The sequence below is a fragment of the Bradyrhizobium sp. DOA1 genome (assembly GCF_001593325.1).
Taxonomy (GTDB): Bacteria; Pseudomonadota; Alphaproteobacteria; order Rhizobiales; family Xanthobacteraceae; genus Bradyrhizobium.
On sequence record NZ_JXJM01000001.1, the window covers coordinates 1173282 to 1229773 of the forward strand.

The window sequence follows — 56492 nt, forward strand, 5'->3', positions numbered from 1 at the left end:
AGCTTGAGCCGGCAACGCAGCGCCTCGCGAATATGCGCGCGCGCGAGCAGTTCGGCCTTGTCGCCGTTGCGCGCAGCGATCGCATCGATGATCTTCCGATGCTCGCCGTGACTGGTCGTCGGGCGGCCCGCCACGGTGAAGGTGGTCGGGCCGAGCAGGGCGATCCAGTCCTGCAATTCCCGCGACGCATTGTCGAGATAGCGGTTGCGGGCGGCACGGCAAATGGCCTCGTGGAAGGCGCGGTTGAGCCGCGCCATCTCGGCGGCGTCAGTCTCGGACGCCTCGACAAAAGCCTGTTCGATATCCCTGAGCGCATCGATCTCCGTGGCAGAGGCGTGCTCGGCGGCGAGGCGCGCGGCGGCGCCTTCCATGATCTCGCGCATGGCGTAGAGCTCGAGCACCTCGGAGATGTCGAGATTGCGCACGATCAGCCCGCGGCCGCCGGCGGGCTCGACGAAGCCGCGCGCGGCGAGGCGCCCCAGGGCTTCGCGCACCGGCGTGCGGCTCACCTTCAGCCGCTGCGCGACCTCTTCCTCGCGCAGGCGGTCGCCGGCCCGGTAGCTGCCGGCCTGGAGCGCTTCGCACAGCGACCGGAACACGGCTTCACCCAGTGCGACACCACCACCGCGCGCGAGCGATCCACCTGCTTTTGCCGGGCGTCTGGCCATGATCCCTCGATGCGCATCCTGCCCATGCAGAGACGCCGCTTGCACGGCTTATGTATATCTTTGTATACAAAAGTACGCAATGTCGGACATGACTGGATTGGGGCTGCTGACGGAGAATGTCTCTAATTCGCGTGCCATCGGGCAGACGACATGAATAACAAGTACGATGTCCTGGTGATCGGCGGCGGCAATGCGGCGCTGTGCGCGGCGATCGCGGCGCGCCGCAGCGGCGCGTCGGTGCTCGTGCTCGAAGGCGCGCCAAAATTCTATCGCGGAGGCAACACCCGCCACACCCGCAACATGCGCTGCGCCCATGATGCCGCCACCGAAATCCTCACCGGCCCCTATACCGAGGAGGAGTTTTGGGAGGATCTGCTGCGCGTGACCGGCGGTCAGACTGACGAGGTGCTGGCCCGTCATATGATCCGGGAGTCCAAGGACATCCTGAACTGGATCGTGGAGCAGGGCGTTCGCTGGCAGCCCTCGCTCGGCGGCACGCTCAGCCTCGGCCGCACCAATTCCTTCTTTCTCGGCGGCGGCCGGGCGATGCTGAACGCGCTCTACCTCACCGCGGAGTGGCTCGGAGTCGAAGTCGCATACGATGCCGAAGTCATCGATCTCGTGATCGAGGACGGCATGTTCCTGGCCGCACGCCTCAAGCGGCCGATCAACGGCGAGACCGAGATTCGTGCCACCTCGCTGGTCGCGGCGGCCGGCGGATTCGAGGCCAACATCGAATGGCTCAAGCAATATTGGGGCGAGGCCGCCGACAATTTCCTGATCCGCGGCACGCCCTATAACCGCGGCTCGATCCTGAAGATGCTGCTCGACAAGGGCGTGCAGGAGGTCGGAGATCCCACCCAGTGCCATGCGGTCGCGATCGACGCCCGGGCGCCGAAATTCGACGGCGGCATCATCACGCGGCATGACTCCGTGGTGTTCGGCATCGTCGTCAACAAGCACGCCCAGCGCTTCTACGATGAGGGCGAGGACATCTGGCCGAAGCGCTACGCGATCTGGGGCCGGCTGGTCGCGGCGCAGCCGGACCAGATCGCGTACATCATCTTCGACTCGACCGTCGTCACGAGCTTCATGCCGACGCTGTTCCCGCCGATCGCCGGACAGACGGTGGCCGAGCTTGCCGGCAAGCTCGAACTCGATCCGGCTGCTCTGGAAAAGACCATCGCGGAGTTCAACGCCGCGGTGCGGCCCGGGACCTTTGATCATACGATCCTGGACGACTGCGTGACCGAGGGCATCACGCCACCCAAGACGCACTGGGCGCGCAAAATCGAGACGCCGCCTTATCTCGCCTATCCCGTGCGGCCCGGCATCACTTTCACCTATCTCGGCACGCGCGTGAACAAGGAAGCGCGGATGCTGATGGCGGACGGCAAGCCGTCCGCCAACATGTTCGCGGCCGGCGAGATCATGGCCGGCAATGTGCTCGGCAAGGGCTATGCGGCCGGCATGGGCATGACCATCGGCAGCGTGTTCGGGCGGATCGCGGGGCGGGAAGCGGCAAAACATGCACGGAACTAGAATCCTCGACGAAGCCGACCGTCTGATGACGGTCTGCAATTCCTGCCGCTATTGCGAGGGCCTGTGCGCGGTGTTCCCCGCCATGGAGATGCGCCGCGCCTTTTCCGACGGCGACCTCAATTATCTCGCCAATCTCTGCCATGGCTGCGGCGCCTGCTATGTCGACTGCCAGTTCTCGCCGCCGCACGAGTTCAACGTCAACGTTCCGAAGACGCTGGCGGTGGCGCGCGCAGAGTCCTATGCAGCCTATGCCTGGCCGCGGGCGCTCTCAGGCACATTTGCGCGGAACGGCCTCGTCATCAGCATCGTCGCTGCACTCAGCATGGCCGCGTTCATCCTCGGCTTCGCGGCCCTGAACGACCGCAGCGTGCTGTTCGGCGTGCACACCGGCCCCGGCGCGTTCTACAAGCTGATGCCGCATAATGTCATGGCCGCGCTGTTTAGTGCCGCCTTTCTCTATGCCGTCTTTGCGCTGATCATGAGCGTGCGCGCCTTCTGGCGCGACATCGGTCCACCCGTAGGCGGCCGCGCCGACGGCGGCTCGATCGTCCAGGCGATCCGCGATGCCGGCGAGCTGCGCTATCTCCATGGCGGTGGCGTCGGCTGCTACAATGAGGACGACAAGCCGACGGACCGGCGCAAGCTCTATCACCACCTGACCTTCTACGGCTTCCTGCTGTGCTTTGCCGCGACATCGGTCGCGACCCTCTATCATTATCTGCTCGGTCGCGAGGCGCCGTATCCGTGGTGGGACCTGCCCGTGGTGCTGGGCACGCTCGGCGGCGTCGGCCTCATCGTCGGGCCGATCGGCCTGTTCATGGCAAAGATGCGCCGCGATCCCGCGCTGCTCGACGAGTCCAGATACGGCATGGATGTCGGCTTCATCGCCATGCTGTTCCTGACCGGTCTCACGGGCATGGCGCTTTTGCTCCTGCGCGAGACCCCTGCAATGGGGCCGCTGCTGGCGCTGCATCTCGGCGCGGTGTTCGCGCTCTTCATCACCATGCCCTATGGCAAGTTCGTGCACGGCATCTATCGCTTCGCGGCCCTGGTGCGCTATGCGCAGGAGCGGCGCAGCGAAGCCGGCTCTTGAGGGCCGTGCGGCGCTGACGTATCTCTTCGCCCGTTCGCGCTGGACGCGAATCGCGCAAGGAGCCCGCGCTCATGTACATGTTTCTCCCCTTCTTGCTGGCGCTCGCAGGCTGCTCCAGCGTCTGGCGTTCGCGCGCGGGACTCAGCTATGGGCTCTGGACCGTGACGATCGCCGTCACTGTCGCATGGTTCTTCCATCACGCGACCGATCCGCTGAAGTTTTCGTTCTGACGGCGTCGACATGGGTCCCACAGCGATGAGCGAACACCGATCGGTCGGCACGATCCTGAACATGCTGGGGCTGCTCGGGATCTCCTCGGTTCTGGCGGTCGCGTTCTATTATCAACTTGCGCTCGGCGAATTGCCGTGCCCGCTTTGCCTATTGCAAAGGGCCGGCTTCATCGCGATCGGCATGGGCTTCCTGTTCAACCTGCGCCTCGGCGAACGACGCTCGCACTACGCGATGATCCTCATAGCTGGCGTCATCACCGGCTTCATCTCGTTGCGGCAGGTTTCGCTGCATCTCGCCCCCGGCGATCCCGGCTACGGCTCGACGCTGTTCGGGCTGCACTTCTACACCTGGGCGCTCATCGCGGCCGTCGGCGTCGTCTGCTATGTCGCGCTCGTCTTCGTTCTGAAGGATGTGGCTGGCGAACGGGACGGAGATGCGACGATGGGCGGGCCGGCGTCCAACGCGGCGTTCGCGATCTTCACCCTGCTGGTCGCGGCAAATCTCCTGTCCACCGTGCTGGAGTGCGGCGCGGGCCAGTGCGAGGACAACCCGGTCCGTTATCTTCTGCTCAAATGATGGACCGTCGCATCAGGCATATGCCGGTGCGACGGTCGTAACCCTTACGCCACCTCGCGCTCCGGCGGGGATGCCTGCTCGCGGGCCATCGTCGTGGCCGTGACATAGTCGGTCTTGCCGGTGCCGAGCAGCGGCACCTTGTCGACCACCATGATCGTCGCGGGCACCGTCAGCTCGGACGCGCCGATCGCCTTGGCTTGGGCCTGCATTGCGCTGCGCTCGGCGTTCTTTTCGGTCGTCAGCAGCACGATACGTTCGCCCTTGCGCTGGTCGGGGATCGAGACGGCGACGGAGGCGGCCTGCGGCCACAGCGACGCAGCGATGGCTTCGACTGCCGACAGCGAGACCATTTCGCCCGCGATCTTGGCAAAGCGCTTGGCGCGGCCCTTGATGGTGATGAAGCCGGCCGCGTCGATCGCGACGATGTCGCCGGTGTCGTGCCAGCCTTCGGGCAGCTTTTCGAGCACGCCGGGATTCTCAGCCCTGAGATATCCGAGCATCACGTTCGGTCCGCGCACCGAGAGTCGGCCGCCTTCCTCGATGCCGGGGACCGGATCGAGGCGGCTTTCCATCAGCGGCGAGAGGCGGCCGACGGTGCCGGGACGGTTCGCCATCGGCGTGTTCATCGCCAGCACGGGCGCCGTCTCGGTGACGCCGTAGCCTTCGAGAATGCGGATGCCGTAGCGCTCCATGAACACTTGGCGGGTGCGGTCCTTGACCGCCTCCGCGCCGGCGATCACGAGGCGCAGGGTGCGGAAGTCGTAGGCATGCGCCGAGCGGGCATAGCCGGTGAGGAACGTGTCGGTGCCGAACAGGATCGTGGCGCCGGTCTGGTAGATCAGCTCGGGCACGATCCGGTAGTGCAGCGGCGAGGGGTACATGTAGATCGGAATGCCCGCCAGCAGCGGCATCATCATTCCGCCGGTCAGCCCGAACGAATGGAACACCGGCAGCACGTTGAACACCTTGTCATTGGCGTTGGCATCGACCCGCGCCAGCGCCTGCGCCGCGTTGGCGAGGATGTTGCGGTGGGACAGCACCACGCCCTTCGGCGTGCCTTCCGAGCCCGACGTGAACAGCACCACGGCCGGATCGTTGGCCTGGCGGGCGACCCGCGGCGTCGTGCCGGCGAGCAGGCCCTTGATCTTGTCGGCGATGCCGATCGAGGCGCGGACATCCTCCAGATAGACCACGCGTGCCTCTGCGGCGATCGCGGTCATCAGCTTGTCGAGCTTGCCCTTCTCGATGAAGGCTTTTGAAGTCAGCACGGTCTTGACCTGGGCGGCCTTCATGGCGGCGAGGACGTTGACCGGCCCGGCGGAGAAGTTGAGCATTGCCGGGACGCGGCCGCTATTCTGCAGCGCCATGAAGACGACGGCGACACCCGCCGAGTTCGGCAGCAGCACGCCGACATTCTCGCCGGCCGCGGTGCCGGCCTCGAGCTTGCGGCTCAGGACCTGCGCGCCGAGGATTAGCTTGCGATAGGTCAGCTTGGTGCCGAGCGCATCCTCGATGATGACCTTGCCGGTGTCGCGGTCGCGATAGGCGTGGCCGAGCGCTTCGAACAGGGTGTGATCGAGCATGGCGTTCTTGACCATCGCATCGATCATCACGTCCTGGAGTGCGGCGCCCGCGGCGTTGCGGCGCGCCTTGCCCTTCAGCGCCGGATCGACCGGCAGCTTGACCGGCGGCAGGATGGTGACCGTGACGCGCGGGAACCACGAGCCCTTGACCTGACTGCTGTTGAGATAGCTGAGATGCGAGCGCTGCGCGCCTTCGATGCGCACCGGCACGACCACGGCGTCAGCCTTGTCTGCGATCATCGCGGTGCCGTCATAGACCTTCATCAGCGAGCCGGAGACGGTGATGCGTCCTTCCGGGAAGATGACGACGGGCTCGCCCGCGGCGACGAGCTTGATCAGGTCGCGTGCGGCGAGCGGCTTGCTCGGATCCATGGTGTAGTGCTTGACCGCGCGCAGGAAAGGCTTGGCCCACCAAGCCTTGGAGATGCCGGTATCCACGGCAAAGCTGGCGTCGATCGGCAGCACGGCGTGCAGCAGAGGGCCGTCGATCAGGCTGACATGGTTCGGCGCGATCAGCATGTGTGTGCCGGCCGGGGGCAGGTTCTCGAGCCCGCGAACCTCCGTGCGGAACAGTGCGCGGAATAGCAACCCTCCGGCATCGCGCACGCCTTCCTTGCCCCATTTGGTGAGGACGAACCACACCGCGCCGAAGCTGGCGACGCCGAGGCCGAAGAAGATCCAGCCGACATGCAATCCCGCCGCCTGCAACAGCGCGACGAACAGCGAGCCTGCCACCATGAAGGCGGCCTGCAACACGTTTCCGGCGGCGATGATGCGGGCGCGTTCGGACGGCACCGACCAGGCCTGGACGGCGGCAAAGGAGGGCACGACGAACAAGCCGCCGCCGAAGGCAAAGGCGACGAAGTCGGCCAGCATGCGCAGGCCGGCGAACGAGGTCGCGAAACCGACCGCGGTGATGTCCTGGCCCTTGGCGGTCACGCCGATGGCCCAGGCCAGATCGAGGCCGGCACAGCCCATGATGATGGCGCCGATCGGCACCAGCGCGAGGTTCGGGCGAACATGGCTCAGGCTGGCCGCGAACAGCGAGCCGATAGCGATGCCGATCGCGAAGATCGCAAGGCACAGCGTCACCACGCCCTCGGTGCCACCGACGACATCCTTGACCAGCGCCGGCAGCAGCGACAGCACGATCGCGCCGACCAGCCAGAACCAGGAGACGATCACGGTGCCGTCCCACAGCCGGTGATCGGCATGCAACGTCTTCAGCAGGCTCACCGTCGAGGTCCAGGGATTGGCATCGACGCGCAGGTCGGGTGCCGAGGGCGTCGTCTGCGGAATGCGGGCGGCGAACGCCCAGGACAACAGCGCCAGCGCGACCACGGCCGATGCGACCCAGCCCATATGGGCGGAGCCGGCCACGAACTGGCCGCCGGCGACGGTGCCGAGCAGGATGGCCATGAAGGTTGCGCCTTCGACCAGCGCGTTGCCGGTCGCGAGTTCGCCGAGCTCGAGCTGGTCCGGCAGCATGGCGTATTTCACGGGGCCGAACAGGGCGGCAATGGTGCCGAACAATGCGAGCGCTGCGAACAGCAGCGGCACCGAATGCAGGAAGAAGCCGGCCGCGGCAAAGCAGGCGGCGAAGATCTCGACGAATTTGAGCCGCCTTGCGACGACGGATTTGACGTATTTGTCGGCGAGCTGGCCGCCGAGACCGGACAGGATGAAATAGGGGAAGATGAAGACGGCGCCGGCCACCGTCACCAGGGCATCGCCGTGGCCGGTCGCGGCACTGTAAAGCAGGATGATGACAAGTGCGTTCTTGAGCACGTTGTCATTGAGCGCCGAGAAGAATTGCGCCCAGAACAGCGGCGCGAAACGGCGTGACGACATCAATTCCCTGATCATGACTAGTCCTGTTTGTAAAAGGCAGCCTGAGGTTCGTTACGGTGTCTGTGGAGCGTCACGACCGGAAGGATATGGGACGAACGAATGCCAGTGCGGCGGTGGTCACCGGCTGCTGTGTCCCCTCGATCCCTCTGATCCTGTTGGTCTCCATCCGGTCTCGTTAGGTTCGCAAATATCTGGTCGCGGCCGCCGTCCGGGCGGAAGGGTCGTGCTCGGCGGGGTATCGCGTGGGGCGATGAGGAAAAGCTAAACCGCATCGCCAGGACTCACGAGATCGGCTGCGAATGTCCGGAGATGGTAATTCCTTCCTTGCAACCGGATCTTGCATTCAAGTCGATCGGAACGTGGCAGCTGTGCGCCTCAGGTGAGATGGGCGAGGTGGCGAAAGGGCGAGAAGCGGCCGAGCAGGCCGAACCGGCGGCTCTCGTGGCGCGCACGGGCACGGTTGGCTCGCCACATCCGGAAGGTCGCCCGCCGCTCGGCGAGCACGCCGGCGATGTCGCAGGCATTGGCGATCCGATCAATCGGGGTCACGGCGAACCTCAGCAGGGCCCGGCCGAGGCCGGTCACGAGAGCGGTGGCGTCATCGACGAAGGTGAAGGCGATATCAACAGCAAGGGTTTGCATTTTGCAGGTCTCCAGGTTAAATTGAACAATGTTCACATGAGTAACTTGAAAATGAACAATGTTCAAGAAGAATCGCTGCGGGAGCAGAAAAAAAATCGGCGGCGGCTCCAGATCGTGGAGATCGCCCGCGGCATTATCTCATCTAAAGGATTGAGATCATTGAAGGTTCGTGACGTCGCGGACGCCGCCGGCTGTTCGGTCGGCAGCGTCTATAACGAGTTCGGCGACTTCGACGGGGTCATCCTGACCGTCAATCGGGAGACGGTTCAGGCGCTCACAGCGCAGCTCCGCGCCGTTCCTGCCGAGGATCCCGTCCGCCAACTCTATGGTCTTGCCGCGACCTATCTCGACTTCTTTGCAGGCCACGCCAACCTGCTGCGGTCGCTGTTCGAGCACCGGATGGAGGACGATCGTCCCTATCCGGACGACATCCTCCAGATGGTCATGGATGCGTTCGCGCTGATGCATCCACCCCTGGTGCGGCTATTGCCGGACGCGGATGACGTGAAGATCGCGCTGCTGTCGCGCACGCTGTTTTCCGCGGTGCATGGCATCATCTCACTCGGCCTCGAGGAGCGCATGGTGGCCGTGCCGCCGCAGATGCTGCACCAGCAGATCGAGCAGTTCGTCGACGCCCATCTCGCCGGCCTCGGCATTTTGCCTCTGCGGCGTCCCAAGTGAGCGCTTCAGCCTCGCGCCGCGACGGCCTCGCGCGGGCGTGGCGCCACGACGACGACCTCCGCTCGTCCGCGATCGACCTGAACGCGGTTGCGTCCCTTTTCCTTGGCGCGGTAGCAGGCGGCATCGGCCCGCCGCATGGCATCCTCGAGCGTGATGCTGCGGTCGGCGATGCAAGCGACACCGATGCTGGCGGTCACCGCGAAGCAACGATCGTCCCAGGCGAAATTGAACAGCTCGAGTGACCGGCGCAGCTGCTCGGCGAGATCCATGACATCGATCGGCGAGCACTGCGGCAGGATCAGGCCGAATTCGTCGCCGCCGAGCCGGGCCACCAGATCATGCGGCCGCCGGTCCCGTTGCAGCAGGTTTGAGATCTGGCAGAGCAGGCGGTCGCCGGCGAGATGGCCGAAGCCGTCGTTGACGCTCTTGAACTCGTCGAGGTCGAGCAGGATCAGTCCGAGCGGACCGGCCGCAACGTTGTCCAGCTCGCTTTGCAGGCGCGCCTCGAAGGCGCGGCGAATGGCGAGACCCGTCAGCCAGTCGTGCGAGGCCTGCCAGGCCAGGCGCTCCTTCTCGGCATGCAGGGCGTCCTCGAAGGCCTGTCGTTGCTGCACCAGGCGTCGCGTGTGCCAGATCAGAAGCAGGATCAGCATCGCGGCGGTGGCGATGTTGATAAAGGTCAGGGTCACCTTGATCGTGCGGGAGCCTTCGCCGAGCACGGTGGAGAACCTGTTGGCGTGCACCGTGAATTGTGCGTTGAGCTCGGAGAGCCGCGCGGACAGGACTTGCAGGCGTTTGACGTCCTGAATGGGCCCGTTCTGGAGCTCGGACCGGATAACCTCCCCGAACACGCTCAGCTCCAGCAGCATGGGATCGGTGGCAGCCCATTCGCGGATTGCGTCCTGGAGGAAGCTGACGCGGTTGAAGTAGCGAAATAGCCAGATCAGTCCCGGCACGTCCTCGGGATGGTTGCCGCCTTGCAGGAAGCCGATGCGAGCAGCTTCGGCGTCGGCCGGGTCGCGCTCGAGCGCCCAGCGCGCGAACTCGTCGCCGATGGGGACGGCAAGGGAGGCCTGATATTGCGCGAACTGGCTTGGCTCGCCTGAATGCAGGTAGCGGTTGAGGGAATAGACGGCGTTCTTCTGCGAGCGCGACCACAGCGCCTCGCCCGCCACATAGGCACGGACCGACGACATCACCTCGAGGCTGAATCCCGCGATTGCCGCCTGGAGCAGGACGACCATCACGAAAGGCGAGACAAGCTTGATGACGTGAAGGAAGCTGTCGCCCTTCGTCGACGTCGCGGTTCTGCGAAACACCCTGCGTTCCCCAAATCGATCAACGATCCCAACGGAGCGTCGCGCCTGCAACGCGAAGTAGAGCGGATGGTTGCTTAACTCGACCTGAAAAGCGCGGGGGACCGTGCCGGACGGTGAAAGTAATGTGACGTGGATGCGCGCAGATCGTTTCAAATGCCGCGAAATCGCAGTTTGCCCGATATCGGCTAACAATGCTCGTCATTGCGAACGCAGCGAAGCAATCCACACCGTTCAGCTGAGGCAGTCGGGATTGCTTCGTCGCGTCGGCGCAAAATTGCTTCGCAATGACGGCGGATGAGCGCTACACGATCTCCGTCGTCGAGAGAGTCTGGTGTGCTTGCTGCTACACCAGCACCGGCTTGCGCACGCGGCCGGCATCGCCGAACACGCGCAGGTAACGCTCGATCTCCGAGGGCAGGCCGGTCGCCTTTTCCGGATTGTCGGAGAGCTTGACGGCCGGCTGGCCGTCGACCGACGACACCTTGCAGACCAGCGAGATCGGATCGAGATTGAACGAGCCGTCCGGCGCGCAGCCGACGAAATCGTTGGTGAGGTTTGTGCCCCAGCCGAACGAGAGCCGCACCCGGCCGGCGAAGTGGTGGTAGGTCTCCTCGATCGAGCCGACGTCCATCGCGTCGGAAAAGACGAGCAGCTTGTCCTTGGGGTTGCGGCCCTTCTTCTGCCACCAGGCGATGATCTCCTCGCCGGCCTGGATCGGCGGCGCGCTATCGGGGCGGAAGCCGGTCCAGTCGGCGACCCATTCCGGCGCATCGCGCAGGAAGGCTTTCGTGCCGAAGGCGTCGGGCAGCGCGATCAGCAGATTGCCGCCGTAGGTCTGGCGCCATTGGTCGAGGATGCGATAAGGCGCCCAGCGCAATTCCTCGTCGTCCCTGGCGAGCGCGGCCGCGACCATCGGCAGCTCATGCGCGTTGGTGCCGATGGCTTCCAGATCGTTGTCCATCGCGAGCAGCACGTTCGAGGTGCCGATGAAGGACGAGCCGAGGCCTTCCTTGACCGCCTCGACGCACCAGCGCTGCCACAGGAAGCCGTGGCGGCGGCGGGTGCCGAAGTCGGACAGCCGCAGATTCTCCAGCCTGCGCAGCCGCTCCACCTTGGTCCACAGCTTGGCCTTGGCGCGGGCGTAGAGCACGTCGAGCTCGAAGCGGCCGCGGCCCTTCATCGCCGCGCGCGAGCGCAGCTCGTTGAGGATCGCGAGCGCCGGAATCTCCCACATCGTGGTGTGCGCCCAGGGGCCGTGGAAATGCAGCTCGTACTGGCCTTCGACCTTGCGCAGCTCGTATTCGGGCAGTCGGAATTCAGCCAGCCAGCGGATGAAGTCCGCCGAGAACATGTGGGTCTTGCCGTAGAAGGTGTTACCGGCAAGCCAGATCAGCTCCTTCTTGGTGAAGCGGATGGTCCGGGCATGGTCGAGCTGGGCGCGCAGCTCGCCCTCGTCGATGATCTCGGCGAGACGGACATGGCGCGAGCGGTTGATGACCGAGAAGGTCACCTGCTGATCCGGGTAATCTTCCCGAATCATTTGCAACATCAACAGCTTGTAGAAATCAGTATCAAGCAGGCTGCGGATGATCGGATCCAGCCGCCAGCTGTGATTGTAGGTTCGGCTCGCAATGTCGGTCACTGTCATGGGGCGATTTTAGCGTGGCCGCCCCTGCGCAACCAGTGGGTTTGGCGGGATTTAGGTTTTCCGCAGGCGCGGGCTCCGTCGCTCAGGCGGCCGCCGTCGCGGCGACGGTCTCGAGCTGGCTCCTGATCCAGCGATGAGCCGGGTCCTTCTGATAGCGCTGGTGCCAGACCATGAACATCGGCAGCTCGGCCAGCGTTCGCGTGCGGGACGCCAGCGGAATCCGCGCTTGCGCGAAGCCGCGCATCACTCCGGAGGCGAGCAGGCTCGGCATGCTCGCGAGCATTTGCGAGCCGCGCAGAAACGACGGCACGCCGGAAAAGCTCGGCACCGAGATCGCGATGTCGCGGTGGAATCCGCTGGCGGCGAGCCGGCGATCGAAGTCGAGCCGCTCGTTGTCGGTATAGACCACGGTGATGTGGCGCGCCGCGAGATACGCGCCGCGGCCGGCCGGCGCGTTGCGCGCCTTGGCGTCGTAGTAGCAGACGTAGTGATCGCTCAGGAGTCGCTTCTGCACGATGTCGACACCGGACGGCGGCAGTGGCGTGATTAGCAGATCGCAGCGGTTTTCACGCAGCATCGCGGGCGAGGGCGATTGCGAGGGGATCACGCGCAAATTCAGGCTCTTCACTTGCGCGGCGACATGATCGAAGAACCGCGGCAGCAGCAGGTCGCGCTGGAAGTCGTTCGCGGCGACCGTCAGCGAGAGCTGCGCGCGCGGCGGCTCGAACGCAGTGCCACCGGCAAAGCTGCGCATCTCGTCGATCAGGGCGCGAGCCTTGCCGGCCAGCGCCTGGGCATGGGCGGTTGCGACGATGCCGCGGCCGGACTTGGCGAACAGCGGATCGCCTGCGATCCGCCGCAGCTTGTTTAGGGCGTGACTGACGGCCGATTGCGTCAGGCCGAGCCGCGTGGCCGCCGCGGTTACCGAGCCTTCTTCCAGCACGGCGAGGAACAGCTCCAAGGCGTGGCCATCGAGAGCCAAATGATCGATTTCCTTCATGTAATTCATTATAATCGATCTATTTATCTTGAGAATAGATCGTCCCATGATCTCCCGACGAGCCGAGCGCCCGGATGGGCGGCAGAGGGAGAGACAACGCCGATGAACGCCCAGGCGCCAGCCCTGCAGGATCCCCGCCTCAACCGCCCCGAGCCGTTCACGCCGCGGGACGGCGGCTTCTTCCAGCGCGATCGTTCCATCCATCCGCCGGCGCATGCGCCCGGCTACAAATCCTCGGTGCTTCGCTCGCCGCGTCAGGCGTTGTTGTCGCTGGAGAATTCAGTCTCGGAGATCACGGGCCCAGTGTTCGGCCACAATGATCTCGGCCCGCTCGACAACGATCTAATCCGCAACTACGCCAAGGACGGCGACCCCGTCGGCGAGCGCATCATCGTCCACGGCCGCGTGCTGGACGAGACCGGCCGCGGCGTGCCGAACACGCTGGTCGAGTTCTGGCAGGCCAATGCCGGCGGCCGTTACCGGCACAAGAAGGACACCTATCTGGCGCCGGTTGATCCGAATTTCGGCGGCTGCGGCCGCGCGCTCACCGACGACACCGGCTACTACTATTTCCGTACGGTGAAGCCGGGCCCCTATCCCTGGCGCAACTTCGTCAACAGCTGGCGCCCCGCCCACATCCATTTCTCCGTGTTCGGCTCGGGCTTCGCGCAGCGGCTGATCACGCAGATGTATTTCGAGGGCGATCCCCTGATCCCGGTCTGCCCGATCCTGACGACGATCCCGGACAAGGACGCGCTCGACCGTCTCGTGGCGCCGCTCGATCTCAACGCCTCGACGCCGTTCGACTCGCTCGCCTACCGCTTCGACATCGTGCTGCGCGGCCAGCGCTCCACTTATTTCGAAAATCGCTCCGAAGGAAACTGAGCAATGCCACAGCCGCTCAACTACCTCAAGGAAACCGCCTCGCAGACCGCCGGTCCCTACGTCCATATCGGCCTGATCCCGGCGATGGCCGGCTTCGACATCTTCGAGAAGAACTTCTCGAATGTCCTGGTGACGCCGGGCACCAAGGGCGAGCACATCACGCTGGAAGGCAAGGTGCTCGACGGCACCGGCACGCCGCTCCGCGACGTGCTGCTGGAGATCTGGCAGGCCAATGCGGCCGGCCGCTACAACCATCCGGCCGACCGCTCCGCGGGTGCGCTGGAGCAGGAGTTTCGCGGCTGGGGCCGCGCCGGCTCCGATTTCGAGAGCGGCCTCGTGACCTTCGAGACCGTCAAGCCCGGCGCGATCACCGACAGGGCCGGCCGCAAATGCGCGCCGCACGTCAATGTCTGGATCGTCGCGCGCGGCATCAATATCGGGCTGAACACGCGGCTCTATTTCTCGGACGAGGAGGCCGCCAATGCCGCCGACCCCGTGCTCAACCTGATCGAGCCGCCAGTGCGCCGCAAGACGCTGGTGGCTGCGCGCAGCGAGCGCGCCGGCAATATCGTGTATTCCTTCACGATCAATTTGCAGGGGCCGGACGAGACGGTGTTCTTCGACGTGTGAGCGCGGCTGCCGTCCCGGGATCATTCCACCCGGTCGTCGCGATTGATCGCTCCGCGCTGGAGGAATTGCGGTAGCTTGCGCATCTCGCGCGCTACTGGCCGCTCGGCCGGATCGCGGCCCACTTGCGGCTTCAGTTCTGCCAGATCGATGAAGACGTCAGCCTGTCGGCGCAGGTCGTCAGCGATCATGGGGGGCTGAGTGGAAAGCGTGGAGACGACCGTCACGCGGACACCGCGGCGCTGCAACGCTTCCACCATCGAACGGAAATCTCCGTCCCCTGAGAACAACACGATCTGATCGACATGCCTGGCGAGCTCCATCGCGGTTACGGCAAGCTCGACGTTTATGCTGCCCCGCAATTTGCGGCGGCCGGTCGTGCCGTCGAGGAACTCCTTGGTGAGCTTGGTGACGACCGTGTATCCATTGTAGTCGAGCCAGTCGACCAAGGGGCGGATCGACGAATACTCCTGATCCTCGACGACGGTCGTGTAGTAGAAGGCCCGCAACAGCGTGCCTCGGCTTTGGAATTCACCAAGCAGACGCCTGTAATCGATGTCGAAGCCGAGCGCTTTGGCGGTGGCATGGAGATTGGAGCCGTCGATAAAGAGTGCGATCTTCCGAATCGAAGGCATTCTGCTCAAATCCCCAGTTCCGCACGAAAGCCGCCGGTCAGTCGCCGGGGCGCGGTATGTCGACGGCACAACACTCAAGCCGCCGATGGCTTGCTGAAAAAAGCGGCGCAGACGACCGGACAGGTATGGCCGCCTTGCGCCAAGGTTAGGGAGGTCCCATGCCACCAGCGCCAGGGCGCCGAATGCCGCCATGCTAAGGCGGCCGCGCTCCCCGCTCAATTGTACGGAGGTAAAGGGGCGCTATCCAAAGGATGGGACCCTATATACGAAGGTAAGTGGCAGCGAGGTCTATCGCGATTTCGCCGCCTCGCCATGGAGCTGCGCCCGAAAAGCGCGCGGCGATAGGCCTGTGGCCGCGGCATAGACGCGGCTGAAATAGGCGGGGTCCTCGAAGCCGAGCGTATAGGCGATCGTCGAGACCGGCAGGTTGGTGTAGACGAGGTTGCGCCGCGCCTCGCGGATCAGCCGGTTGAGGATCAGGTGCGAGGCGGTGTCGCCGGTCGCCGCCCGCGTGATCCGGTTGAGATGCGTCGGGGTGACCGACAGTGCCCCGGCATAGTCGGCGACGCTCCAGCGCTCCAGATGGTGCTGCTCCAGCAGCCCTTCGAAGCGGCGGAACAATCCGGTTTCCGACGAACCGTTGCCGCCGCTTTCGCTCGTGAGGGCGCGCGCCACCAGCCCGATCATGGCCGAGGACAAGGCGCGCAGCACATGCGCGCGGCCGAAATCGCGCGCGGCGTGCTCGGCAAAGATCTGCTTCATGGTGGTGCGGATCTGGGGCGTGCCGCGCACAACAGCCGATCGCGACAACGCAGCCCGCAGGCCTTCCGCGGCGAGCAGCGTCTCGTCGAGAATTTCCGCGGCGATGGTCAGCACCCAGCCTTGAGTGTCAGGCACGAAGCGGAACCCATGGACATGGCCGACCGGCACGTTGACGATCTGCATCGGCTTGAGCGGCACCACGCGGCCGTCGAGCGTCGCCTCGCCGCCGCCGCGCTCGATCAGCAGCACCTGATGCAGCCGGGCATGGCGGTGCACGGCCAGCGTCCAGTCGTGCAACACCGAGCGCGACGCGATGGTCTCGCAATGCACGACATCGGGCAGATCGCCGGACTCGCCGAAAAGATTGTAGACCCGGATCGCCGGGGCAGGGGCTGCGCTCCTCATGTTCGAATAGTACAAGACAAAGGCGAAACCCTCCATCGGTCCGCGGCGCTGGATCTGCAAAAAAGTGCCGACGGGAGGACGCAAAAATGAAAGTTCAGGTTTGTATCATCGGCGGCGGACCGTCCGGGCTGCTGTTGTCCCAGCTCCTGCATCTGCAGGGCATCGATACGGTCGTGCTGGAGAAATACAGCCGCGAGCATGTGCTCGCCCGCATTCGCGCCGGCGTGCTGGAACACGGCTTTGCCAAGCTGATGCGCGAGGCGCAGTGCGGCGAGCGGATGGACCGCGAGGGCGAGATCCACCACGGGTTCGAAATCGCCCATGACGGCGTGCTCTCCAAGATCGATCTGCACAAGCATTCCGGCGGCAATTCGGTGCTGGTCTACGGCCAGACCGAGCTGACGCGCGACCTCTACGAGGCGCGCGACCGTCTCGGCGGCAAGGTCGTGCACAATGCCGAAGACGTGAGGCCGCACGATCTGACGTCGGACCGTCCCTATGTCACCTATCGCTCGAACGGTGAGACGATCCGCGTCGATTGCGACTATATCGTCGGCGCCGACGGCTTTCACGGTGTCAGCCGCAAGTCGATCCCGAAGGACGTGCTGCGTGAATATGAGAAGGTCTATCCGTTCGGTTGGTTAGGGGTGCTGTCGCGCACCAAGCCGGTGTCGCCCGAACTGATTTACGTCAAGCACGAGCGCGGCTTTGCGCTCTGCTCCCTGCGCTCCCAAGTGCTGAGTCGCTATTACGTCCAGGTGCCCTTGACCGACAAGGTCGAGGACTGGAGCGATGATGCGTTCTGGGCCGAGCTGAAGCGTCGCCTGCCGGCGGACGTCGCCGATCGCCTGATCACGGGTCCGTCGATCGAGAAGAGCATCGCTCCCCTGCGCAGCTTCGTCGCCGAGCCGATGAGCTATGGCCGCCTGTTCCTCGCCGGCGATGCCGCGCATATCGTGCCGCCGACCGGCGCGCGCGGGCTCAACAGCGCGGGCTCCGACATCTATTATCTCTATCACGCCCTGCTCGCGCACTACCAGAACGGCGACGATTCCGGCCTTGCCGGCTATTCCGCCAAGGCGCTCGCCCGCATCTGGAAGGCGCAGCGCTTCTCCTGGTGGATGACGATGCTGCTGCACCGCTTCCCGGACCGGCTCGACTATGAGGATCGGCTGCAGCAGACGGAGCTGGACTATCTGCTGTCGTCCGAGACGGCGCAGCGCCTGCTCGCGGAGAATTATGTGGGACTGCCGTTTTAACGGGATGATCTCGCAGCACGCGATGGTGCCTTTCCTTCTCCCCTTGTGGGAGAAGGTGGCGCGAAGCGCCGGATGAGGGGTTGCTTCAGCGAACTCCACTGCGAGCGGTTCACGCGCGGAAAGGTACCCCTCACCCGTCTCGCCGCTGCGCGGCGAGCCAACCTCTCCCACAAGGGGAGAGGGGAAGGCAGCGCGCTTGGCCGTCGTCGCTACTTACCTTCCAGCGTATTGACCGGCGTCCATTCGGGCGGGGGCGGGTTTGTGGCGAACGCCCGCGCGCGCTTCGCGAACATGGACGAGACAGGATCGATGCTTGCCACTTTCTCGAACGCTTCCGCCGCGGTGGCGAAATTCCTTGCCCGCCAGCAGGCCAGCCCTTCGGCATAGGCTGCGGCCACCTTCGCCTGCAAGTCGCTCTCGGCGCCTTGCTCCGCCATCGGCTCGAACACCCTGATTGCCTCGCCGCGTCCCTGCACCCTGATCGCATCGAGCTCGCGCCAGGCGAACTTGTCGCCGGTCTGCGCCATCGTGGTTTCCGATGCCATGATCGCGGTGGCGTAATATTTGTTGGCGCCTTCGAGCCGCGAGGCCACGTTCACGGTGTCGCTCATGACGGTGTAGTTGAAGCGGCGGCGCGAGCCGATATTGCCGACCACGGCTTCGCCGCTGTTGAGGCCGATGCGATGCGACAGGCCGTGGCCGGCGAAAGCGGGATGGCTGGCATTGAGCTCTGCGAGCTTCTGGTGACATTTCAGTGCGGCACGCACTGCATTGCGCGCATGTGCGGGATCGTCGGCCGGGGCGCCGAACATGGCGACGATGGAATCGCCGATATATTTGTCGACATAGCCGCCATGGGCTTCGATGATGTCGGTCATAGCTGACAGATATTCGTTCATCAGCGTCACCAGCTCGCCCGGGGTCATCGTTTCTGCAATGGAGGAGAAACCGCTGAGGTCGGAGAAGAACATGGTGACGTTGCGCATCTCGCCGCCGAGCGCCGGCATCTTGCCGGATGCCACCATGGTGTCGATCACTTCGGGGGCGAGATAGAAGGCAAAGCTCTGGCGCAGGAAGCGCTCGTCGCGATCGGCCAGCACGAAGCGGTAGCCGATCATCATCGCAAGCGCAGCGAGGCTCGCAAGCGCGGGCTCGGTCAGCGGCAGCGCGAGTGCATGAACGAACGCTCCAACCGCGATAGCGGCGTAAACCGCGGTGAGGCCGAGCCAGGCCATCAGCGCGCCGCCCGGCGCGAGCATGCAGGCCACGCACGCAATGACGAGCGCGAACGCGACCGTGAGAATGCTCCGCGCGGGAAAGCCAAGCTCCGTCACCGCATCGCGCTCGATCAGGTTGCGCACGACGGTGGCATGCACGAAGACGCCCGCGACGGCGCTGCGCGCGCGTTGCGCGGCCCGCTCGGGCGCGGGCAGGGCGCAGCGCGCCCCCGGCGTCCCGTCATATCCGCCGGACAGGCGCATCGAGGTGAGCTTGCGGTCGTCGAAATTGAGGACGCTGCCGAGCAGCACGACCTTGCCGTCGAAGGCGCGGCGGAAGAAGTCGCGGTCGCCCTTCTCGACGCAGGCGCGCAGGTCGGCGAAGGAGAAGGTCGGAACGTCACGGCCCAGCCCACGAAAGTTGAGCGTCAGCGTGTTCGGCACCGCGCTCGGGATGGCATAGCCGGACAGTTCGGTCGCACCCGACGGCGCGATCTCGGGCTTGGCGCCGAGCGCCCGAGCGGCGAGCTCGACGGCCATGGCGGGCACCGGCTTGCCGTCGATGGAGAAACTCAGCGGCATCCGGCGGATGACATCGTCCGCGTCGGTGTGGACGTTGAGCGCGCGAATGTTGGTCCGCACCGCCAATTGCTGCGCGCGGTAGGGCCGCTCCGGATGGTCGTGGCTCAGGATCTCGCCGAGCACCAGCTTGCCGCTGTCGGAGAGCTGTCGCAGCGCGATCAAATAGTCCCGGTCGAACCCCCTCATGCGCGCGCCGAGCGGTCCCTCGCCAAAGGGAATCTCGGATTGCTCGATCGAGCTCGGAAAGATGACGTCGTAGCCGATGACCTTGGCGCCGCCCTCGCTGATGCTGCCGAGCACCCGTCCGATCTCGCGCGTCCAGGTCTGCGTCGGCGATCCCTTGAAGGGCGGCGTGTCGTAGGTCTCGCCGTCGATGGCGACCACGACCACCGGCGACGTCGCGGGATCGCGGCGCTCGCCGACCAGCTTGGCGCGCAGCGCGGTGAGGATGTCGAGCGAGAGGCCTTGCAGCGTCTGGAGCGGTGGAGACGTGAAGATCGCGCCCGCCAGGAGCGCAATCAGCATCGCTGCAAAGATGTCCCGTCCCCCGATCCGCCGCATCGCGCCGTTGCAGGCCGTCTATTCGAGACGCAGCAGGCGGCCGATGATCGGGGTCGGCGAGGTGGTGGCGCTGGCGTCGACCAGGAAGGTGTAGCGCTTGGCTCCGACAATGGCGAGATAGCTGCCGCCCGGGGTCAGTGACTTTCCGGCCTTGGCAAAATCATAGAACTTGTTGCCGACCATGTTCTCGCCCTTGAGCGATACGCTGATCGTGGGCTCCTTGCCGTCGGTGCGCTCGATCACCAGCGTGCTGCCGGCTTTGGCTTGCACCAGCGGGGAGACGCCGTAGAGCGTCGGCAGCTTGGCCGGACCGCCCTTTGCATCAGCTCGCATGGTGCGGAAGGTCGTCGCCGCGCTCTGGTTCGCCTGGCGCTCCGGGAGTCTTGCCGCATTGGTATCGCACGGCACCTGTTCGCGTTTGATCTCGCCCAGCTGCACGGTGCTCTGCTCGGCCCCGACAAGGACGACGCCCTCGCTGATGGTCTCGCGCTGGCAGGATTTGAGGTAGCTGAGCGTGATGCTGGCCTTGGGCCCGAGCTTGATGATCTTGCCCGGCGCCACATAGTCCATGAACGCGACGCCATCGACCTTGCCCTGGACGTCCTCGACGATCGCGGCAGGTGTCTCCGCCACAGCGGGGGCCGCAAGACAGAACGCGCCGACAAAGGCGCCGATCAGGCTTCTCATGGGAGTTCTCATCCAATTCGACGATGTTACCGGTGCCCGGTCCCGGTTCGATGCTTAGCAGGGGCTGCCCGGGATAAGTGTGACCAGAATCACTCAGTGATTGGTGCCACTCTAGCAGCAACCGGTTCAAACCGGCGACCAGAGAAAAAACCAAGCTGCCGCAAGGTGTTGGCGGATTGCTCCCGTCAGGCGGCCGGCACGGCCGCGGTCGGATGGCCCGCACTCTCTACAGTGGGAGCAAGAGGAGCCTCGGTCCTCTGAAAAGCGATCGTCCGCTGGCCGGCAATCTCGATCACCTCGTCCCAGCGCGACAGGAAGGCCTCGACGCAGGCCGGATCGAACTGCCGGCCCTTGTTCTCCACCAGGTAGTCGCGCGCCATCTCGAGCGGCATCGGCTCCTTGTAAGGTCGCCGGGTGGTCAGGGCGTCGAAGACGTCGGCGACCGCGACCACGCGCGCGGCGATCGGAATCGATTCGGCTTTGAGGCCGCTCGGATAGCCCGCGCCGTCCCAGCGCTCGTGATGACCTGCGGCAATTTGTGCACCGAGCTGGATCAGTTCGCAGCCGGAGTCCGCCAGGATCCGCTCGCCGATCGCGGCATGCGTCCTGATCACCGCCATCTCCTCGTCGGTGAGCCTGCCGGGCTTGAGCAGGATATTGTCGGGAATGGCGACCTTGCCGACGTCGTGCAGCGGCGCGGCGAGATAGATGTCGCGGCAGAGCCGGGCCGGCAGGCCGAGCTGCTCGGCGATGATGCGACTATAGCGGGCGACTCTCAGGGTGTGCTCGCCGGTGTCGTTGTCGCGGTATTCGACCGCGAGTGCGAGGCGCAGGATGATCTCCTCCTCGCGCTCGCCGAGCATTCGCGTGGCCGCCGCGACTTCGCTGGCCAGATGTGCGGCACGATCGTTGAGCTTGCGCACGGCTGCACCGAGCTGAATCAAATTCCGCAGGCGCACCGTCATCTCGACGCTTTGCGGAGCCTTGGGCAGGAAATCGGTTGCACCTGCCTGCAGCGCTTCCATCTTGAGGTCGTCGGTCTGCCGCGAGGTGATCATCGCGATCGGGATGTCGGCGCAGCCGGGCAGGGACCGGAAGACACGAATGAAGCTGATGCCGTCCATATGCGGCATCTCGTAGTCCACCAGCACGAGGTCGAAGACGCGCTCGCGCGCGCAGGCCAGCGCCTCCACCGGATCGAGGAAGGTCGTGGCCTCGACCCGGCCTTCGGCTTCGATATGGCGTTTCAGGAAGTTGAGGACGGAGCGGCTGTCATCAACCAGGAGCGCTTGGGTGAGCATCGGTGGCCGGGCTCTGTTCGCTGGCAAAGGCACGAACCCCACGCATAACCCGGGCGAATTTAACGCGAAGCAAATGAGGAACACGTGCACATCGGGCTGCCGCAGTACGTAATTTCACGGAGCTGTGCACGTCTGCAGGCACTTGCGCGAATTCCGACAGAATGTGACCCGTAGTTGTACGGACCATCGCGTTAGGGTTTTGCTCACTCGATTCACGTCAAACGTGTAGCGGAATTTTAGCAAAAGCGGGGCAGCGATGGCGCTCAATCCCACGGAGCCGAAGTGGTCGTTGCGGTTACCCGCTGATTGCAGCATCGCGGCCATTCGCAGCGTCTATGACCTCATTCGCGAGGCGTTCGGACGCCAGCAGCGGCTCGAGATCGACTGTTCGAACGTCGACAAGGCCGACGTGACGTCGATCCAGCTTCTGCTGTCGACCGCAAAGACCGGCGAGGCGCAAGGCCGCCCCGTGGTGCTGACCTCCATCTCCCAGTCTTTCCGCAACACCCTGCACCGCGCCGGCTTCGCCAGCGAGGCGATGATCGATCAGCACTTCCCGCAAAAGAAAGATGGCATCTGATGGCCACGATCCTGACCGTCGACGATTCTCCCAGCATCCGGCAAATGATCAAGGTCGTGCTCGAGCCGGCCGGTCATAGCGTGATCGAGGCCGGCGACGGCGCGCAAGGCCTCGCCAAAGCCCAGGCCGGCAAGCTCGACCTCGTCATCACCGACCTCAACATGCCCGTCATGAATGGGCTGGAGCTGATCAGGGCGCTGCGCAAGCTGCCGAGCGCGGTCGGCATGCCCATCGTGTTCCTGACCACCGAATCCAACGACACGGTGAAGCAGGAAGCCAAGAGCGCCGGCGCCACCGGCTGGATCACCAAACCGTTCAAGCCCGAGCAGCTGCTCGCCGTCGTCGGCAAGCTGGTGCGTGCATGAGCGCAATGGACCCGACCGAGGTCTTTCGTCAGGAAGCCAGCGAACTCTTTGAAGTTCTTGAAGGGGCTCTGCTCGATCTCGGCCAGCGTCCAGACGACCGCGAGCTGGTCGATTCCGCCTTCCGCGCCCTGCATACGATCAAGGGCTCGGGCGCCATGTTCGGCTTCGACAAGGTCGCCTCTTTCACCCACGAGTTCGAGACCGCCTTCGACCGTGTCCGCAAGGGCGAGATCAAGCCGACGCAGGAGCTGATCTCGGTCGCGCTCGCCGCCAAGGACTATATCCGCGCGCTGATCGAGGATCCGCAATCGACCGACGACGTCATCGGCGAGGCCATTCTCGACGACCTCAAGCGCTTCGTCTCATTCGACCAGCCCTCCGCTCCGGTCGCCGAGATCACCGAAGCACCGCCGCTGGCTCCTGCCGAGAGCAAGCAGGCCGGCTGGCACCTGTATCTCGAATTCGAATCGCACATCCTGCGCAACGGCTCGAATCCGCTCGACCTGCTGGAAGATCTCTGCAAGCTCGGTCCCTGCTTCGTGGTCCCGATCACGGACGGCATCCCGTTCCTCGACGAGATGGAGCCGGAAGACTGCTATCTGAAGTGGGACGTCAAGCTGCACGCGGCCTGCGACAAGGACGCGATCGACGACGTCTTCATGTTCGTCCAGGACGAGATGAAGCTGACGCTCTCGCCTCTGGAAGTCGTCGAAGCGCCCGCGCCTGCGCCGCTGTTCAACCTGCTCGACGAGGAGCCGCCGGCCCCGACGGTCGAGATGCCAGCCCCGGTGGTCGAGGTCGCTGCCGCGCCCGCCGTCGAGCAGCCCATCGCAAAGACCGAGCAGAAACTTGAATCAAAGCCGGACACCAAGCCCGAGACCAAACGCGAGGAACGCGGCATCGCCACCGTTCGCGTCCAGGCCGAACGCCTCGACGAATTGATGGACCGCGTCGGCGAACTCGTCATCGCCCAGGCGCGGCTGACCCAGCTCGCTTCGTCCGGCTCGGATCTCTCGATCAAGATGATCGCCGAGGAAATCGAGCGCCTTGCCTCGTCCTTGCGCGACACCACGATGGGCGCGCGCATGGTGCCGATCGGCTCGCTGTTCGGCCGCTTCCGCCGCCTGGTGCACGATCTGTCGCGCGATCTGTCGAAGCCGGTCGAGTTCGTCACGTCCGGCGAAGATACCGAGCTCGACAAGACCATGATCGAGTGCCTGGCCGATCCCCTGGTCCACTTGATCCGCAATGCCATCGACCACGGCATCGAGGACAATGCGACCCGCGCTGCCAACGGCAAGGCCGAGCAGGGCCGGATCGAGCTCGCTGCGGTCCATTCCGGCGCGCAGGTGCTCGTCACCGTCAAGGATAACGGTGGCGGCCTCAACACCGCGCGCATCCGTGCGAAAGCGGAAGAGCAGGGGCTGATCGCCGCCGGGGCCGTGCTCACCGATCACGAGATCCATCAATTCCTGTTCCACCCGGGCTTCTCGACGGCGCAGACCATCTCCGCGCTGTCCGGCCGCGGCGTCGGCATGGACGTGGTCAAGCGCACCATCGAGAACATGCGCGGTTCGATCGACCTGTCGACCAGGCCGGGCCAGGGCACCACGGTGACGCTGCGGCTGCCGCTGACGCTCGCGATCATCGAGGGTCTCCTGATCCGCGTTGGCGAAGGCCGCTACATCATTCCGCTGTCGGCCGTGGAGGAATGCGTCGAGCTGACCGCCGATGACGAGCGCTCGCGCGGCCGCAACTTCCTCAACGTGCGTGGCGGCCTTGTGCCGTTCCTGCGCCTGCGCGAGATCATGTCCTCGTCGGGTTCGCCCGACCGGCACCAGAAGACCATCATCATCTCGACCGGCGAAACCAGGGTTGGCCTCGTCGCCGACCAGATCATCGGCAACCACCAGACCGTGATCAAATCGCTGTCCAAGCTGCATTCGGACGTCACCATCTTCTCCGGCGCCACCATTCTGGGTGACGGCACGGCGGCGCTGATCCTCGACGTCGCGCAGCTGGTCGCGCTGGCGCAGTCGAAGATCGAGAAGCAGCACATCAACGAGGCGGCGTGATGAACGACGGACTGTCAGGGGAGCATCAGTCGGGCGCGATGCAGGTCGTGATGATCGGTCTTGGTGAGGAGAAGTTCGCGCTCGATGCGGGCCTCGTCCGCGAGATCATCGATCCCGTGCCCGTGACCAAGGTCGCGGGTGCGCGCGCCTTCGTTCCCAGCGTCATCAATGTGCGCGGCAACGTCATCCCGCTCGCCGATTTGCGCATCCGTTTCGGCATGCCGCAGCTGGATGATACGGCCGACACGCGCATCGTCGTCATCGAGCTCGAGCTCGACGGCGAGCCGGTTCTGGTCGGCGTCACCGCCGACAAAGTCTACGAGGTCACGGAGATCTTGCAGACCGACGTGCAGCAGACGCCGCGTGTTGGCATACACTGGAAACCGGAGTTCATTCGTTTCATTGCGAAATGGCGTGAAGAGTTCGTCATCGTTCCGAACATGGAACGCATCCTGAATTGAAATGAGATCTCGGGGCGAGATCGGTAGGGGCTGGATATGAGATTTACCGTCAAGGCAAAGCTTGCCAGTGCATTCGGCGTAATTCTGTTGCTCTCCATGGCCGCGGGAGGCCTCGCTTATGTGAAGCTGAGCGACATGATCGACACCGCCGATAGCCTGGTGGCGCGCGCCGGCCGGATGGAACGAGCGGCTGAGATCGAGCGAGCAATCCTGCTCCAGGTTCGCGCCGAGAAGAATCTCATTCTCGCGCCCGAAAGCGAAACGCAGCGTTTCCTTGCCGAGATCGCCAAGCAACGTGAGACGCTTCTGAAGCTGAAGGACGAGATTCACGCTGCGGCCTCTCCCGAAGGCAAGAAGCTGCTCGACGGCTTCGCCGCTGCCTATGCGCATATGAACGCGGTGCAGGACGAGACCCTGAAGACCGCCCGGACCGACAAGACAAAGGCGGCCGAACGCTCCATGACTGAGGTTCGCAAGGCCGTTGGCGAGGCGATGGAAGCCGCCGAGGCCTACGTCATGAACTCCAGGAAAAACATGGCAAATCAGGCCGCCCAGGCTCATGCAGATGGCAATCGTGCCCACTTCCTGTTGGTCTCGTTCGTCCTTGCCTCGCTCGCGATTGGTCTGATTGCCGCGATCTGGATCTCCGTCAGCATTGCCCGCGGTCTCGGCCGCGCGGTGGGGCTCGCCGGTGCGGTTGCCAGCGGCGATCTCAGCCGGACGATCGATGTCTCCAGCAATGACGAGATCGGCGATCTCACCAAATCGCTGAACAGCATGGTCGAGAAACTCCGGCAGGTCGTCTCGGAGGCGCTTACGGCCGCCCAAAATGTGTCCGCCGGCAGCCAGGAGCTGTCCGCCAGCGCAGAGCAGCTCTCGCAGGGCGCGACCGAGCAGGCCTCGTCGGCCGAGGAAGCGTCGTCCTCGATGGAGGAGATGGCCTCGAACGTGAAGCAGAACGCCGACAACGCCAATCAGACGGAGAAGATCGCGGCCCAATCGGCCAGGGATGCGGAAGCCAGCGGCGTTGCCGTAGGCCGTGCGGTCGAGGCGATGCGGACTATCGCAGAGAAAATCACGATCGTACAGGAGATCGCGCGCCAGACCGATCTGCTCGCGCTCAACGCGGCAGTGGAGGCCGCGCGCGCCGGCGAGCACGGCAAGGGCTTTGCCGTGGTCGCCTCCGAAGTGCGCAAGCTGGCGGAACGCAGTCAGGCGGCCGCTGCCGACATCGGCACGCTGTCGAGCGAAAGCGTGAAGGTCGCGCAGGACGCCGGCGCGATGCTGTCCAAGCTCGTGCCCGACATCAGGAAGACGGCCGAACTGGTCCAGGAGATCACCGCAGCCTGCCGTGAGCAGGACGTCGGCTCGGCCCAGATCAACCAGGCGATCCAGCAGCTCGACAAGGTCGGCCAGCAGAACGCCAGCGCCTCCGAGCAGGTGTCCTCGACCTCGGAGGAGCTTGCCTCGCAGGCCGAGCAGCTCCAGTCGACGATCTCGTTCTTCCGCATCGAGCATGGCGGACGCGGCGAAACTGCAGCGCCGGCGCCGATCGACCGGGCCGTCACCCAGCTTCGTGCCAAGGCTGCGCACATGGCAGCAGCGGATCGCAGTGGGAAGAGGCCTGCGCCTCTCCGCAAGCAGGCGCGTGCGCTGAAAGTCGCCGGCGGCGGCGGCGGCTTCGCCTTCGACATGCACGAGGACGAAGACGAGCGCGACGCCGAGTTCCAACGTTGATCAATCGGTCCGGCTCTGATGCCGGACCGCATTCATTCCCAACCCCGGACCCTTGGGCTACATCATGGCCGCAACCTCGCAATATCTGACGCTCGGGCTCGCCGGCGAGACGTTCGGCATCAGCATCCGCAACGTCCGGGAGATCCTCGACATGCGGCCGATCTCGCGGTTGCCGCACGCGCCGAACTTTCTGCTCGGCATGATCGATGTGCGAGGCAGCGGCTATCCGATCGTCGATCTCAGGACAAAGCTCGGCTTGCCTCACGTCTCCGCGACTGAAGCGACGCGTATCATCATCCTCGACGTGCCGATGAAGGATCGTCTGGTCGGCGTCGGTTTCGTCGCCGATTGCGTTTTCGAGGTCACCGACATCGACGAGCAGGCGATCGAGCCAGTGCCCGAGGTCGGCGGCAAGTGGCAGTCCGATTATGCAGCCGGCATCGGCCGCAAGGGGGAAAAATTCGTCGTGATCTTCGATCTCGCCAAGCTGATGGCCAACGATGAGGTTCCAGAAGTCCGAGAAACGGCGCCGGATGCGTTCTGCGCCGCCTGAGCTCCTACCAGTAATGCGTGGCTAAGCCCAATCCACCTCAATTCCATTCGAACTACGAGACTGAAAATGAGATTCACCGTCAAGGCAAAGCTCGCATCTGCGTTCGGCGCAGTCATCGCTCTCTCGATGATTACTGGAGGAGTCGCCTATCATTCTCTCTCCACGCTGACGGAACAGCAGGAGCGCATCGTCGGCCAGGCCAATCGCACGAAGCTGGCCGCCGACGTCATGAGCGCAATCCAGTCGCAACAGCGCGCTGAGACCCGCATGATACAGGCCGTCTCCGATAAGGAGACGCAAGACAATTACAACGCGATGCTGACGCGTCGCGAGAAGACGCTCAAGCTCAATAGCGAGCTCTATAGCAAAGCGAGCGAGGCCGGACGGCGCCTGCTTGATCAGGCCGCCGGTCCGATCAAGCGGATGAACGAGCAGGAAGATCAGGCCGGAAAATTTGCGCTGCTCAACTCCAACAACAGGGCCGCCCAGCTGTGGAAGTCCGAAGGCCAGCCGGCGGTCAAGGACCTCGACGCAATGCTGGATGCAGCGCTCGTGGAAGCCGGTGGCAGCGGTTCCGAGAGCCAGCGCGCGGCTGGATTGCTGACGGCCCGCAGTGAGGTCGCGCGGCTCGCTCGATCGGTCGTCTCGAGCTATTCGGTCACGACGCTGCAGGAGGTCGAAGCCGATGTGAAGGAGACCAACCAGCGGCTGGCCGGTCTCAAGGCGGCCGTCGCGCAAGTGAATCAGGCAGGTGCGGTCAGCGGCGTTAACGCGCAGTTTGACCGTCTCGCGAAGGTCGTCGACAACGTCTCGCGTCTGACGTCGGAAGCCGGCAACCTGAAGGCGGCGGCGATCGCCGGCGGCGAAGGCCGCAAAGCCTTCAACGAGGCTCTGGATGCCATCGAGCAGTACGTTCAGCGGAACGAAAAGCAGATGGCCGAGGTCGCGGAGGAGGGCGCCAGGGACGCGGCCTTCGCGAAGATGCTTCTGATCAGCATGATCTGCGCTGCGCTGTTGATCGCAGTCGCTTCGGCGACCTGGATCGCGCTCAATATCAGCCGCGGGCTCGCCCGCGCAGTTGGTCTCGCCAACGCTGTATCCGTCGGCGATCTCAGCCAGAAGATCAGCGTGTCCAGCAATGACGAGGTCGGCGATCTCGTGTCGTCCCTCAATGCGATGACCGCCAATCTGAATGCCACCGCGGCGGTCGCTAACGAGATTGCCCATGGCAACCTCACGGTCGAAGCCAGGCCGCTGTCGGACAAGGACACGCTCGGCCTTGCGCTCGAGCGCATGATCGAGAAGCTTCGTCAGATCGTGTCCGAGGCTCTCACCGCGGCACAGAACGTCTCCGCCGGCAGCCAGGAATTGTCCGCGAGCGCCGAGCAGCTCTCGCAGGGCGCGACCGAGCAGGCCTCGTCCGCCGAGGAAGCCTCTTCTTCGATGGAAGAGATGGCCTCGAACGTGAAGCAGAATGCCGACAACGCCAACCAGACCGAGAAGATCGCGGCCCAGTCGGCCAAGGATGCCGAAGCCAGCGGCATCGCGGTGGGCCGCGCCGTCAACGCGATGCAGACCATCGCGGAGAAGATTACGATCGTGCAGGAGATCGCACGTCAGACCGACCTGCTCGCGCTCAACGCGGCAGTGGAAGCCGCGCGCGCCGGCGAGCACGGCAAGGGCTTCGCGGTGGTCGCTTCCGAAGTGCGCAAGCTGGCTGAACGGAGCCAGGCCGCCGCAGCCGAGATCGGATCGCTGTCGTCGGAGACCGTCAAGGTCGCTCAAGATGCCGGCAATATGCTGTCGAAGCTCGTTCCGGACATCAAGAAGACCGCCGCGCTGGTCGAGGAGATCACTGCGGCCTGCCGCGAGCAGGACGTCGGTTCCGCCCAGATCAACCAGGCGATCCAGCAGCTCGACAAGGTCGGCCAGCAGAACGCCAGCGCCTCCGAGCAGGTGTCCTCGACGTCCGAGGAGCTCGCCTCGCAGGCCGAGCAGCTGCAGTCGACCATCGCCTACTTCCGCATCGACCAGGGGGCGAAGAGCCAGGCCGCTGCGCCGATCGACCGCGCCGTCACCCAGCTGCGCGCCAAGGCGGCGACGATGGCGGCCGTCGAACGTCCGGCCAAGAAGCCGCAAGGCAAGCCGGCCCGCGCCGTGAAGGTGGCCGGCGGCGGCGGTTTCGCCTTCGACATGAACGACGGTGCGGACGATCGGGACGCCGATTTTCAGCGCTGAGAGCGAGCCAGGGGATCGGCCGGTCGTAACGGGCCGATCCATCCGCCGTAATGGCTAGAAGCGTAGGACGCAAGATGACCGGTATGGCCCGACATTCAGTGCAGGCGGCGGCCATCCCGGATGGGGGCATGCAGCGATGATGCCTGCGTTACAGGATACAGCCGTGCATCTGTCGGACCGCCACTTCCGGACCATCGCCGAACTCATCGAGGGGCAGGTCGGCATCAAGCTGCCGCAAGGCAAGCGGCTGATGCTGGAGGGGCGGCTGCACAAGCGCGTGCGCGCGCTGAACTTCTCCGACCTCAACGAATATGTCGAGAACCTGTTCGAGGCCGATCATTTCGACACCGAGCTCACCCATCTCATCGACGTGGTGACGACCAACAAGACCGATTTCTTCCGCGAGCCGCAGCACTTCACGTTCATGCGCGAGGTCGCAGTCCCCGCTTTGCTCAAATCGCATGGACGCAGGAACGCCAACCTGAAGATCTGGAGCTCGGCGAGCTCCACCGGCATGGAGGCCTACACGACCGCGATGGTGCTGGACGACATGACGCGGAACGGCTCGCGCTTTCAATACCGCATCCTCGGGACCGACATCTCGACCGCCGTACTGCGCCTCGCCAAGACTGCGATTTACACCAGGGACGTGCTCGCCCCGGTGCCGGAGCCTTTCCTGAAGCGATATTTCCTGTCCTCCCGGGACAAGTCGCGCGGTGAGGTGCGGGTGGTACCGGAGTTGCGGCGCATGACGCATTTCATGCGGATGAATCTCATGGACGCGTCCTATCCCGTCGACCGCGACGTCGACATCGTCTTCTGCCGCAACGTCCTGATCTATTTCGAGCGCGAGACCCAGCGCAAGGTGATCGAGCGGCTGTGCAGCCATTTGCGGCCGGGCGGCTATTTGCTGGTCGGCCATTCCGAGTCGATGATTCACAGCGCGGTGCCGGGCCTGAAGCAGGTTCAGCCCACCATTTTCCAGGTTTGATCGGAGCCCCGCCAACAATGCCGAAGGAGAAAGTTCGCGTATTGATCGTGGACGATTCGGCGTCGGTGCGCCAAATCCTGCAGACGATCCTCAACGACGATCCCGACATCGAGGTGATGGGAACGGCTTCGGACCCGTTCGCCGCGGCGCGCCGCCTCCAGAACGAAATCCCCGACGTCATGATCCTCGACCTCGAGATGCCGCGGATGGACGGCATGACGTTCCTGCGCAAGATCATGGCGCAGCGCCCGATCCCGGTGATCATCTGCTCCTCGCTGACCGAGGAGGGCTCCAACGTGATGTTCGAGGCGTTCGAGGCGGGCGCTGTCGACATCGTGCCGAAGCCGAAGATCGACACGCGTCAGGCGCTGCTCGAATGCTCCTCGCGGCTGCGCGAGGCCGTGAAGTCGGCGGCGCGTGCGCGCGTGCGCCCGCGGGCGGCGCGTCGTGAGATCGAGAAGAAGCTGACGGCCGACGCGATCATCCCGCCACCGGTGCAGGGCAAGGTGCGGCCGACGACGGAGCGAATCGTGTGTATCGGTGCATCGACGGGCGGAACCGAAGCGCTCAACGACGTCCTGGAGATGTTGCCCGCCCACTGTCCCCCGATCGTCATCGTCCAGCACATGCCGGCGGGATTCACCGCGGCCTTCGCGAGGCGCCTCGACAGTGTCTGCCAGATGCGGGTCAAGGAGGCCGAGGACGGCGAGCCGGTGCTGCCGGGCTGCGCCTATATCGCGCCGGGGGCCCGTCACATGCTGCTCCAGCGCATCGGCCTGCGCTACCAGATCGCGATCAAGGACGGTCCGCCGGTGTCGCGGCATCGTCCGTCGGTCGACGTGCTGTTCCGCTCGGCGGCCCAGCACGCCGGCGCCAACGCGCTCGGCGTGATCATGACCGGTATGGGCGACGACGGCGCGCGCGGAATGCTGGAGATGCGCAAGCTCGGCGCCTCCACGCGGGCGCAGGACGAAGAGAGCTGCGTGGTGTTCGGCATGCCCAAGGAAGCCATTGCCCATGGCGGCGTCGAGAAGGTCGTCTCGCTGCACCAGATCCCGCGCGAGATCATGCTCTGGTATCAGGCCGGGCACGCGGCCGTGGCAGGTTGATCGCGATGTCCGTCATTCCCGCCAGCACGCTCACCGAAGCGATCGTCGCGGTCGAGGACGTTTCCTCGCGGATCGAGGACGTGTTCGCGCGCGTCGGCAGCGAGCTCGGACGCGGCCATCTCATCTTCAAGGAGCTGAACCAGGGTCTCGCAACGCTTTCCTCGGAGCTCGCCGGTGCAGAGATCGAGGGCGCCGCCACGGCACTGCAGGAGATCGCCGCGCGGCTCAGCAAGCTGGCGCAGGCGCTGCCCGCCGAGACCGCGCTGCTGGAGACGATCGGCAAGAACACGCTAGATGCATCCGCTCTGCTCAAGCCGCTGTTCAAGCACATCCAGATGATCACCATCATCGCCCGCAGCGCGCGGATCGAGGCCGCCTCGCTCGACGGCGATCGCGAGGGCTTTCTCGCCTTCACGCAGGAGGCCTACGACCTCGGCAAGGCCGTGCAGGGCTCGATCGAGGGCTGCGCGCGCGATCAGCAACGCCTGTCCGAGGCCGTTGCCACCGCCTTCGGCCGGCAGAAGGAGTTCGAGAGCCGCTACGGAAATCAACTGGCGTCGGAAAGTGCCGAGCTCGGCGCGGCCTATTCCGGCTTGCGCGACCAGCGCAGCCACAGCAGCTATCTCGCCGATCTCGCGAGTTCTAGCACCCGGAAGATCGCCGAGGCGGTGGGCAGCGCGATCATCTCCCTGCAGGCCGGCGACAGTACGCGCCAGCGTCTCGAGCACGTCTCTCACGGCCTCAGCCGTGTCTCGGGATCGACCCCGAGCCTCGTTCCCGAGCCGATGGCGAGCGAGGACGATGCGCGCGCGATCTGCCAATTGCAGGCGGCCCAGCTCAGGGATGCCCAGCGCGAGTTCAGCGGCGACATCGGGCAGATCGTTCGTGCGCTGGCCGCCATCCTGCGCGATGCGGGCAGTGTCGTCGGCCACGGCCGCACGCTGTTCGGTGGCGAGGACGGCGGCTCGTCATCGTTCCTGGCGCGCATCAAGCAGACGCTGGCCCATGCGTCGACCCTGATTGCCACCTGTGAGGGCGCCGGCCGCGCGGTGGATGAAGCGCTCGCGATCGTCGAGGACACCCTGGCCAAGTTTCGTCAGGCCATCGCCGGGCTTGCCGAGGCAACCGTCGACATCACGCTGATCGGGATGAATGCCGGTCTCAAGGCAAGCCATCTCGGCAGCCGCGGCAGCGCCTTCGTCGTCATCGCCAACGAGCTCAAGGCGACCGCAGACCAGGTCTCGGCGGGGGCGGGGCGCTTGAGGCCCGTACTCGACGGCATCGAGCGCTCGGCCAGGGAGCTGAAGCAGCTACGCGTGCAGGGGGATCCGACGCAGCTCGCCAAGCTCGAGCCGCAGATTCTCCAGGCCCTGCGCGAGGTCGAGGCCGGCAACGAACGGCTCGGCAAGCTGATGAGCCGGCTCGTCGTCGAAGGTGCCGAGTTCGAGGGGCTGATGAATTCGGCGCAAGGCCTGATGAGCACGCTCGCCGAAGGTTCGGCGGCCTTGCCCGCGGTCGCCGCGCGCCTCGAGACGGCCAGTGCCGGCGCGCAGAAGCCGCGTCCGCAGGACGAAGCCGTTCTCGATGATCTCTTCGCGCGCTACACGATGGAGCGCGAGCGGGAGGTTCACCGCGACTTCCTGCAAACGCTCGGACTGGCATCGATCGCCGCCACGCGCCGGGTCGAGGCAGTCGCGCCCGCCGATGACGGCATAGAATTGTTTTGAGACCGCTGCCGCGCCATTCGACGTCGGCAGCAATTTGATCGGTCGGTTTTGCAGCGTGTTAACCGTTGGAAGACGCGCGCTGCGTTGGTCATTGTCGCGCCCCAGATTTGGTTGCAGATACCAGTGAATTTTACGACGGATGATTTCGATGCGAGAAGGCAAATACGCTGCCTGGTTCAGGACGCCGCACGGCCAGGGCACCGGCATCGTCCATCTGGCGGAGGGGCGGATTTCGGGCAGCGACAGCTTCTTCACCTATGGCGGCTCATACCAATTCGATGACGATCGGCGTTTCACGGCCGTGCTAACCACGCGCCGGCACGCCGAGGGGCCGTCGACGCTGTTCGGGCGCGACGAGGTCGAAGTCAGCCTTTCCGGCATATGTACGGGTGCGATGGCGACGTGTTCGGGAACGGCCCGGGAAGCGCCCGGCTTGATGTTCGAAGCGACGCTGATCTACAGCCAGGAAGATGCACGGGATGACGACGGCGCCCGGTGCGAGGTCGTGAAGCTCAAGGCCGACAAGCTGCCGAGGGGACTCGACAGCCGGTCCCGGCCGCGACATCCGTTCCCGGCAGGTCCGCTCAGGTGACAGCCGGATCGACGAGGATCCGCAAGCTCCCGCGCTCGCGCCTGTCGCCGGGTTAGCGTTGCGTTGACGCTGTTGTCTCGAAATCGCGCCGCCGCCGCGTCGCAGCAACCCTGCCTTTAGAAGGCGAGGGATAGAGCATGATCCGGAAAAGTGTGCAGCGGCTTTCCGAAAAGATCATGCTCAAACAATGGTCTGGCGGTCGATCAAGTGTGGTGGAAGAACATGCCTCAAATCTGGATGTCATACGATGAACTCGGCGCGCTGTGCGGCTGCGGCGCAATGGCCGCCAGGGATCTCGCCATCAATCTGTCGCTCGATCGTCGCAAGAGCCGCGACGGGACGACGCGCGTCAAGCTCGATCTGGCACTGACGGCGAGGTTCTTCGCATCCGTTCGCGAGGCGGATTTCGATCTCGACTGCGCCATCGAAGCGCTGCGCGACACCCACCGGCAGATGGCTGCATTGCTGGCTCCCTCCGAGTTCCACAACAGGCGCGGGGCGGCCTAGCTTCTGCCGTTCCGGCCCTTCGCCTGCGAGGGCTAATTCCTGCGATCGCGGCCCCGAATCAGCGTAAGCTCTGACAGGAATTTCGGGCATTCGTCGGTGTTGGATCGCGACAGAACGCGAAGTCCGTGGGAGGGGAGCATGATCGAAGTCGTACGTTGGCCGTCGATGGCCCTGTTGGGAGCACTCGCGCTCGTCGGAAGCGTCATCGCGACGAGCGGAAGCGCAATTGCGGAAGTCGTGAAGCTGCGCGCCGAGCTGAAGGGCAGCAATGAAGTGCCTCCGAACAATTCGACCGGGTCGGGCAAGGCCGAGGCGAGCTACGACACTGAGACGAAGGCGCTGACTTACGTGATCACCTATGCCGGACTGACCGGACCGGTGGTGGGAGCCCATTTCCATGGACCCGGTGAGGCCGGCAAGAATGCCGGCATCGCCCTGCCGTTCAAGACGGTGGAGAGTCCGATCCAGGGCAACGCCACGCTCACGGACGCGCAGGCGGCGGACCTGCTCGCCGGGAAGTGGTACGCGAACCTGCACACCGCAGCGAACCCGGGCGGTGAATTGCGCGGCCAGATGATGAAGTAAAGCCGGTTCGCGTCGATCCCTCGTCGCGCTGAGCGAGCGCCGGCTGCTTCAGGACGGCGGGCGGGGCAAGAACGCCAGGATCATCTGGGCGAGCATGACGCCGACGGTTCCTCCTGCCGCCTTCTGCAGCACGTCGAGGAAGCCCGGATCGCGGTCGGGGATGAACGATTGCATCAACTCCAGCCCCATGGCGACCGCGATGACGAGCGAGCAAGCCAGAGCGAGCCGCCCGGGCAGCAGGAAGGACAGAAGGAAGCCGAGCAGACCATAGGCGCTGAAGCGTTCGATCACCACGATCCAGTAGGCCTCGTGGTGCCCCATGAGCGCGGGTCGCCCCGCCAGCTTCGCCAGCGTGGCGTAGATGATCAGGGCAAGACAGATGCTCGCGGCTGCTATGAGGTGGTTCCTGCGCATGGCGCCAACATACAGGGTTGATCGCCGCTCAGGTTCGAAAGCCGAAATTATCGTTAAAGTCAGGCCACCAAGGCCGTGCTGGTGGCGGCTGCCGCATCCGACTGCGCCACTCCGCGTCCCTCGACGAGCTCGTTGAATTTGGCGAGCGGCAAAGGCGGCGCCACGAGATAGCCCTGGCCCTCTTCCACGCCCGATGTGACCAGGGCGCGGAGCTGCTCCTCCGTCTCGATGCCTTCCGCGATCACGGTCATATGGAGGTCCCTGGCCAGCGCCACCAGCATTTCCACGATCGTCGTCGTCGATGCGTCCACGGTGATCGTGTCCACGAAGAACTTGTCGATCTTGATCATGTCGGCGCCGAGGCCCTTCAGACGAGACAGCCCGCTATGGCCGACGCCAACGTCGTCGATGGCGACGCGGAAGCCATGGTCGCGCAGCTCGGCGACGACAGAAGCGGCGCCCGCGAGATCGTCGAGCTCGTCGCGCTCGGTGATCTCGACCACGATCTGGCGTGCGGAGACCCGTGCCGTCAGAACCTTGCGGCGCAGCGTCTCGACGAAGCCTGCACTCAGGAGCTGCCTGGGCACGACGTTCAAGGACATCTTGAAATTCTTGTCTGCTCTCAGCAACGGCCTCAGCTCGGCAAGCGCCGATTCCAGGATCTGCCAGGTCATTGCCTGGATGCGTCCGCTGGATTCGGCGAGCGGAATGAAGTTCATCGGCGGGACGACCGAGCCGTCCCGGCGCAGCCAGCGCGCCAGTATCTCGCAGCCTCTGATCTGACCTGTCCTGAGGTCGAAGATCGGTTGGTAGTATGGCTTGAACTCGCCGGCCGCCAGCGCCCGGTCGAGATCGGCGACCGGCCCCTCCATGCGGCGGCTGCGCGCCAGCAGGATGCCGAACATCGCGCCAAGTCCAAGCGCGACGGCGAGGATGGGCCAATAAGCTTCGTTGTTCCAGCTCGAAAGGACCGCGCGCTCGAGCCTGATCGTGGCATGAAGCGGGAAATGCGCAGAACTCCTGTCGAAATTGACAGGATCTACCAGGGGCTTACCGGCGTCAGTCTGGAATGCTCCGAGCTTCTCACCGCGGCTCAAGGCGAGCCTCACCTCGCTGTGTGCGCGCAGTTCGGCGGGCATGATGTCGAACAGGCTGGCGTTGATGCCGACGATGGCCACCAGAGCGGAGCTGTCGTTGACGTCCGTCAGCACGCCCAAGGCGTCGCCGCCGAACTGCTCGACGCGAAACAGCGAAAGCGCGCTGTCGTGCGAAGGCAGCATATCGCGGCGATCCACCCATCCCTTGTCGAATTCGAGCGTCTCGGAATAGGCCGAGCAGATCACCGAGCCATCCGGTTTGACGAGGCGAACATCCTTGATCGCCGAACGCTGGTAGACGTGAAGGCGGGTGGCTTGCAGCGCCGAAGGATCGCAGCTGGCGAGATTGCGCCTGGCGAGATCGTCCAGGCTGGCCGCGGCAAAATCGACCGCAAACTCGGAACGGCGCAGAACGACCTCGGTCAGCTCGTTGAGTTGATGCGCCTGCTGCTGGTGAATGACGGCCTCTGCCGCGAAGTGTCCCGCCAGGCCGAACGCCATCGTGCTCGCAAGCACGAGCGCCGCAAACGGCAGGTTTGGTCGGTGCAATCTCATCCGGTCCGGCAGGAATTCAGGAGAGCCGAGGAGATTGATCGTAACCGGCCGAGGCTAAGATAGGGTTTAACGGGCGGTGCGGGTGGAGGGCGGCCGTCCCGGGATGCCTCCCGGAAGAAGACGCAAAGCGAGGACGGGGCCTCAATCGGCGCTCACCGAGGGTGAACCGTAATGGTCTCTGGTTGGCTGGACCTGTCGATCCCGGGCGTAGCGGGATCGCGGGTGGCCAGCAGACGAAGCACCACGAAGGCGATGTTGATCGCCAGCCAAACCAGCATTGTGGAAATGACGAAATTTGCCACTGCCAGACCTCACGAGTGAAGTCTGGAACAACACCCGATCGTCCCTTCGGTTCCATCCTGGGAAACTGAGGCTGCAACGAACTGCAAGGGGAACGCGACGACTGACGAGGAATGCCGCGCATCCTCGGTGCGCTGCTTCGAGGTTAGCCTTTCTTGCCCGCCTTCGACTTTAGCGAAAGACCAAGCCGCAAGGCCATGCGCTTGATCGCATCAGGCGAGCGCCCAAGAGCTTTCACCGCCTCTTCCAGCGAAGCCGAAGATTTCGCCAGCTCCATGAGCTTGCGGTCTTCCTTGAACGACCAGGGCTTACGCGCCATAACTGAAACGATCCTCTCATCGACACAAGGACAAAGCCGCCAAGCGGACCCATGTTCGCTCGACGGCTTTGCTTGGGTGGGGCCGGGCTTGGGGGAGCCCGGTGCGAAGGATGGATAAGCCAAGCGCGAGAGTTCGCAACAAACAACGCGGATTAAGCTAACTGCTCAACCTTACCGCGATGAAATTGCGGCATGAGGCTCCGTATAACCACGGGGCTACGTCGATGCCGTCGGCGATCGCCGGCACAGGCGCATTCGAAACTACATCAAATGACGCCCTCGTTACGCCGGTGCAGACGTGCTCGATCGTGGCGCGCTTGCGGCTTGCTCGCTTGCCGACATGAACGCGGATTAACATCGCCCGGCCGGATTTCGCTCTCGAACGATGAGAGATTTCCGCCGTTCTTTCGGCCCCTCGCTTCTCGCGCGACGACCAATTTTCGAGCACCACGTTGCACAAACTTCATCTTCGTCTGACAAATGTTTCAGCGGTATCGATCTTGAAGTCGTGACGACGACACGATGAAATAGGATGGGGAACGTTCCGAAAAATGGGAACATTCCAGATGTTGGCAATTCTTGTTCTGATCTCGATTTTCGTAGCAGGCTTTTGTTGCGGCTATGGCGTGCGCGCGTGGCGCTCGCGCAAGCGATCGGAACGATATCGTCTCTATGCTCCGTACACGCCCGCCTCGATGGGAGCTGGCCGGGGGCAGCCCCCGTCGTCGTGATCGGCCGGAGCATGATCCGGAAAGGTGTGTAGCGGTTGCCGAACAGATCATGCTCGAGCAACAATTTGAAGCGCGTCGAGAATTCATGCTGATCTCATCGCAAGTCTGGCGTGGCGGCCAATTCCCGAATGGCTGTCGTGGTGAGCGCGACTAACCATATGCGGTTAGGTTAATCTGGCGCCGTCCTTGAGAGTTTGGGAGAGGCAACCTAAAAACGTATCGGTTCATGGCGACGGTTCGGCCGCCTCGATTTTTCCGGGGCTCGCGTAGGTAGGCGTGGATGGCGTATGTGATTGCATTGCTGGGCGCGGCGAGCTGCGGCCTCATTTTGACTGTATTCGTTTGTGCCTATGATTGTCGGCTGAAAGATCTTCCGGGGCCTTGGATCATGAATGACGGCCATTCCAATGATTGATCAGAAGCACAATGCGCCCCGCAGGTATTTCGTCGATGCCCAAGGGCATCGTGTTCTGATCGGCCTTTCGCTCGAGGAGACGGCGGAGTTCGAGGCGCTCGATGCTTCCTCGAAGGAGACGGTTCATGGCGCGGCCGAGATCCGTGGCGGTGAATGGGCTGCCGCCGCGGGCGAAACTCGCTGGCTCGAACTCTATTCCAAGCACGAAGGCGCCTGGCGGACGTGGATCGCACGAAGCCAGGCCGCGCAGGCGCAAGATTTAAGCTTTGTTAACTATGTCTGACCGATGGTAGCTGCCTGAATCTCGAAGGTGGGATGGCCCAGATGTTTCAGCTGTTCCTGAGAGCGCGCGCACACAATCTTCTCGGCTCCCGCCGCGAGGACAAGACCTTCAAGGCGCGCTCCGCCGAGCGTGATGCGGAGACCGACCGTGCGCGGATCGGTGCCGTCCTGGCGGCCATCGAGACGGCGTTGCAGGACGCGGAGAGGGAGCAGGCCGGCCTCAACCGGCGTGTCGACGATGCGCTCGCGCGTGCGTCCGTCACCTTCGGCAACGGCACCGACGAATATCTCGAGCGTGAGCCGCTCGACAATCATCATCAGGATCTCTTTGCGGCCGACATCTCGAACGGCCAGCGCCGGCTCAAGGAATTGGCCAGCAGCATTGCTCACCTGAAATTCGTCAAGACCGCAATGCTCACGCGCTTTCCCGATTTCAAGCCGCCGCAGCTCAACAGCTAGTACAACGCTCCCGATGCGCCGTACGTAGCGGCTACTGTGGTGCGTCACGATTCTGCGCCGGTTTGCCGTTTGGTGCGTCGATCCTTTTTGATATGGTCCGGCAACCATTCACGGATTGAAGGAGCGAAGAGATGCCGGTCAAGAAGTTGCGGACATTGGTTGGATTGGCAGGTGCTTTGACGCTGGCCGCGCCGGCGACGGCTTCGGCCATCACGGCCGAAGTGGCGCGCGCATGCGACGCCGCAGTGGCGAAAGCTTTTCCGCCCAGGCAGATCGGCAACCCTGCGGCCGGCAGCGCCAAGGGAACGGGCAAGGAGCAGCGCGAATACTTCCAAAAGTGCGTCGCCAACAACGGCAAGGTCGACGACCTGCCGGCAGCCGCGCCCAAGGACAGCAAGCCGGCCAAATGAAACCAGGGCTGCGCTATCGGCGGGGCGGCGGGCAGGGCGAGTAGAACGCGCCGTTCGCCGCATTGATCCGTTCGACGCATTGATTGGGATCGGTGATCGTCCCGGCGACGGTGAAGTCATAGCCCATGCCCTTGACCACCACGACGTAACGGCCGGGCGCGAGCGTGAAACCGTCTTGCTCCGGTTGAAGCAATAGCATTCTCGACTGATCGTCGATCGGACCTACCTTGTAGGGGTAGGACATGCTGCGGATGACCCAGGAATCGCCCGCGCTGACCATGGCCGCTTTCCCGGTGGCATCGACGCCCATCGACCGGGAGACTTTCGCGATCACCCGAACTTCGGTCCCGCTTGCGTCGACGCCCCCGTCGGGCCTGAACACGATGAATTTGACGTCGCCGTCCATCAAAGTGGTCGCGCTCGGCGTGTTGATGGCAGCCGAGATCGCGACGCGCCGGTCCGGAATCTTTCCGGGCACCGGCTTGAGCTCATGGAGCTGGCCCTCGCTCAAGGCGTAGACCCCGAATGTCGTCGGCAGGGGCATCGACGGATGCGCAGCTTGCGTCGGCTCCTTTGCGCTCTCCGGCATTCGTTCAGCTGTCTCGGTTGCCGAGGGAGTCGGAATCGCGGTCGGCTGAGCCTCCGGGCTCTTGGGCGTACGTTCGGGCTGCGCCACGTGCGGCCTTGCCGTTAGCTGTGCCTTCAGCCGCGGCCAATAAACGATCGCGGTGCCGGCGCCCGCAATAAGCAGGAGGATGGCCGTCAATCGAACGAGAGAGTTGAAAGCACTGCTCCGCTTGGGTTGGTCGAACGATCCCGGCGGTGCGGCAGGACGCCGCGGCGTCTCGGCAGCCACTGGTATGGCTGATGACGCCAAGGGAGCCGGCGTCGGAATGGGCGGGGGAACGGCGACGTTCACGGGCGGAGAATTCGCCACGGGGCCCGCGGCACCCTTGGTCAGTAAAGTCTTCTCGCTTCGCTCAAAGGCGCGTTCGACCTCCCGAATGGCGCGTTCGAGGACTTGCTGGAGCTCTCGGGCTTCCCGCGCGTCGGCGTGGGTGAATTGTTCCAGAAGCTTGATGCGGGCCAACTCGTAGACGACCTCTCGCATCTCCCGGGGGTCGTTCGAGATGTCGCGGATCCGTGCTGACAACAGGCGGACAAGCCCGGCCTTGATCTCTTGCGCCTCCAAGGCGTTGGCTGCTGTGTCGCCGGGCTCCGTCATCAAGGCCGATCAACTAGCTCGGATAATGCTGTTTCGCTAGGCTTTTCACCCCGGCTCCCCCTCGACCGCGGTGGATTGCCTGGTTTATCCGGCCCGGAAAGCTTCCGCTCGGAAGAGCTTGCTTTTGAGCAGAAACCTGTGACATTTCGCCCAGCTCCTCTTTCCGGTGTTGGACCATGCGCGGCATTTTGACAGCAATCATGTTTTCGGCCTTTCTGGTTCAATCTGCTTCAGCGCAAGGAACCAAGGATCGGCCCAACACCACCAGCTCCAGCATCGTGACGACACCGGATAAGAAGAAACAGACCACCCAGGCCGCCTCCCGGCCGACCGCTGTCCGGAATGTGGCGGGCAGCCTTCCTGCCGGGCAGTCGGCTCAAGGCGTCTGGAGAGATGGCAAGCTGATTGCCGTGCCTCGGTGAGGTCACGCAACGAACCGTGAAGGAACGGTGTTCGCCTCCTGACGTTCATGCTTGGGAGATGTCGCACATGAAACGCTTAGTCTTGATCACGTTCGCGCTTATCGTGCCCGCTGGCGCCTGGGCCCAGGGCGTCAACGACCCTTCGACGCCCAATCGCAACGTGATCATCGTCAATCCGTCGCAGCCCGCGCGCCCTAATGCAACGCGCAACATTCCAAGCCGGATCCAGGCTCCCGTAACGAGTGGCGCAGCGGCTCGGCCCTATCATGGGAACATGACCCGCGGCAGCGGGTCGGGCCGTCGTTACTAGAGCGTGGACTCATAACGCGCAGCCAGCCATCGCTGGATCGATGCGAATTGGACGAAGGCAAGGTAGTTTCCCGCAAGCCTGTCGTAGCGCGTCGCCACACGACGACATTGTTTGATCCTGTTGAAGAACCGTTCGACCTGGTTGCGAGCGCGGTAGAGATAGGGCTGAAGCAGATCGGATCGCTGCGCTTGCTTTTCGGCGGGATGTTGGCCCGCGCCCCCTTGTTCATGGCAAACTCTCTGATCCAGTCGGCATCATAGCCCACGGTCGGCAAGCAACATTGATCCGGACTTCAGACGAGCGCGCAGTCTTCCTGCAAGTCGAACGTCGTGGGCCTCGCCGGGGCTCAACGCCAACCGTACCGGGAGACCATTGCTATCGACCACCGCGTGGATTTTGCTCGTCAAGCCGCCGCGTGATCTTCCCATCGATTGGCGATGGTTCCTTATGATGCAGGCCCCTTGCTGATGCACATGGACAATCGAGGTGTCGATCATTTGGACAGCGGCATCATGGGCAGCCGCAGGTGCGTCTATGATGCGGCTCCAGACACCAGCCCGCCGCCAACGGACAAAAAGGTTTTAGCACGTGGTTTACGGACCAAACGTCTCGGGCAAATCGCGCCAAGGCGCTCCGGAGCGCAAGACCCAGAAGATGCCATTGAGGACACGACAGTCGTTAACCCGAGGAACGCCACGCGGCTTGTTGGCAGCATGGGCTTGATGGCAATCCATTCATAATCGTCGAGTTCGTAGCGCATGATTCGAGCCCACAGTTTGGGAGTTTGAATCACAGGGGTCTGGCCAGACGCAACGCTTCTGGGCAGGCCCCGGTTGGACACTTACGGGGTAGAAGCGGACATCAGCCAGCCGACAGTATCCGCTGAAACCGTCGAAAATGACCCGAAGCAGGCGTACCGTGATTGCCGGTGACGACCTGCATGCTCACTCAATCTGCAATTTCAAGACTGGCAGCAACGTCCTCGCCTGTTCGGCTGAGCCGACGCATTCGTGTTCTTTCCATCGTGAGGAAAGGTCGTGGATCAGATCCTTAAGTTCTGGCGCAAGCGGTGCAGCGTTTACATTGGCAACTGGATGAGCGTCCGCCAGAATCCTCACCGGGTTGTGGGAACACAGTGAATGATCCGACACCACCTCAAATCGCGTCGCCCGCCGGCCAGTCGGTGATGCCGTTCTTGATCGTCCATCCGAGATTGTCGATCGCCGTTCGCATGGCGTTGAGCTGGGCGTCGTTGCGGGTGTTGGCGAGGATCGCCCAGCAGAAGCCGTCGGAGGTCCGGACCAGTTCGCTGATGGTGCCGGCGAAGTCGCCGAGATGCCACCAGTTGCCCGCGCTGTTCACGGCCCAGCCCTTGGCGTAGTTGGCGGCTCCGCCGCCTGCAGCCGGCGCCGTGGTGGCGGTCGCCATGGTGGCGACGGTCGTGGACTGGAGCAGGTCCGGCCTCGACGGGAAGCCGTCGAACCGGAGCGCGATGCGCAAGAGGTCGGTCGGGTTGGCGATCCAGCCGCCATGGGCATCCATGCGAGCGACGGGCAGGGCGTAGGGGTTAAACGTTCCCTGCTGGGTGTAGGTGACCTCGTTCGAACGGCGCTGAGCCAGGGTGTCTCCGGCGATGTGCATGTCCGTCACGCCGCAGGGCGCGAGCACCCGCTGTCGCACGAAGTCGGCATAGCTCAACCCGGACACCTGCTCCAGCACGCGGCCGAGCACGCAATAGCCGAAGTTCAGATAGTCAAAGATCGCACCCGGGTTGTTTGCAAGCGTGAGGCCAAGCATCTGGCCGATCAGATCCGCGTGTGTGGCGCTGGGCTGGCCGAACATCGGGTCCTGCGCGCCGCTCCAGCCGCTGGTGTGCTCGAGCAGATGCTGCACTGTGATTTGCGTGACCCGCTGATCCGGATAGGGCAGTGTCCCGAACTGCGTGCCGAGGATGCCGCCTTGCCCGAAGACCCGATCGGTGAGCGCCAGCAATCCGGCTTCGATCGCCCGGAAGACCGCCATCGAGGTGATCGGTTTTGACACGCTGGCGATACGAAAGAGGTGGCTTGGCAGGACCGGCGTTCCGGCGCTATCCGCGTTGCCAAAGGCGCGTGCGAACATCAACGCGCCGTTGCGGGTCATCGCGATCGAGACACCGGGCACGTTGTGAGCGGTCATGAAGTTCTGCACCGCCTGGCGGATCGTCGTCTCATCGCGATCCGACAGGAAGGGCTTGTGCCAGATCGAGGCGTAGTGAACCGTGCCGCCCTCGGGATACCCGTTTACCTTGACCAGCCGATAGCCGCGATTCACCAGGGCGTTGAATTCCGTCTGATGTTGCGCAGCGTCGATGCCGTGCCGGGCCTGCCAGGTCAGGTCCGGTCCGCGGCTCCAGAGTGCCGCGTAGCGGGTTTGCCCGCCGTCCAGGTAGCCGCTCACCCGGTGCAGGATGAAGCCGTGGGTGGCCCAATGATTGAACTGCTGCTGGTATTCTCCGGCCGTCATGCCGTGGCGTGCCACCCATTCCCGCGTCGTTGTCCGCTCCCATATGGAGGCGAAGCGCACTTGGCCGGCTTCGGTGTAGCCACACAGGTCCACCGGGCGGAAGCCTTCGTTCGGAAGCGTGTCCACCTGGTTCTGCCATTGTGCCGGGGTCAGGCCATGCCGCGCCCTCACTTCCGGCGATGGGATGGCCTGCCAGATGGAGCTGAAGCGTATCCCGCCTGCCGTGTCATGACCGCTCACTGCGATCGGGCGGAATCCCTGGGCGGGCAGGGTCGTGAACAGCTGCTGGTGCGCGGCTGCGTTGATGCCGTGGCGTACCTGGGTTGCGGGTCCCGGTGATTGCTCCCAGACGCCGGAGAACCGTTCGACGCCGTTGGCGCTGCCGCCATTTACGTCGATGGGACGAAAGCCCTGGTTCTTCAGAAGATCGAATGCGCCTTGAAAATCAGCGCCCGAGAGGTTGTGACGGGCCTGCCATGCGGTGACCATGTGCGCCTCTTGCTTGCCGATGTTGCGACTGATGCTTCAACAGACAGAGCGACACCTGGCTCAGCGCCTCGTTCGCTCTTCGTGAATGACGTGCAATACGGCCCAAGAGTATGGGTTTTCGGCGAGCGGCGGTGTGAGCTCGCTCACGTTCTGCAAAAAAATGGCGGCGTCATGAGAGTCGCATAGGGCTGTGTTTTCGGCGTAGGGTCTCGACCATGATCGGCGTACGGGTCCCGCCATACAATTCAATGAAATCAACGTCCTGAAGGGGGTCTCGACGCCGCTTTGGATTCAGGCATGTTAATCCGGGAATGCGGATCTGAGGCAGCAACGGATTTGAACATTCCGAGACGCAGGGCAGTCAGCTTCGGCTCCAGACTTATTGCGGACGTCCCGCCAACTGCATGTGAAGACCGCTAGTGACCCATAGCTGACATGCTCCCGTAGCTGCTATTCTTGGCAAGCCGACACTTAGGCGTAGGCAATCGATGCGCGCGATTTTGCATTTGCTGGCTGGGCTGCTCAGCGCCTTGGTCGTGATTGCGGTTGGTGCTTTCAGTCATGACGCTGTGAAGGCTTTGTTCTTTCTGGTTTGGACGCCGGCAACCTGGCTGGTCCGCCTTTCGGACGTGATATGCCCACCGACAGGCGTTAGATGCTTTCTGGGATCAGTCAGCCAAGGCTCGCATCATCTCTGGTTCGGGCTATGTCTAGTTGTTTTCTGGTGGATCGTTATGTGGTTCGCAATATGGCCGCTCTTCCGTTCGCGTCGGCCGTATCCGCCGAAAAATTTGGATTCTGATTCTGGGCCCGTAAGGGATCTTCACGGCAATACCTGCCGAAGGCCGCTTGTGTGACCCCTAACGGACTTCACTGGTCTTGTAAGGCAATCGCGAGAAGATCTATGAATGAGGGTCGCTTAAGTTGACGGAATTCAAGGGATGAAGGTCCGTTGTACTAGACTGCTGAATACACATGGAGAGCCCGTGCGGACGAGCGGGTGGCTGACCATCGGGAAAGAATACCTCGTTCTAGAAGTCCTTGTTGACGAGCAGGCAGGAAGTAAATTTCGGGTCATTAGCGATGACGCTGACTGAAGTGGTCAGACTGATCAAAAGCGAAACCCGCTGAAGTCTCCTTCTGGCCCATCGCGACATTTGGTGCAGTCGCACAAACCCGGTCGGTATCGGAGTGAAGCGGACATCGATGAAGTTTATGAGTGCGCGCCCTAGAACATGCTGCATTGGAGCATGCTGCGCGCAGCGACCAGTTTATCCTGGTCTCATTGCGTTTTGGCCGCGGTTAGGCGTGCTCTAGTGCGGGTTGACTTCGACCTCCAAGGTCGACGTTCCAAAGTCATGTCGGTTCTTGCCTGAGATCAACAGCGTAAACTTATCCCGGCTCGGCGGATGCTTTTCCGCCGAATAGCGAAAGCCGGACCCCACCACCGCCAATTGTCCCCGCGATGGTCCGCTCACGACCGATACGTTGAAGATCTGCATGTACGACCAACGCAGCCCCTGGATGCAGTCGGCTCCAGGAGCGATTGACATGGTCCATTTCACCGTATCGTCCGACAAGGCGAACGGGGTTCGTTCCTTGATGCAGAGGGGGCTGGCCTGCGCCGCGAGGCCGGACATGGCGGAAGCCGCGATGGCAACGCCGAACAGCAATACCAATCTTGCACGCATTCTCGGCAACTCCACGAGCGGACGCCGAAGGTAGCAGCAATGAGCTAACGAGGTCTTAGAACGAAGTTGTTCGACGTAGCGATCATCTGACCTCAAGCCGCGCGATCATCCGGCGCCTTCCTCCGAACCATGCCATCCTACCCCTGTTTTGCCCGACGGATCAAACCGAGTTTCGGGGATTTGTAACCCATTGATTTGGCTGGCGCCGCCTACTGTGCATGGGGTTGTTTTTTCGAACTTGATTGGAGAGTCTCCGAAGGTTTCGAGGTCAGGAGTCGAATATGTTCGTCCGGCCGTCATCCGCCGCCCCGCCAAACGGCTTGCCCATCGAATCTACCGTCTTGCAGTTGTTGCAATTGGCAACCTCATGGGCTGAACTTGTCGTGGCTCTTGACTGCTGTTGACCTCATTGGAGTTATCGGAGTGCAATCCGTTCGCCGCAATTCCGTCTCAGATCGCATCCCGGGGTGCGCACCGGTCAGGGCGTTCTTGGCCGTCGTCGTGGGCTTTGCCATCTATGTTGCCTGTCCGCTCTCGTGTTTGGCTCAGAGCGAACCGGAGCCCTCGGTGAACGACTATCTTCCACCGAGCGAGCCGGAAGTCTCGCGCGATGAATGGCGGCAGCGCATCGAGGAGGCACGGCGCCGGGCCAAAGAAGCCTCGCGCGAGCGGCGCGCGCATCCGGAGCTCTACAAGCCCGCTCCGGAAGATCCGGACGTCGTCGCAACCGAACGTCTCCTGCGCGACGACAGCCTGCAACGCGGCGACATCGTTACGACCAAGAAGGGAATGTTCGTCTACCAGGGACGATCCGACCAACCGCGCCGCGATCAGGACTTCGTGCCGGTCAACCCGAAATCCCTGCGCTGAGTTAATACCGCCGCAAGATCTCGTTGAATTTGGGATCGGTGACCTTCGTGGTCTCGAGCAGCAGGGACTTGCCCTGCGGATTCGCCAGCACATAGGCGGCGACCAGCAGAGGCTCGTAACGCGAGCGATTGGCCAGTGCCGCCCGGATATCGGATTGCGCGAGGAGCTTGATCTCTTCGTCGCTTGCAGCCGCGCTCGAGGTCACGGTCCGGACGCGCGAGAGCGCGACGTCGACCGGCACCGCGCCGGTCAGGTAAGACATCTTCACCGCAGGCGTGACCGCCTCGCCGGCCTGGGCCTGCAGCGTGCCGAGCGTCAGCCATAGCGCGGGCCTGATTGGTGAGACTTTCAAGGCGGTGACGACCGCGCTTTGGGCCGCCTTGTTCTCCCTGGCTTTGCCGGCCGCTTCGGTCGAAGGGCGGTGGAGGACGTCAGCAGCCGTCGCAGCCGCGTAATTCGCCAGCAGCTCGCCATCCCATGACACGGACGCCAAACCACCTGCGGCAGCCAGCTTCGTCTTCTCGGGCGGAATCTCGCCCGAGAACAAATCGCTGGCGCGAAAGTTCGGTCGTATCAGATCGCCATAGAACGCGATGCCGGCGTGAAGCGCCAGCACGATTGCGGTCAAGATGCCAATGACGCGGAGCGGGATCACCGAAGTTCGGCCTAAGCTTTCAAATTGCGAGAAGACTATCGCCTTGGATCGTCAAGAGCGTCAAGTTGCCGGTCGCATATGCACCGGTGTCGATGTTGATGCGGTTCGCCCGGATGTCGGGCGCGCTGACCGGAGTATGACCGTGCACGATATACTTGCCGAAGCGCTCCTCGGAGGCGAGGAATTCCTCGCGGATCCAGAGCAGATCCTCGTCCTTCTGGCGATCGAGCGGGACGCCCGGCTTGACGCCGGCATGGACGAAGAAGAAGTCGCCGCAGGTAAAGGACGAGGGCAATTGCTGGAGGAAGGCGAGATGCTCCGGCGGCACCGCGCGTCTCAGTCCCTCGATCAGCTCGACCTGCTGCTCCGCGGACGGGTTCATCGTCGGCGTGATGCCGTACGAGACCAGCGTCAAGAGGCCGCCATAGTGGCGCCACTCCTGCAGGCGGGCGGGGTCCTTGAGGACCTCGAGCAGGAAGACCTCGTGGTTGCCCTTCAGGCAGACCGTCTCGTGCGATTTCGAGCGCGCGATCAAGAGATCAAGAACGGCGCGCGAGTCCGGCCCGCGGTCGACATAGTCGCCGAGAAAGACCTGAATGGCGCGTTGCGGGGCCGAGCGGGCGAGGTCGGCATCGATCACGGTTAACAGCGATTGAAGCAAATCGGCGCGGCCATGCACGTCGCCGATCGCATAGACGCGAACGCCATCGGGAAGGCGAGGCTTGGTCTTCTTTCGAAAGCGGGAGGAAAGGCCCATCAGGTCGGTCGAATCGTATCCAGCGTCACGAGCGGAACGTCGTGACCGCTCTTAGCAGAACAAGTCATGCATCGGTATTCTTAATTGTTTCCGACCGATGAGAGCGCATTTTGATTAAAGCATCGGGTGACCTTTGAGCCGTATTTCAAGAGGTCTCGCGTAGCGTCTCCCCAACAAGAACGGGGAGCGCGACATGCGCAAAGTGGTAAAGTTCCTGGCGGCCGTGGCCGCGATCGTGGTTGCTGCGGGGGTGCAGCAGAAAGCGGAAGCCGCCTTCGTCGGCGCGCCCATGGGGCTGCGCGGCGCCATCCACTACATCAAGTTCGACCAGCCGACGCTGGCGCCGATGGCGTTCACCATCTTCTGCCTGAAGTACAAGGACGAGTGCAAACCGCGTCCGCAGCAGATCGTGTTTCGAGGCGGCCGTCTGAAGCTGACGGCCGAGCGCATGGCGCAGATGCAGGAGGTCAACCAGCGGGTCAACACCGCGATCCGCCCCGAGGCCAATCTGGAAGGGCTGCGCGGCGAGAAATGGCTGCTGCACCCGACCAGCGGCGATTGCAACGATTACGCCGTGACAAAACGCCACGATTTGATCGCCAAGGGCTTTCCGGCGCGCTCGGTGCTGCTCAGCGAGGTCGTGACCACCTGGGGTGAGCATCATCTCGTTGTGGTGGTGCGGACCTTCTCCGGCGATCTCGTGCTGGACAATCTCTCCGGTCACATCATGCCGTGGTCGAAGAAGCCCTATCGCTGGGTCCGCATCCAATCGCCCAAGAACCCGAACTACTGGGCCTCGCTCGGCGACCGCGCGGTCTGATCACGCGCGTTCTATCGTGATCCAGATTGGCTGACGCTCTGCGACAGCCCGAGGCCTACGATCACCGACAGACACAGGATGGCTGCCGGGCGCAGCAATCCCGGACCTGCGAAGCTCTGGACGAGCGCAAAGAGAACACAGGCGGCGGCCGCTGCAGGAAAGAACGAGTCGCGGCCGCGCTGCAAGGCGCCGAAGAACAGGCGGACCAGGGCGATCAGGCTCACCGCCATCATGGCAGCGAAGCCGATCCATCCCAATCCCGCAAAGACCGCTGTCGCCGCTGAGGGGGCGGTCAAGAGGGCTCCGGCATCGTTCTGATAGATTCTGCCGACCGCAGCAAAAGTCCCGGCGCCGGCGCCGAACCAGCGCGTATCGGCCAGCATGCGCTCGAGCGCGGCCTTGGTCTCGGTCCCCATCTCCGGGACGAGTCGCAGAAGGACCGGTCCGGAATTTTTCTCGAAGAGGAAGGTCAGGACGATGGCCGCGCCGATCAGGGCTGCCACCGACAAGGCGGTCGCGGCCAATGGTGACAGATCCAGTCTGCGGATGACGAGGATCAGCAGGATCAGCACGACGCCGAAGCTTGCTGCGACCGCGCTGTTCGTTCCGGACAGCCCGAAGATCGCGATTGCGCAGGCCAGGGCCCCGACGAGACCGCAAAGACCGATCAAGACGGAGCGAAGGACCGAGTGATGCGTTTCGGCCCGCTCAGCCGCGAGCTGCATGACCGCCAGATTGAGCATGAGGCCGAGGCCGGCCAAGGTCGTCGTGAGATCAGAGGGCCCTGCTGCAGCAAGCCCCGGCGAGAGCCGATGCAAATCCAAGACCAAGGCGGCGGTCGCCGTTACTCCGCTCAGCACGAAGAGAACCAGCTCGGCACGGCTGCGGTTGCGGACCACCAGGATGGCGATGCCGAGCAATGAGATCGCTGCGAGCACCAACACCAGCGCGTCCACCGTCAAGCCGATATCGGCGGTGATCGGCCCGAGCGAGAAGCCGCCGAGGACGTCGTGGGCACTGGCCCAGATCGGATGCGCCCAGCTCAGCGGAAGCGGGGCGAGCTGAGCGGCGATGCACAGCGGAATGGCGATGAGGATCCAGCGGCCCCAGGAGGTCGCGCGGACATAGTGCTCGTAGTCGGCCTTGCGCGTGCTCGAGGCGGCCGCCAGCAAGCCTAGCGCTGCGGCCATCGACCCCAGCTGGGCACCGAACTTGGCGCCGGCGATTTCGAGAGCGGAAGCGGAGACGATGGAAACGATGAGGGCAAAATAAGCGAGGGACAAACGGCGCGCTCGATGCGGAATCCTGAAACGAGTCAGGTCACCATACAAGCGGGCGTGTGGTTTTCAAAACAGAGGCCTGCGTCGCGATCAGCGGGTGGCCTTGACCGGTCGACCGAAGACGCGGGTGGCGCGTGCGGCGGCAAGGGCAAAGCGCGCCCCCGAACCGAACAGGTAACCGCCCTGGAGAGCGATGGCTGCGAACGCCGCTGCCTTCATGCCTTCAAGGAAGCCGAGGCTGGTCATCATGCTGACCGGCAGCATGGTGAGCACCAGGGCGAATGTTACCGGCAAGAGCACGAACACGCGAAAGCGTTGGCCCAGCACGGCACCTGTGAGAAAGCTGAAAATCAAAAAGGCGGTCATTCGAAACACTCTCCGTGCTCCGGACCCTAGGTTTCCCGCCTAAAAAGACCCTTAAGTCGTATGGCTAAATTTGGCCTATTGGCCGCAATTTGCCAGCAGCGAATGATAGGCCTCCCGTAGCCCATTGAGGGCCACCATTCCCTTGATCTCGCTGTCGCCTTCCCTGACCACCACGGACAGGGAGGGCGTCGTCTGCCAATTTCCGGCGGCAAAGGCCGAGACCTCGTCGGGCAAAAGCACAGCGGCGCCCGCGGCCGCCATGCCGGCATCAAAGGTCAAGGTGCCGCCGCCGCTCGCGGCAATGGTCACCTTCGGGCGGCTCCGCGGTGGAAAGGGTCGGATCAGGGCCACCAGCACGTCGACCTTGCCCTTCGGGGCGCAGCGGACGATCAGGCCAGCGAAGTCCGGGTCGGATTGGCTGGTGTCGGCAGTCTTCATGATGGCCGCGAAGCTTTCGCCGTCCTTGGTCCCTTGCGTCCGGGTGAATTTCCAGACGGAGGAAGGGGTGGAGGTCGCCGCCGCAACGATCGGCGCTTCCTGACATGAAAAACCGGTGCTGCCGGTGCAGGGAGAGGCAGGACCCCATGGGCGATCAGCGGCGCCTAGGAGGGAACCTGCCAAAAGCGGGATCAGAAGGAGGCCAGTCATGGGGGGTCCTACTCTTAACGGACCCAGCCTTAGCAGACCGCAGCCAGGTCAAGAAGCCTCGCGCTCGACACACTGCGCCCTTGAGTCGGGCCGTTTGCTCTCCGGCCGGGCACACGAAATACAACAAATGGTCACAAAGGGTTAAACCAAGCCTCAAAGAGTGGCCTGCGCGCCACAGTAGCCGACGGATCGCTCCGTTAACCACCGGGAACACTTGTCGCACCACCCCCTAGGCCGTACCAATTTATGTCGATTGGGGACCTCAGGCAGATTCATGTCATCCATTGCCAAGACCTATGCTTTGAAGTTTGCGTTTCTGGCCGCCGCCTTGGCGCTCGGGGCCTGCTCGACCAATCCTGGCTCGGGTCCGCTGACGGATGACGTCAACAACAAGATCCAGACCGAAAGCGCACCGGCCTACGAACTCGTGCCGCTCAATCCGGCGACCGTGAAGATCCTGCACACCCACGAGCCCAAGGGGCTCGCTGGCGTGTTCACCGACCGCCGTCCGCCCGCCAGCATCGTGTTCGGCATCGGCGACGTCGTCAGCGTCACCATTTTCGAAGCCGCAGCAGGCGGTCTGTTCATCCCGGCGGAAGCCGGCGTCCGTCCGGGTAACTTCGTGACCATCCCCGACCAGGCCGTTGACAATGATGGCTTCATCACGGTGCCCTATGCCGGCCAGGTCAAAGCCGCGGGCCTGACGGCGGTTCAGATCCAGCGCTCGATCATCGACAAGATCGGCAATCGCGCCATCGAGCCGCAGGCGGTCGTTGCGATGTCCTCGCAGCGCACCCAGCTCATCAGCGTGCTCGGCGAAGTCAATTCGCCGGCGCGTTATCCCGCGAGCGCCGCAGGTGCCAAGGACCGCGTGCTCGATGCGATCACCCGCGCCGGCGGTATCAAGGGCCAGGGCTTCGAGACCTGGGTCATGCTGGAGCGCGGCGGACGACGGGCCACCGTGCCGTTCGAAAATCTCGTGATGGCTCCCGAGAACAACGTCTATGTGCGCCCCGACGACAGCATCTATGTCTATCGCGAGCAGCAGAAGTTCCTGGCGTTCGGCGCCAGCGGCCAGAGCGGCGAGTTCAACTTCGATGCCTGGCGCATTAACCTCGGCGAAGCTGTCGGCAAGGCCGGCGGTCTCCTCGATGGTCAGGCGGATCCGGCTGCTGTCTATCTCTACCGCCGCGAGCCGCGTGACGTCGCAGCCCAGCTCGGCATCGACGTGAGCAAGTACACCTCGGACACGATCCCGGTCATCTTCAACGTGAACTTCCGCGATCCGGGTGGCTTCTTCCTTGCGACCAAAGTCATGATGAAGAACCAGGACATCATCTACGTCTCGAACTCGCGCAACATCGAAGTCGCCAAGTTCCTGACCTACCTCCGTGTGATCATGGCGACCGGCAACGATGCGATAAATCTGTCGAACAACGCGCTGGTCTTCCGCAACAACATCAAACTGGCGCCGTAAGGCCCGACTTGATCGGCCAAGACGATGGCACCGGGGCTTTGTCCCGGTGCCATTTTCGTTCGGCGGACGAATCGGTATTGTCTCGATCGGCCGGCAAGTTTCGGATCGAGGCGTCATTGAGCAGGACGGGCCCGTCGTCGGTCACCCTGTTCTGTTGCAAGGGGCTTCATGCGCTTTCGAGCATTCTGGCGTCTTCTGGCTCTCGTCCCTTTCGCCGTCGCGCTGGCGCCGGCCGGGACAGCTCTCGGCGCTCCCGCAGAGCTGGGCGTGCGCCATCGCATCGACGTGATGATCTCCGCCGAGCCTGACGCTCCGATCCTGTCGCGCCTCAAGGGAGCCAAGGCCGAACTCGCCTTCACCGTCCGCCTGTCCGCGAACTCCAAGGAGAGCAAGTTCTTCGGGATGCTGCGTCCGTCTTTCCCTGATATCGTCGTACCCGATGACCCGGGCAAACCGCTGGTGCAACAGACCAAGCTCTGGGAGGAGGATGTCTGCCATCAGCGCCGCGGCCTGCCGAAGGTCACCGTCACCCAGCTCAGTGGGCATTTTGCCGAAGGCGAGGCGCGGGTCGAGATTTCCGCCATCAACAGGCATATCGGCCTTCTGGTCCCGCCCGACGAATTGACCCCCGGAATAAAACTCGATCCGGGCAGTGATAGCTTTGGGGTATTCTATGCGTTCCGGGCGCAGACCCGGAACAGCCGCCTCAACGTGGATCTGAAGATCTATCCGATCGATTGCTTCCTCTAAGCTCGAGCAAAGCTCGTACAACGCCGATGCGCCTTTGGTCTCCCACAATCCGCTGGTCGTGGAGCTTGCCCGCGGCCTTCATCCTGTTCTTCGTGGCCGCCGGCGCGCCGTTTCCGTTCGGCTCGACCAATGATCTGTCGATCGCGTTCTGGTGCCTGTGTCTCGGGATCGCGGTGATCTTCGCGCCGACGCGCGATCTGCGCAGGCCGCATCTGTGGCTGCTGGCCGGCATCGCCGTCATCGTCGCCGCTTACGGCTTCGTGCTGCATGAGCAGCTCTCCGACCATCCTTGGGTGGCGCCGTTTCAGCCGATCTGGAAGCAGGCCTCGGACCTGCTCGGCGTGCCGATCGCCCCGTCGGCATCGATCGTCAAGAACGAGGCGTTCTTCGCCCTCGGCGCGCCGCTCGCCAACATCCTCGCCATCGTGCTCGGCATCACCGTCGGTGCCGATCGGATGCGCGCGCGACGACTGCTGTGGGTGATCGCGATCTCCGGCGCGGCCTACGCGCTGTACGGCGTCGCCTCGTTCCTGATCGAGCCGACCTTGATCCTGTGGCGGGACAAGACGGCCTATCTCGGCAGCGTCACCGGCACCTTCATCAATCGCAACACCGCGGCGGCCTATTTTGGCTCCTGCGCGGTGATTTGGATGCTGCTGATTCTGGAGGATGTCCGGCGGCGCTTGCCGGAGCGCAGGCTCATCTGGAAGCGCGTCTGGCGCTACGTTTCTGACATTCCTAGGCGCGAGATGCTGCCGAAGGTCTCGGCGTTGATGATCTGCTTGATCGCGATGTTTATGACCGGTTCGCGAGCGGGCGTTGGGCTCTCGCTCCTTGCCATGATCGTCGCCGTCACATTGTTTTTACGGAGAGATCTGCCGCGCCGCACGGGCATCTTGAGCTCTCTTGCGGCGAGTACGGCGGTGGCGCTAGGCATGATCTACTTGCTTGGCGGGCGGGTGAGCAATCGGTTTGATTTGCAGGGGCTCGCTGACGAGGGACGGGTGGAAGCCTGGAGATCCACCCTGAAGATCATCGGCAACAACCCGTGGTTCGGGACGGGGATGGGCACCTTCCGATGGGCCTTTCCGCCCTATCGGAGTCCTCATATTTCCATTTATGGCGTCTGGGACCGTGCGCATTCGACCCCACTCGAACTCACCTCCGAAGTTGGAATCCCGCTGACGCTCCTCGTCGGGCTCGCTTGGAGCGTCATGTTCGTCGTCTTGGCACGAGGGATTTTCACTCGGCGGAGAGACATCATCATTCCACTTGCGGCGGCTGCGACCGCCAGTCTGTCACTGCTGCATTCGTCACTGGACTTCACGCTGCAGATCCCCGGCTATTCGATCCCATTTTTTGCTCTGTTTGGCGTGGGTTTGGCGCAATCCTTCCGTAGCTGGCCGGCAAGAAGGGAAGAAAGCAGGTCGCCAATGATCGAGTTGGATCAACCCGGTACGAGGTTTCCCGATTGACCGAGCCTCTGCTCCAACAATCCAAAAACCTTCCGTGTTTGAAGCACTTAGGGCTTTAACGAAGATATCGGATTTGGTGGACAGCTAGCGGTTGTTTCGATAGGTTCACACGGTCAGTTTAACAATGGTTCGTTAACTATGTTTCGGAACGGCTCATTTCAGGGGGTGTCCATGAGCGTCTACAAATTCGCGCTTCGGAGGGTTCTTACCGCGCTATTTGCCATCACGGTTGTCACCGCAGCGAACGCAGCGATTTACCCGCCGAGCCGGCAGCTTGCAGCTCAGACCATCTCTGACTTCAAAGCCTCGCCTGCGAGCCTGCTGCAGCAGTTTGCTGCGGGCGGCGCACCGATGATCTCGCGAGTACGCGATCTCGGAGCCTCCGATCCGTCCACCGTGCCGGCTTTGATCGCTCTCCTAAAGGATCCCACGACGACGAAGGATCAGATGCGGGCGATTGTGGCTGGGCTCGCGCAGCTTGCACGCATGGCGGCA

The 56492-nt window shown here is 63.6% G+C and carries 53 protein-coding genes and 1 pseudogene (1 of these 54 only partly in view); 31 read left to right on the forward strand and 23 right to left on the reverse strand.

What is annotated here, in order from left to right; all coding sequences use genetic code 11:
* Window positions 1-668, reverse strand: a 668-nt coding sequence (locus tag SE91_RS05495; RefSeq protein ID WP_061850983.1) for a GntR family transcriptional regulator, incomplete at its 3' end; no start/stop codon positions are given.
* A 150-nt stretch (window positions 669-818) separates the two neighbouring features.
* On the opposite strand from SE91_RS05495, the gene tcuA reads away from it, so the two are divergent.
* The 4 genes from tcuA (at window position 819) to SE91_RS05510 (ending at window position 4110) form a co-directional block, all read left to right on the forward strand.
* Window positions 819-2210: an FAD-dependent tricarballylate dehydrogenase TcuA gene (gene tcuA, locus SE91_RS05500; RefSeq protein ID WP_061846855.1), complete on the forward strand. Its 1392-nt coding sequence runs from the start codon at window positions 819-821 to the stop codon at window positions 2208-2210.
* On the forward strand, window positions 2197-3303 hold the full coding sequence (gene tcuB / locus SE91_RS05505; protein ID WP_061846856.1) for a tricarballylate utilization 4Fe-4S protein TcuB: 1107 nt from the start codon (window positions 2197-2199) through the stop codon (window positions 3301-3303). The genes tcuA and tcuB overlap by 14 nt, the downstream gene beginning before the upstream one ends.
* A gap of 71 nt (window positions 3304-3374) precedes the next feature.
* Window positions 3375-3533, forward strand: coding sequence for a DUF5993 family protein (locus SE91_RS36910; protein WP_197489425.1), 159 nt, complete (start codon window positions 3375-3377; stop codon window positions 3531-3533).
* A 25-nt stretch (window positions 3534-3558) separates the two neighbouring features.
* A complete protein-coding gene (locus tag SE91_RS05510; RefSeq protein WP_156489468.1) occupies window positions 3559-4110 on the forward strand; it encodes a disulfide bond formation protein B in 552 nt (183 codons plus the stop codon).
* A 44-nt stretch (window positions 4111-4154) separates the two neighbouring features.
* On the opposite strand, the gene SE91_RS05515 is transcribed toward SE91_RS05510, so the two are convergent.
* Window positions 4155-7559: an acyl-[ACP]--phospholipid O-acyltransferase gene (locus SE91_RS05515; protein ID WP_061846858.1), complete on the reverse strand. Its 3405-nt coding sequence runs from the start codon at window positions 7557-7559 to the stop codon at window positions 4155-4157.
* 678 nt (window positions 7560-8237) lie between these two features.
* Here SE91_RS05515 and SE91_RS05525 point away from each other — a divergent pair.
* Window positions 8238-8867 (forward strand): TetR/AcrR family transcriptional regulator, encoded by a 630-nt coding sequence (locus SE91_RS05525; protein WP_082813670.1) that lies wholly within the window; start codon window positions 8238-8240, stop codon window positions 8865-8867.
* A 5-nt stretch (window positions 8868-8872) separates the two neighbouring features.
* Here the strand turns inward: SE91_RS05525 and SE91_RS05530 are convergent, their stop codons facing one another.
* From SE91_RS05530 to SE91_RS05540, 3 genes are all read right to left on the reverse strand, one after another.
* Window positions 8873-10186 (reverse strand): GGDEF domain-containing protein, encoded by a 1314-nt coding sequence (locus SE91_RS05530; protein WP_061846860.1) that lies wholly within the window; start codon window positions 10184-10186, stop codon window positions 8873-8875.
* A gap of 343 nt (window positions 10187-10529) precedes the next feature.
* Window positions 10530-11834 carry a nicotinate phosphoribosyltransferase gene (gene pncB, locus SE91_RS05535; protein WP_060736837.1) on the reverse strand — a complete coding sequence of 435 codons (1305 nt, stop codon included), beginning with the start codon at window positions 11832-11834 and terminating at the stop codon, window positions 10530-10532.
* An 82-nt stretch (window positions 11835-11916) separates the two neighbouring features.
* Complete coding sequence (locus SE91_RS05540) at window positions 11917-12843, reverse strand: LysR family transcriptional regulator (protein ID WP_061846861.1); 927 nt, start codon at window positions 12841-12843, stop codon at window positions 11917-11919.
* Between the two features lie 93 nt (window positions 12844-12936).
* Here SE91_RS05540 and pcaH point away from each other — a divergent pair, with 93 nt between their 5' ends.
* Window positions 12937-13719, forward strand: coding sequence for a protocatechuate 3,4-dioxygenase subunit beta (gene pcaH, locus SE91_RS05545; RefSeq protein WP_060736836.1), 783 nt, complete (start codon window positions 12937-12939; stop codon window positions 13717-13719).
* Window positions 13720-13722: 3 nt separating this feature from the next.
* Window positions 13723-14349: a protocatechuate 3,4-dioxygenase subunit alpha gene (gene pcaG / locus SE91_RS05550; RefSeq protein ID WP_061846862.1), complete on the forward strand. Its 627-nt coding sequence runs from the start codon at window positions 13723-13725 to the stop codon at window positions 14347-14349.
* Window positions 14350-14369: 20 nt separating this feature from the next.
* Here the strand turns inward: pcaG and SE91_RS05555 are convergent, their stop codons facing one another.
* Together SE91_RS05555 and SE91_RS05560 are read right to left on the reverse strand one after the other, a co-directional pair.
* The gene (locus SE91_RS05555) at window positions 14370-14981 is read right to left on the reverse strand and encodes a LabA-like NYN domain-containing protein (RefSeq protein WP_061846863.1); all 612 of its coding nucleotides are present in this window, start codon (window positions 14979-14981) and stop codon (window positions 14370-14372) included.
* Between the two features lie 288 nt (window positions 14982-15269).
* Complete coding sequence (locus SE91_RS05560) at window positions 15270-16184, reverse strand: helix-turn-helix domain-containing protein (protein ID WP_061850987.1); 915 nt, start codon at window positions 16182-16184, stop codon at window positions 15270-15272.
* 50 nt (window positions 16185-16234) lie between these two features.
* Here SE91_RS05560 and pobA point away from each other — a divergent pair, with 50 nt between their 5' ends.
* Window positions 16235-17407 (forward strand): 4-hydroxybenzoate 3-monooxygenase, encoded by a 1173-nt coding sequence (pobA, locus tag SE91_RS05565; RefSeq protein ID WP_061846864.1) that lies wholly within the window; start codon window positions 16235-16237, stop codon window positions 17405-17407.
* Window positions 17408-17616: 209 nt separating this feature from the next.
* On the opposite strand, the gene SE91_RS05570 is transcribed toward pobA, so the two are convergent.
* From SE91_RS05570 to SE91_RS05580, 3 genes are all read right to left on the reverse strand, one after another.
* Complete coding sequence (locus SE91_RS05570; protein ID WP_061846865.1) at window positions 17617-19767, reverse strand: adenylate/guanylate cyclase domain-containing protein; 2151 nt, start codon at window positions 19765-19767, stop codon at window positions 17617-17619.
* Window positions 19768-19785: 18 nt separating this feature from the next.
* On the reverse strand, window positions 19786-20454 hold the full coding sequence (locus tag SE91_RS05575; protein WP_060736832.1) for a hypothetical protein: 669 nt from the start codon (window positions 20452-20454) through the stop codon (window positions 19786-19788).
* 185 nt (window positions 20455-20639) lie between these two features.
* Complete coding sequence (locus SE91_RS05580; RefSeq protein ID WP_008557615.1) at window positions 20640-21755, reverse strand: HD domain-containing phosphohydrolase; 1116 nt, start codon at window positions 21753-21755, stop codon at window positions 20640-20642.
* Between the two features lie 256 nt (window positions 21756-22011).
* Here SE91_RS05580 and SE91_RS05585 point away from each other — a divergent pair, with 256 nt between their 5' ends.
* The 13 genes from SE91_RS05585 (at window position 22012) to SE91_RS05645 (ending at window position 35275) form a co-directional block, all read left to right on the forward strand.
* The gene (locus tag SE91_RS05585) at window positions 22012-22335 is read left to right on the forward strand and encodes an STAS domain-containing protein (RefSeq protein WP_008557613.1); all 324 of its coding nucleotides are present in this window, start codon (window positions 22012-22014) and stop codon (window positions 22333-22335) included.
* Window positions 22335-22700, forward strand: a complete 366-nt coding sequence (locus SE91_RS05590) for a response regulator (protein WP_018317043.1) — start codon at window positions 22335-22337, stop codon at window positions 22698-22700. Before SE91_RS05585 ends, SE91_RS05590 begins: the two co-directional genes overlap by 1 nt.
* Window positions 22697-24775 carry a chemotaxis protein CheA gene (locus SE91_RS05595; RefSeq protein ID WP_061846866.1) on the forward strand — a complete coding sequence of 693 codons (2079 nt, stop codon included), beginning with the start codon at window positions 22697-22699 and terminating at the stop codon, window positions 24773-24775. Before SE91_RS05590 ends, SE91_RS05595 begins: the two co-directional genes overlap by 4 nt.
* Window positions 24775-25236: a chemotaxis protein CheW gene (locus SE91_RS05600; protein ID WP_197489426.1), complete on the forward strand. Its 462-nt coding sequence runs from the start codon at window positions 24775-24777 to the stop codon at window positions 25234-25236. Before SE91_RS05595 ends, SE91_RS05600 begins: the two co-directional genes overlap by 1 nt.
* Window positions 25237-25272: 36 nt before the next feature.
* Entirely contained in the window at window positions 25273-26973 is a 1701-nt protein-coding gene (locus tag SE91_RS05605; protein WP_061846868.1) for a methyl-accepting chemotaxis protein, read from the forward strand.
* 64 nt (window positions 26974-27037) lie between these two features.
* Window positions 27038-27526, forward strand: coding sequence for a chemotaxis protein CheW (locus SE91_RS05610; protein ID WP_061850989.1), 489 nt, complete (start codon window positions 27038-27040; stop codon window positions 27524-27526).
* Between the two features lie 66 nt (window positions 27527-27592).
* Window positions 27593-29764 carry a HAMP domain-containing methyl-accepting chemotaxis protein gene (locus SE91_RS05615; RefSeq protein WP_061846869.1) on the forward strand — a complete coding sequence of 724 codons (2172 nt, stop codon included), beginning with the start codon at window positions 27593-27595 and terminating at the stop codon, window positions 29762-29764.
* Window positions 29765-29900: 136 nt separating this feature from the next.
* Window positions 29901-30755 carry a CheR family methyltransferase gene (locus tag SE91_RS05620; RefSeq protein ID WP_008557563.1) on the forward strand — a complete coding sequence of 285 codons (855 nt, stop codon included), beginning with the start codon at window positions 29901-29903 and terminating at the stop codon, window positions 30753-30755.
* A gap of 17 nt (window positions 30756-30772) precedes the next feature.
* Window positions 30773-31864: a protein-glutamate methylesterase/protein-glutamine glutaminase gene (locus SE91_RS05625; RefSeq protein WP_061846870.1), complete on the forward strand. Its 1092-nt coding sequence runs from the start codon at window positions 30773-30775 to the stop codon at window positions 31862-31864.
* A gap of 5 nt (window positions 31865-31869) precedes the next feature.
* Window positions 31870-33591 carry a hypothetical protein gene (locus SE91_RS05630; protein ID WP_061846871.1) on the forward strand — a complete coding sequence of 574 codons (1722 nt, stop codon included), beginning with the start codon at window positions 31870-31872 and terminating at the stop codon, window positions 33589-33591.
* Window positions 33592-33739: 148 nt separating this feature from the next.
* Complete coding sequence (locus tag SE91_RS05635) at window positions 33740-34183, forward strand: hypothetical protein (RefSeq protein WP_060737890.1); 444 nt, start codon at window positions 33740-33742, stop codon at window positions 34181-34183.
* 222 nt (window positions 34184-34405) lie between these two features.
* Window positions 34406-34690 (forward strand): hypothetical protein, encoded by a 285-nt coding sequence (locus SE91_RS05640; protein WP_061846872.1) that lies wholly within the window; start codon window positions 34406-34408, stop codon window positions 34688-34690.
* Window positions 34691-34828: 138 nt separating this feature from the next.
* Window positions 34829-35275, forward strand: a complete 447-nt coding sequence (locus SE91_RS05645; protein ID WP_061846873.1) for a CHRD domain-containing protein — start codon at window positions 34829-34831, stop codon at window positions 35273-35275.
* A gap of 48 nt (window positions 35276-35323) precedes the next feature.
* On the opposite strand, the gene SE91_RS05650 is transcribed toward SE91_RS05645, so the two are convergent.
* The 3 genes from SE91_RS05650 to SE91_RS36915 all read right to left on the reverse strand — a co-directional run bounded on the left by SE91_RS05650 (window position 35324) and on the right by SE91_RS36915 (window position 37960).
* Window positions 35324-35689 carry a VanZ family protein gene (locus SE91_RS05650; RefSeq protein ID WP_061846874.1) on the reverse strand — a complete coding sequence of 122 codons (366 nt, stop codon included), beginning with the start codon at window positions 35687-35689 and terminating at the stop codon, window positions 35324-35326.
* 59 nt (window positions 35690-35748) lie between these two features.
* Window positions 35749-37341 carry an EAL domain-containing protein gene (locus SE91_RS05655; RefSeq protein WP_061846875.1) on the reverse strand — a complete coding sequence of 531 codons (1593 nt, stop codon included), beginning with the start codon at window positions 37339-37341 and terminating at the stop codon, window positions 35749-35751.
* 445 nt (window positions 37342-37786) lie between these two features.
* Window positions 37787-37960, reverse strand: coding sequence for a hypothetical protein (locus SE91_RS36915; protein WP_008566330.1), 174 nt, complete (start codon window positions 37958-37960; stop codon window positions 37787-37789).
* A 1123-nt stretch (window positions 37961-39083) separates the two neighbouring features.
* Here SE91_RS36915 and SE91_RS05660 point away from each other — a divergent pair.
* From SE91_RS05660 to SE91_RS05670, 3 genes are all read left to right on the forward strand, one after another.
* Complete coding sequence (locus tag SE91_RS05660; protein ID WP_245318335.1) at window positions 39084-39389, forward strand: hypothetical protein; 306 nt, start codon at window positions 39084-39086, stop codon at window positions 39387-39389.
* A 41-nt stretch (window positions 39390-39430) separates the two neighbouring features.
* Window positions 39431-39847, forward strand: a complete 417-nt coding sequence (locus tag SE91_RS05665; RefSeq protein WP_060737889.1) for a hypothetical protein — start codon at window positions 39431-39433, stop codon at window positions 39845-39847.
* 131 nt (window positions 39848-39978) lie between these two features.
* Window positions 39979-40257, forward strand: coding sequence for a hypothetical protein (locus SE91_RS05670; protein WP_245318337.1), 279 nt, complete (start codon window positions 39979-39981; stop codon window positions 40255-40257).
* A gap of 13 nt (window positions 40258-40270) precedes the next feature.
* On the opposite strand, the gene SE91_RS05675 is transcribed toward SE91_RS05670, so the two are convergent.
* Window positions 40271-41482: a hypothetical protein gene (locus SE91_RS05675; RefSeq protein ID WP_061846877.1), complete on the reverse strand. Its 1212-nt coding sequence runs from the start codon at window positions 41480-41482 to the stop codon at window positions 40271-40273.
* A gap of 176 nt (window positions 41483-41658) precedes the next feature.
* On the opposite strand from SE91_RS05675, the gene SE91_RS05680 reads away from it, so the two are divergent.
* A complete protein-coding gene (locus SE91_RS05680; RefSeq protein WP_061846878.1) occupies window positions 41659-41904 on the forward strand; it encodes a hypothetical protein in 246 nt (81 codons plus the stop codon).
* Window positions 41905-42210: 306 nt separating this feature from the next.
* Here the strand turns inward: SE91_RS05680 and SE91_RS35060 are convergent.
* From SE91_RS35060 to SE91_RS05695, 4 genes and pseudogenes are all read right to left on the reverse strand, one after another.
* Window positions 42211-42711 (reverse strand): annotated as a pseudogene (locus tag SE91_RS35060) (IS5 family transposase).
* Between the two features lie 96 nt (window positions 42712-42807).
* On the reverse strand, window positions 42808-42948 hold the full coding sequence (locus SE91_RS38215) for a transposase (RefSeq protein WP_502687128.1): 141 nt from the start codon (window positions 42946-42948) through the stop codon (window positions 42808-42810).
* 421 nt (window positions 42949-43369) lie between these two features.
* Window positions 43370-45208 carry a serine hydrolase gene (locus tag SE91_RS05690; RefSeq protein ID WP_061846879.1) on the reverse strand — a complete coding sequence of 613 codons (1839 nt, stop codon included), beginning with the start codon at window positions 45206-45208 and terminating at the stop codon, window positions 43370-43372.
* Window positions 45209-46521: 1313 nt separating this feature from the next.
* Window positions 46522-46899 (reverse strand): hypothetical protein, encoded by a 378-nt coding sequence (locus SE91_RS05695; RefSeq protein ID WP_061850993.1) that lies wholly within the window; start codon window positions 46897-46899, stop codon window positions 46522-46524.
* A 567-nt stretch (window positions 46900-47466) separates the two neighbouring features.
* On the opposite strand from SE91_RS05695, the gene SE91_RS05700 reads away from it, so the two are divergent.
* Complete coding sequence (locus tag SE91_RS05700) at window positions 47467-47769, forward strand: hypothetical protein (RefSeq protein WP_245318339.1); 303 nt, start codon at window positions 47467-47469, stop codon at window positions 47767-47769.
* Window position 47770: 1 nt separating this feature from the next.
* Here SE91_RS05700 and SE91_RS05705 read toward each other — a convergent pair whose 3' ends face one another.
* Window positions 47771-48424 carry a hypothetical protein gene (locus tag SE91_RS05705; protein ID WP_061846881.1) on the reverse strand — a complete coding sequence of 218 codons (654 nt, stop codon included), beginning with the start codon at window positions 48422-48424 and terminating at the stop codon, window positions 47771-47773.
* 19 nt (window positions 48425-48443) lie between these two features.
* Window positions 48444-49181: a metallophosphoesterase family protein gene (locus SE91_RS05710; RefSeq protein WP_061846882.1), complete on the reverse strand. Its 738-nt coding sequence runs from the start codon at window positions 49179-49181 to the stop codon at window positions 48444-48446.
* A gap of 193 nt (window positions 49182-49374) precedes the next feature.
* On the opposite strand from SE91_RS05710, the gene SE91_RS05715 reads away from it, so the two are divergent.
* On the forward strand, window positions 49375-50001 hold the full coding sequence (locus tag SE91_RS05715; RefSeq protein ID WP_061846883.1) for a transglutaminase-like cysteine peptidase: 627 nt from the start codon (window positions 49375-49377) through the stop codon (window positions 49999-50001).
* Window positions 50002-50012: 11 nt separating this feature from the next.
* On the opposite strand, the gene SE91_RS05720 is transcribed toward SE91_RS05715, so the two are convergent.
* The 3 genes from SE91_RS05720 to SE91_RS05730 all read right to left on the reverse strand — a co-directional run bounded on the left by SE91_RS05720 (window position 50013) and on the right by SE91_RS05730 (window position 52295).
* A complete protein-coding gene (locus SE91_RS05720) occupies window positions 50013-50963 on the reverse strand; it encodes a hypothetical protein (RefSeq protein ID WP_245318341.1) in 951 nt (316 codons plus the stop codon).
* Between the two features lie 408 nt (window positions 50964-51371).
* A complete protein-coding gene (locus tag SE91_RS05725; RefSeq protein ID WP_008561415.1) occupies window positions 51372-51647 on the reverse strand; it encodes a hypothetical protein in 276 nt (91 codons plus the stop codon).
* Window positions 51648-51722: 75 nt separating this feature from the next.
* Entirely contained in the window at window positions 51723-52295 is a 573-nt protein-coding gene (locus tag SE91_RS05730) for a hypothetical protein (RefSeq protein WP_245318343.1), read from the reverse strand.
* 274 nt (window positions 52296-52569) lie between these two features.
* On the opposite strand from SE91_RS05730, the gene SE91_RS05735 reads away from it, so the two are divergent.
* The 4 genes from SE91_RS05735 to SE91_RS05750 form a co-directional block, all read left to right on the forward strand.
* Window positions 52570-53772, forward strand: coding sequence for a polysaccharide biosynthesis/export family protein (locus tag SE91_RS05735; RefSeq protein ID WP_061846885.1), 1203 nt, complete (start codon window positions 52570-52572; stop codon window positions 53770-53772).
* Window positions 53773-53940: 168 nt separating this feature from the next.
* Window positions 53941-54522, forward strand: a complete 582-nt coding sequence (locus SE91_RS05740; RefSeq protein WP_061846886.1) for a hypothetical protein — start codon at window positions 53941-53943, stop codon at window positions 54520-54522.
* A 173-nt stretch (window positions 54523-54695) separates the two neighbouring features.
* Window positions 54696-55997 (forward strand): O-antigen ligase family protein, encoded by a 1302-nt coding sequence (locus SE91_RS05745; RefSeq protein ID WP_245318345.1) that lies wholly within the window; start codon window positions 54696-54698, stop codon window positions 55995-55997.
* Between the two features lie 171 nt (window positions 55998-56168).
* Window positions 56169-56492 carry the 5' portion of a hypothetical protein gene (locus SE91_RS05750; RefSeq protein WP_061846887.1) on the forward strand. It continues 291 nt past the right edge of the window, so only the first 324 of its 615 coding nucleotides appear in the window; its start codon is at window positions 56169-56171; its stop codon lies off the right edge, out of view.

Bases quoted from the DNA above. Each gene is read 5' to 3' on its own strand.
- SE91_RS05555 (WP_061846863.1), bottom strand. From the start codon at position 14,981: ATGCCTTCGATTCGGAAGATCGCACTCTTTATCGACGGCTCCAATCTC.
- SE91_RS05525 (WP_082813670.1), top strand. From the start codon at position 8,238: ATGAACAATGTTCAAGAAGAATCGCTGCGGGAGCAGAAAAAAAATCGG.
- SE91_RS05605 (WP_061846868.1), top strand. From the start codon at position 25,273: ATGAGATTTACCGTCAAGGCAAAGCTTGCCAGTGCATTCGGCGTAATT.
- SE91_RS36915 (WP_008566330.1), bottom strand. From the start codon at position 37,960: ATGGCGCGTAAGCCCTGGTCGTTCAAGGAAGACCGCAAGCTCATGGAG.
- pcaH (WP_060736836.1), top strand. From the start codon at position 12,937: ATGAACGCCCAGGCGCCAGCCCTGCAGGATCCCCGCCTCAACCGCCCC.
- SE91_RS05670 (WP_245318337.1), top strand. From the start codon at position 39,979: ATGCCGGTCAAGAAGTTGCGGACATTGGTTGGATTGGCAGGTGCTTTG.
- SE91_RS05660 (WP_245318335.1), top strand. From the start codon at position 39,084: ATGACGGCCATTCCAATGATTGATCAGAAGCACAATGCGCCCCGCAGG.
- SE91_RS05540 (WP_061846861.1), bottom strand. From the start codon at position 12,843: ATGAATTACATGAAGGAAATCGATCATTTGGCTCTCGATGGCCACGCC.
- SE91_RS05590 (WP_018317043.1), top strand. From the start codon at position 22,335: ATGGCCACGATCCTGACCGTCGACGATTCTCCCAGCATCCGGCAAATG.
- SE91_RS05710 (WP_061846882.1), bottom strand. From the start codon at position 49,181: ATGGGCCTTTCCTCCCGCTTTCGAAAGAAGACCAAGCCTCGCCTTCCC.
- SE91_RS05735 (WP_061846885.1), top strand. From the start codon at position 52,570: ATGTCATCCATTGCCAAGACCTATGCTTTGAAGTTTGCGTTTCTGGCC.
- SE91_RS05730 (WP_245318343.1), bottom strand. From the start codon at position 52,295: ATGACTGGCCTCCTTCTGATCCCGCTTTTGGCAGGTTCCCTCCTAGGC.
- tcuA (WP_061846855.1), top strand. From the start codon at position 819: ATGAATAACAAGTACGATGTCCTGGTGATCGGCGGCGGCAATGCGGCG.
- SE91_RS05560 (WP_061850987.1), bottom strand. From the start codon at position 16,184: ATGGAGGGTTTCGCCTTTGTCTTGTACTATTCGAACATGAGGAGCGCA.
- pncB (WP_060736837.1), bottom strand. From the start codon at position 11,834: ATGACAGTGACCGACATTGCGAGCCGAACCTACAATCACAGCTGGCGG.
- SE91_RS05740 (WP_061846886.1), top strand. From the start codon at position 53,941: ATGCGCTTTCGAGCATTCTGGCGTCTTCTGGCTCTCGTCCCTTTCGCC.
- tcuB (WP_061846856.1), top strand. From the start codon at position 2,197: ATGCACGGAACTAGAATCCTCGACGAAGCCGACCGTCTGATGACGGTC.
- SE91_RS05695 (WP_061850993.1), bottom strand. From the start codon at position 46,899: ATGCGTGCAAGATTGGTATTGCTGTTCGGCGTTGCCATCGCGGCTTCC.
- SE91_RS36910 (WP_197489425.1), top strand. From the start codon at position 3,375: ATGTACATGTTTCTCCCCTTCTTGCTGGCGCTCGCAGGCTGCTCCAGC.
- SE91_RS05610 (WP_061850989.1), top strand. From the start codon at position 27,038: ATGGCCGCAACCTCGCAATATCTGACGCTCGGGCTCGCCGGCGAGACG.
- SE91_RS05575 (WP_060736832.1), bottom strand. From the start codon at position 20,454: ATGAGAAGCCTGATCGGCGCCTTTGTCGGCGCGTTCTGTCTTGCGGCC.
- SE91_RS05645 (WP_061846873.1), top strand. From the start codon at position 34,829: ATGATCGAAGTCGTACGTTGGCCGTCGATGGCCCTGTTGGGAGCACTC.
- SE91_RS05620 (WP_008557563.1), top strand. From the start codon at position 29,901: ATGATGCCTGCGTTACAGGATACAGCCGTGCATCTGTCGGACCGCCAC.
- SE91_RS05690 (WP_061846879.1), bottom strand. From the start codon at position 45,208: ATGGTCACCGCATGGCAGGCCCGTCACAACCTCTCGGGCGCTGATTTT.
- SE91_RS05600 (WP_197489426.1), top strand. From the start codon at position 24,775: ATGAACGACGGACTGTCAGGGGAGCATCAGTCGGGCGCGATGCAGGTC.
- SE91_RS05640 (WP_061846872.1), top strand. From the start codon at position 34,406: ATGCCTCAAATCTGGATGTCATACGATGAACTCGGCGCGCTGTGCGGC.
- SE91_RS38215 (WP_502687128.1), bottom strand. From the start codon at position 42,948: ATGGATTGCCATCAAGCCCATGCTGCCAACAAGCCGCGTGGCGTTCCT.
- SE91_RS05615 (WP_061846869.1), top strand. From the start codon at position 27,593: ATGAGATTCACCGTCAAGGCAAAGCTCGCATCTGCGTTCGGCGCAGTC.
- SE91_RS05570 (WP_061846865.1), bottom strand. From the start codon at position 19,767: ATGCGGCGGATCGGGGGACGGGACATCTTTGCAGCGATGCTGATTGCG.
- SE91_RS05585 (WP_008557613.1), top strand. From the start codon at position 22,012: ATGGCGCTCAATCCCACGGAGCCGAAGTGGTCGTTGCGGTTACCCGCT.
- SE91_RS05680 (WP_061846878.1), top strand. From the start codon at position 41,659: ATGCGCGGCATTTTGACAGCAATCATGTTTTCGGCCTTTCTGGTTCAA.
- SE91_RS05630 (WP_061846871.1), top strand. From the start codon at position 31,870: ATGTCCGTCATTCCCGCCAGCACGCTCACCGAAGCGATCGTCGCGGTC.
- SE91_RS05595 (WP_061846866.1), top strand. From the start codon at position 22,697: ATGAGCGCAATGGACCCGACCGAGGTCTTTCGTCAGGAAGCCAGCGAA.
- SE91_RS05665 (WP_060737889.1), top strand. From the start codon at position 39,431: ATGTTTCAGCTGTTCCTGAGAGCGCGCGCACACAATCTTCTCGGCTCC.
- SE91_RS05510 (WP_156489468.1), top strand. From the start codon at position 3,559: ATGAGCGAACACCGATCGGTCGGCACGATCCTGAACATGCTGGGGCTG.
- SE91_RS05725 (WP_008561415.1), bottom strand. From the start codon at position 51,647: ATGACCGCCTTTTTGATTTTCAGCTTTCTCACAGGTGCCGTGCTGGGC.
- SE91_RS05515 (WP_061846858.1), bottom strand. From the start codon at position 7,559: ATGATCAGGGAATTGATGTCGTCACGCCGTTTCGCGCCGCTGTTCTGG.
- SE91_RS05650 (WP_061846874.1), bottom strand. From the start codon at position 35,689: ATGCGCAGGAACCACCTCATAGCAGCCGCGAGCATCTGTCTTGCCCTG.
- SE91_RS05655 (WP_061846875.1), bottom strand. From the start codon at position 37,341: ATGAGATTGCACCGACCAAACCTGCCGTTTGCGGCGCTCGTGCTTGCG.
- pcaG (WP_061846862.1), top strand. From the start codon at position 13,723: ATGCCACAGCCGCTCAACTACCTCAAGGAAACCGCCTCGCAGACCGCC.
- SE91_RS05580 (WP_008557615.1), bottom strand. From the start codon at position 21,755: ATGCTCACCCAAGCGCTCCTGGTTGATGACAGCCGCTCCGTCCTCAAC.
- SE91_RS05675 (WP_061846877.1), bottom strand. From the start codon at position 41,482: ATGACGGAGCCCGGCGACACAGCAGCCAACGCCTTGGAGGCGCAAGAG.
- pobA (WP_061846864.1), top strand. From the start codon at position 16,235: ATGAAAGTTCAGGTTTGTATCATCGGCGGCGGACCGTCCGGGCTGCTG.
- SE91_RS05715 (WP_061846883.1), top strand. From the start codon at position 49,375: ATGCGCAAAGTGGTAAAGTTCCTGGCGGCCGTGGCCGCGATCGTGGTT.
- SE91_RS05635 (WP_060737890.1), top strand. From the start codon at position 33,740: ATGCGAGAAGGCAAATACGCTGCCTGGTTCAGGACGCCGCACGGCCAG.
- SE91_RS05625 (WP_061846870.1), top strand. From the start codon at position 30,773: ATGCCGAAGGAGAAAGTTCGCGTATTGATCGTGGACGATTCGGCGTCG.